Below are 53,163 nucleotides of genomic sequence, written 5' to 3' on the forward strand. Positions count from 1 at the left end.
CAGAGCGACCAGGAAATTGAGACTTATATTGAACAACTGAATAACCGACCACGCAAGGTCTTAGGCTGGAAGACGCCATCAGAAGTCTTCCTGGGTAAAAAGTTGCACTTGAGTTGACAATTCGTCGAATCAAAAAGCCGCCAACCATTGCGGTCGGCGGCCAGTAGGTTTTAGAAATTCGTCGTGTCAGGATCGGTGGCTAGCCCGGCAATGCCGTGCAAGCCGTCCAGCGCCTTCATGTCATCCGCGGTCAAGTCAAAGTCAAACAGCTCGGTATTGGCCTTGATCCGCGCTTCATGCACGGACTTGGCCAGCGGCAGGAAGCCATGCTGCAAGGACCAACGCAACAGCACTTGTGCCACCGACTTGCCGTAGTGCTTGGCAATCGCGGCCACCTGCTCATTGCCCAGCAACTTGCCGGTGCCAAGAGGGCTGTAAGCTTCACTCAGCATGTGATACTTTTCATTCATCGCCGTCACTTCAGGCTGCAAGTCACTTGGATTCAGGAAAATCTGGTTGACCATCGGTGTCACCGTGGCATTTTTCATCAAAACATCCATATGCTGCTGGCGGAAGTTCGAAATCCCAATGGCGCGCGCTTTGCCGGCCTTGAGCACGGCTTCCATCCCCCGCCAGGTGTCGGCGAGGCTGTCTGGGTAACTGTCCCGGAAGCCAACAGGATTTGGCCAGTGGATGAGATACAAATCAACATAGTCCAGGCCCAATTTGGTCAAGGACGCATCAATGCCGGCCTGCACCAGATCAAACCGGTGCGCGTCGTTGTTCAGCTTGGTGGTGACGAACAAGTCATCGCGCTTGATGCCACTAGCTTTGATGCCGGCACCAACCGTTTCCTCGTTGCCATACATCGCCGCGGTATCAATATGCCGATAGCCGGCCTTGATTGCGGCCTCAACGCTTTGCTTGGCCACATCGCCATCTGGCGTTTGCCACGTGCCGAAGCCCAAAACTGGGATTTTAACCCCATTACTCAACGTGTAAGTATCCTGTAAACTGTTAAATTTTGTCATGGTTAATCCTTTCTTGGTGCTGATGCTTGCCAACTTGCATACTGCGTAATCAGACCCTGCGTGCCTAAGTCCCCTTCGCCGGCGTCCACCATCGCCTGGTACAGCGCCTTGGCCTGTTTGGTGGCAGGCAAATCCAGGTGCATCTGGTCGGCGGCCTCAAGGGCAATGCGCAGGTCTTTGACGAAATGCTTCACGAAAAATCCTGGGGTGTAGTCCCCCGCTAAAATCCGCGGGCCATAATTGGTTAAACTCCAATTAGCGGCACTACCACCGCCCACCGTGGTCAAGACCTTATCCAAGTCGAGCCCCGCAGCCTTCGCGTACACCAGCATTTCACTGAGCCCGGTCATGGTGCCGGCGATCATAATTTGATTGGCCATTTTGGTGTGCTGACCACTGCCAGCCGGGCCAAAGTAATTGATGGTACTGCCCATGGCGGCAAAGACCTGCTTCATTTGCTCGTAGGCCGTTTGATTGCCGCCAACCATGATGGTGAGGGTTCCGTTTTTGGCGCCAATGTCACCACCTGATACCGGTGCATCCAGCGCCACTGCCTCTTGCTTAGCTGCCGCTTGCGCAATGCGCTTAGCGAGGTCTGGGGCACTGGTCGTCATATCCACCAAAACCTGTCCGGCCTTGGCGCCGGCCAAGACGCCATGCTCGCCGAAGTAAACCGCCTCGACATCCTGCGGAAAGCCCACAATCGACAGCACTGCGTCTGCCTCAGCGGCGACTTGCTCAGGCGAATCGGCCCAAGTAGCGCCAGCGGCTAACACCTTGTCAGCGTGCGCCTTGGTACGGTTGAACACCACGACTTCGTAGCCGGCTTGCAGGAGGTTGGTAATCATGCCGGTCCCCATGATGCCGGTGCCGATAAATCCGATTTTCACATGCTCACCTCATTTCAGACTTGCTAAAAGTAAGTATACCGCATTTTCCAGCAGAATCGAAAGGCGGCAGCTTATGAAGACAGTAAAGCGGCACAGCCATCACTGACTGCGCCGCTTGGTTATTGCTGAATAAACCCGTATTCCAAAATGCGCATGTAGTTTTTCACTTCGTCGACCAACCACTCAAGGTCGGCCACTTGGGCGTCAGGATGGGCATCAAGAAACGGCCGCGCTTTGCTGGCAATCAAGTCGTTCATCGCTGCAATCAAATCGCTCACCATTTGCGGGGTCACCTCAGGCTTGAGCTTCATCCGGTCAAGCACGGGACCGAGGAGATCTTGGCTGACAAGCTGCATTTCGCCGGCCATGAGCTGATTAATTTCAGGGGCCAGAGCTTTAGGGTAGCCGCCACCATACAACGACATCGCAAAGGCGAACTCAGGTTTATAGTCCACCTGAAGCGCAATCTTATAGCGCAGCGCCCGAGTGACCATGGTTTCCAAATCAGGTGCATTCTGCCAGACGCTGAAATCCGCCACCTCATTCAGGCGCTGAAACACCCACTGCGCCGTGGCGAGATATAACGCCTCCTTGGTGCCAAAGTAGTGAAAGAGCAAGCCTTTGGACACCTTGGCGTCGGCAGCAATCAGGTCGGTTTTGGCACTGCGGTAGCCCATTTGAGCAAAATGCGTCAGCGCCGCATGCAAAATGCGTTCCACTTTGGCCGGGTCTTTGACTACCGGCTGGCCGATAGTTGCTGGGGTCATTTTGCTCACCTCAATTCATCAACAAATCGCGACGCCGATAAGCCCACAGGCCGACTGCTAGCAGCACCACGCCGAGCGCCGTCATCCAGCCAAAGGTGCCCCAGTTAATCGCGGCCACTGGCACGTCGTTGACCCAGCCGTACGGTGACAGCTTCAGGGCCCATTTTGGCAGATCCATCAGCGGCCCCAAGTACAGCGAAATCACGCCATAGATGGGCACAATCCAGATCACAGTCTGCCATTTTGGTAGCAGGCCGGCTAGCAGCATCGCCAACCCGCACACCACCAGCAGCGCTGGCCAGTAACCGACAAAACTGCGCATGAACCGCGCCAGTGTGATCGTGATGGTCATGCTTTGCTGACCCGCCGCGGCCATACCCCAAATTGCGGCAATGAAGGCCGCGGAGCCCACCACCAAACCGTAACCGGCAGAAGTTAAGGCCAGGCGCAAGCGGCCGATGGGCTTGGCCTGCATCAAGGTCAGCAAACCTTTTTGCTCATCGCGGTTCAAGCTCAAAATCATCATCACTGCTGGAATCGTGGCCACAACGACGAAAATCACCGCCAGCTTGTTGGCCATGGCCAGCACCACGGCGCGATTAGCCGCCGCGACTGCCGCGCCGCCAAGTAACTTGCCCAGCACTGGGTTCGTTTTGACCAAATCCCCCACGGTCCCGAAAATGGAACCGTAACTGGCGCCCAGCAGTGCCAGGCCCAGTAGCCAAACAATGGTGCTGGTCCGGTTGACTCGCGCCAGCAAGGAAAGTGGTCCGCGCAAGAACGCACTGGCGCGCTTGCGGCCAGGCTTCGGGGCAATCAAGCCGGCGCCTAAATCGCGCCGCGCGGCCAAAGCCACGGCACAGGCGCCGCCAACCACAGCGCCTGCCAGCATTAGCAGCACCGGCCACCAGGTGTTGTTGGTGTAGAGCTCCATTTTTTCAATCCAGCCAAAAATCGTCCACCAGGTTAAATCAGGATTCTGAACATCCGTCCCCATCCGGGCGATGAACACCAGCCCTAGAAAACCGTAACTGAGCATCAGCGCGCCGCGGCTGGTGCTGGCCAGCTGGGCAAACAGCAAACTAAAGCTACCAAACATCAGGCCAAAGGCGGCTAGACCCAAGCCAAACAGCAAATTCCCTGCCGCAGTGGCGCCAGGCATTTGCGCCGCTTGCAGGCTGAGCGCTTCCAGCACCCCACCCAAGCCATTGACAATCACCAGTTCCAACATGGCCGCCAGCAGTGGCGCCTGCCGGCCCACACTGCGCGCCAGCATGAGTTCGGTCAGGCCACTTTCTTCCTGACTGCGAGTGGCATGAATGGCCAAGTGGATGTTCATCATCACGGTGAAAAGACCCATGAACACCATCATTTCACTGCCGTAGATCAGTGCCGTCGTATAAGGCGGCTTGGCGGTAAAGGGGCCCAGCAAGGAGACCATGGCTGGCGTCTTCAAGGTCACAGCAATCGTGGCCATTTCCTTTTGAGTGCCATAAATGCCGCCGAACTTCGCCGCGGCGGCCGCCATCAAACCCACCAAGCCGGTGAGCCACAGCACGATTTTCAGCCAGTCATGCCGCAGCTCTAGTTTAAGCAAGGTGCCGGTGCGATTAAACGTGCTGTGTGGCATCCGCTTCACCTTCTTTGTTGTAATAACGCAGGAACAAATCTTCCAGCGTCGGCGGGGTGCTTTGCAGCTGCACGATTTCGAGGCTGCTCAGCTGGTCCATCACGCTGCCCACGGCTTCACTATCCACGGCAAATTCCGCCTTAGTGTCACTTTCCGCTTTGAATTGATGCACGGCCGGCAAAGTCGCAATGGCGGTCAGTGGTTGCTTGGTTTGCACGTGAATGGTGCTCCGGCTGAGTTTGCGCATGGACGCCAAACTGCCGACTTCGATGATTTCACCTTGGCGAATGATACCGATGCGATCACACATCCGCTCCACTTCGCTCAAGATATGGGAGGACAACAGAATGCTCTTGCCGGCTGCTTTCAACGCCAAGACCTCTTGCTGGAAAACCTCTTCCATCAGCGGGTCGAGGCCACTGGTCGGTTCATCAAAAATATACAACTCGGCGTCAGTGGAAAAAGCGGCGACCAACGCCACTTTTTGGCGGTTCCCTTTTGAATACGTGCGCGCCTTTTTGGCCACATCAAGGTCGAACTTCTTGATCAGCTCGTCGGTGCGGGCGGTATGGTTTTGACCGCTCAGTTTCAGCAGCAGATCCACAATCTCGCCGCCTGTCAGATTTGGCCACAGGTCAACATCCCCTGGTACATACGCAATCCGCTTGTGAATGGCCACGGCGTCGGTCCACACCGACTGGCCAAAAATGGTAGCCTGACCGGAAGTGGCCTTGAGGTTCCCCAGTAAAATCCGAATCGTCGTGGATTTCCCCGCCCCGTTCGGCCCGATAAAGCCAAACACTTCCCCGGGGTGAATGGTAAAGGTGATATTTTTCAGCGCTTGAAACTTGCCAAAGCGCTTGGTTAAATGATCGATTGCAACGACCTCTGTCATCGCTATCTCCTCCTCTTATGCTTTGATGGTCCCAGTGTAGAAGCCATCGACTGGCGAGTCAATGAGAATCGAGTCAACCAACGAAGCCAGCAAAAACCAGGTCTACCAACAGATTGACTCATTACTTCGGTTTGAGTCAATGAAAAAGCGACTGCACCTTAAACCGTGCCGTCGCTTCATTCAAATCAAGCTGAATTTTTGGGGCTAGCCGAGCGTGGCAGCCAGTCTCACGCGCGCTGGCACTGCCGAATTAGCCGCAAAATCAGCCAACCAATTGCGGGTGATCTGAGCCGCTCGCGCGTGTTGCCATTGTCGAACGTCACTGGCCTGCCACTTGCGGGTGTCTCGCTGCTTCGGCAAGGCTGAGTCCGCGCCTTGTAGCCCTTGCGCCGCGGCGGTCAGCTTGGCCACCACGAGGTCATCTAGCGCCTGCCGCTGGTTGGGACTAGCTACTGCCCGCACCGCCAGGTAGTCATCCAGGCCGATGCTGTTCACCGCAGTCGCACTAGCGATTTGCTCCATATAAGCCGGCACCACTGCCGCCCCCACTGGGATGTCGTGGACTGCGCCATCAACTAATGTAATCATCTGATCACTCCTAAAATAAGATTAAAAAAAGTCGTACATCAAATGCACGACCCCCGAAGTGATCTGCATCCGTCTATGGTGGGGCACGTTGCCTTTCGGTACGTTGCCGGTTGGTCACAGTGCATAGCCACTACCAACACTCTTGATACATACGATTTTCTTTGCCTCAACCATAGCAGATTTAGGGTCCAAAAGCCAGCAAAAAGAGCCTCCGTAGAGGCTCTTTCCGTGGTGCATGTATGACAGTGGGACGATTAACGCTCGTCCGCTTTCTTCTTACCGAAGAAGGCCAGCACGCCAGCAATCATGGCGGCGCCGAGGGCCATCAAGCCAGTTTGGGCTTGGTCACCAGTGGCTGGTAATGCCGCCTGTTGTTTGGTGTCCGTGGCAACGCTGAGCTTGGTCGCCTTAGCTGCGCCCGTGGTCGCAAGCGGCTTTGGCTGCGCCGCAGCGGCCGCTTTGGCCTGAGCGTCAGCCGCGGCAGCGACCTTAGCTTGCTGAGCAAGGAGTTTGGCCTGAGCCGCTTCCTTCGCCGCCTGCGCTGCGGCAGCCGCATTGGCTTTCGCCGCTGCGCCTTCGACATCACTCCCGCCAAAACGGGTGTTGTTGGCCGCGGTGTTCTTCGCGGCGGCGGCTTCGTTCTTGGCCGCCAGCGCCTGGGCGTAAGCGGCGGCAGCATCGGCCTTAACCTGCGCTGCAATCAGGGGCTTAAAGTTGGCCAGTTCGGCCAACTGGGCCAGTTTTTGATCAGGCGTCGTGGCGGCTTTGCCGGTGTTATGGGCATTGTCGACATCGCCGTACCAACTGCGACCAGTGGCAGCGTCGGTACTATTGCCGGTGGCTCCTGGGGTCGCCTGCTTGATTTCATTGGCCAAAGTGTCCAGTGCATCATCAATCAATGCATTCAGCTGTGCCGTTGCCTGTTCCGGCGTCAAAGCACCGGCCTTGGCTTGGTTGTATAGGTAATCGAAGTCACCGTTGAACGTGCGACCTGATGGGGCCTTGGTTTCGCCTAACCCGGCAGCAGCCACTTGCTGCTTCGCGGCGGCGATTTCATCAAGCGTGGTGGCCTGGTTCAAGAAGGCATTCAATTGCTTCTTCGCTTCTTCTGGGGTCACAGTGCCAGCCTTGACTTCAGCGGTCAAGTTGTCCAAATCACCGTAGTAAGTCCGGCCAGTGGCTGGATCTGTGGTTTCACCCGTGGTGGTGCCAAGGCTTTGCTTAGCTTCCTGAATGGCGGCGAGAATATCCGCATTCGGATCAACCGTTGGCGTGGTGGTGGTAGCCTTCTTTTCCAACTTAGCAATCGCGTCATCCAACGCGGTTTGCGCGGCTTGAACGTCAGCCAAAGTGGCATCCTTATCGTTCAGGACCGTTTGCGCCTGTTTCCGGGCACTGGCAAGCACCGCTGCGGTTTCGTGCGTGTAGTCGCCGGTAGCGCCGAGTGCGCGCGCTTCAGTCAAGGTGGCCTTGAGCTTTGCCTTCGCATCCTTCAACGCGGCCGTATCTTCAGCCGTGGCAGGCACATAGTTGACCACGATGGTTTGGACTGCGGTCTTGTTGCCGATGTAGTCCTGAGCGTAGATGTTGAACGTGTTCTTGCCTGGCTTCAAGGTTTCAGTCTGACTGAAGTCTTGGTCATAGCCCTTGTCGGCGTTGAAGTCCACGTCGCCATAGCCGGCCATGACGTTGCTGTCGTTGATGTACAAGTCAGCGTAGGTGTTGTCGTCCTTAACGTTCCCGGTGAGGGTAAAGTTCGGGTTACTGGTGGTAATGGTGTCATTGACCCCATCGCCATCAGTATCCTTGGCCTGATCCACCGTGAGCGTCGGCAAGTTCGCATCCACGTACAGGCTAATCCGTTCCTGAATCGTGGTGGTGGAAGTGTCATCGCCAATCAAAACGCCAAAGTTATTGCCGTGATGCTGGCCGATGTCCAGGGTGACACTGAAGGTGCCATCAGAGTTGATTTTCACCTTCTGATCACCAATGGTCAGATTCGTGGTTGGCCGTGCGACCTTCCCGGTGATGGTAATCTTGCCGGTAGCCGGATCATAATTCTTAGTATCCGCTGCGATGTAGTTGTACCCGAAGGCAATGCCATCATCGAAGGTCACGTCTTTGTTGGACGGTGCGACCACGCCGTAGTTGCTGGAAGTAATCGGTTGATCGACCTCCGTTTGGTTACCGTCGGCATCAGTGGCGGTGACTTTAGCGGTGTTATCCCCACCAGCGATCGGCACATCAGCGGTGAAGGTGTGATCAGCGTTAACCGTGGCATCGATGGTTTGGTCACCAATGGCCACCTGAACGGTTTGCGTGTCGTCACTGACGGTCCCGGTCAGGGTCACTTGCGTTTCGGAAGACTGCGCCGTTGTGGCCGCTTGGTCCCCTTGCTTGTAGGTGGCCTGACCGTCAACCGCCAAGGCATCGATCTCAGGGGCCTTCATCGCAACTTGAATCTGCTTCTCGTACAGCAAGGTTTGCTTACTGTCATCGGTATAAACCTTAACCGTGGTGGTGTAATCGTCATCACTGACTGGCAGATCGGCAGTAAAGTTACCAGAATTATCATCGGCAAAATCAACTGTGCCGTCATGTTCGTTGCCATCAGCATCGGTGTAAGTGAAGCTTGGTTCAACCAGGTAATTACCACCAAACTCAAACGCGGTGCCATCATCGTTGAGGCCCTTGGTTTGCGTCGTAATCTTGTCTGGCAAACCGCCTTGGTTGATGACCAAGCCGCCGTTGGCTTCGCCTGGCTTCTGGGCCGTAGCCGAAGTCGTGGCTGAGTTCGAAGCATTGTCAAACACGGCAATAGAAAGACTATTCCGACCAGCAGCCAAGGCCTTGACCTGCGCATCGCTCAGCGCGATCTTGATCTTGGTGTAGCCGTCAGCGGTGGTGCCTTCGGTGTCGTAGCTGGTTGGATCCTGGTCGCCGTCATTTTCCACACCGTTAATGGCTGTGTTGGCGGAACCGTCCAGGCCACTGAAGTTATCGAAGGCTTCAGCCGTCAGATAGTATTGCTTGTTACCATCCTGGTCGGTTTCAGCGGTGAGCTTCAGGTTGCGGACGTCAGGTTTAACGCTATCGATTTTTACCTTGAAATCAAGCACTTGCTGCTTGTCGGTGCCATCTGGCGTGCCAACCACGCGGTAGGTGTAAGTGCCATCAGGCAGGGTTTCGGTTTGATTGGTTTGCGGATCGAAGTACGTGCCGTCGAATTCCGCCCCATCCAGCTTTTCGTATTTCTGACCATTAGCGTACCAGTAACTCTTCGTGGCAGCCTTATAGGTGGAGAAGGTCGTCAGCAGGTTGCCTTGGTCGTCCAACAGCTGGGTCTGAACGTCATTGGCATTCCGAAACATCCAGTATTCAGGCTGAATCCAAGCAATGTCAGCGCCTGGTGCCGTGGAGAAGGCAATGTTGTTGGTATCGATGACGTAATTGCCCTGCGCGTCGGTGGTAAGACCAGGATTGCTGATGGCTCCATCTTCATCATTCCCGCCATTGACAATCGTCCCGGTGTTGCCGGTCGTGGTTGGCGTGAAGGTAACCCCGTTGAAGTCATCGAACAGTTGTGGATTGCCCCAACTGCCGTAAAAGCCCATGTACGGGATGCTCAGCTTGGAGTTATCGGAGCCTTCAAAATTCAGGAAGCCTTCAACGTATTGATCCTTTTCAAAATCGCTTGGTAAGGTGAAGGTGAAGGTGAATTCTTGGGTGGTTCCTGCTGGTACGGCAATCGTGGAATCGGCCTTGATGTTGGCCCCAGCAATCGCCTTGTCATACAACGTCGCGGTCTGCGCGTCGGTAGCGGAGGTATAAACTGCCGTCAGCTTCGCGTTGTCCTTCAGCGTGTAAGTGATTGGCTGATCGGTGCGGTTGGTAAACTTCAAGGTGAACTGATGGGTGGCTTCGTCGAAGTCCTTCAGTTCAACGCCTGGGTAGTCATTGGCACCAGTGACCGTAGATGGGTTCTTGCTGATGGCATCAATGGCTGCGTCCACATCGACCATCCCCGCGCCTTGACGCCGTGGCGATTCGATGACAGCATCGCGGTCAACGTCAGTGATTTCAGTGGCAGTGTTCATCTCAATGGTCTTCATGAAGGCCGCACGTTCACTAGCGGTCATGCTTTGATACAAGGCATAGTACTGGCCATTTTCGTCATTCATGGCCTGCGTCAACAGCGCCTGGGAACCGGCAATAAATGGTGAGGCCATGGACGTCCCAGACAAGTTAGTGTAACCGTTGTTGTTTTGGGTCGACCAGATATTGCCACCAGGGGCGGTGATGTCAGGCTTAAAGGACAAGTCAGACGTTGGCCCGTAGGAACTGAAGGTGGACATGGCATCCGTCGCGGTCAACGTGTTGTCCATTTGCTTCAAGCCGATTTCAACGTTGAAGGTGGCATCCGAGTTAGCCGCCAGATAAGCCACCAACTTGTCCCCATCATTGGTGGACAAACCAGCAGTTGGGAAACCAGCATCGTAGGCCACAGACGTCAAGGCCTCATTGCCGCCGGCATTGTTAACAATCAAGACGCCAGCCGCACCAGCCGCTTTCGCGTTGGCCTGCTTTTCGGTGAAGTTGATGTCACCGCGCTTCACAATGGCAATTTTGCCTTTCACATCGGCGGTGAACTGATCAGCCGTGCCAATGCCGAGGTTACCGTCAGCATCTTTGACTTCGTAGAACTGCTTGCCGTCAAAGGCGGTCAGGTCAAAGCCGGTGCCGGTTTCGGTCATGGATGGGCCCAAAATCGTGGTACCATCGGCGGAAATCGTGATGGCGTTGTTGATCGCCTTGGTGTTTTCCGCAGAAGCAACCGTGGTCGCATGCCGCGCCGTGCCTGGGGTGCCAATCATTTCCATATCCGGATTGCCGAAGTAATCGACATTGGTGCCATCTTGGTCAGACACAGAAGTCCCGTCGTTCCCGGCGGAAATGACGGCGGCGGTACCAGCATTGATGGCAGTTTCAACTGCAGCGACTTCTGGATCATCGTCACTTTGTTTGCCTGAAGCAGAACCCAGCGACATGTTCAAGACATCCGCACCCAACTTAGCGGAGTCATCAATCGCCCCAACGACCGAAGTGGAATCCGTCGTGGCCGCGGTGTCAGAGTTGGAGAAGACTTTCATCGCCAAGAGCTGCGCTTCTGGCGCCACCCCAACAACTGACGTGGTCGGGTCACTGCCGGTACCGTTCGCCCCGATAATCCCGGCAACGTGCATCCCGTGTTGCTCTTCCGGATTGTCATCGGTGATAATTTCATCGTTATCGGCGTAGTTATGCCCGTAAGGCACCTTGGACGTGTAGTAACGGCCGTAGCCAGTCTTGCCGATGAAGTCATTGACATCATCTTCGCTCAACTTGGCAGTGCTGGCATCACTCAACCGGAAGTCCTTGTGGTTCGGATCAATCCCGGTATCAATGACCGAAACAACTGTGCCTTCACCTTTGTACTTGTAGTTGGACCAAACCGTGGAAACATTAGCCATATCGTTGGCCGAAGATTCAGCGGCGTAATAAACCTTAGCAATCGAAACCGACTTGACGCCGGCGACGTGTTCCAACTTGGTCAGATCTTTGACCTGAACCTTGGTGGTAAAGCCGTTGATGACATAGCCATAGCTTTCGCCAGTGCCTTGGGCGGTGATGGCCGCCACTGCCGCTTTGGTGCTAGCCTGCGCAGCAATGACTTTCTCGGTGGCCGCCTGAATTTCGGCGGTGCTGGCATTGGTGCTCAAGCTGCCATTTTCAGCGGCAGGCGCGGCAGCCAGTTGAATAATGACATCAACATAAGTGTCTTTTTGCTGGGCGGTGGTCAACTTGGTGAAGTTAACCCCACGCGCGGCCAGTTGCGCCTCAACGGCTTTGGCAGTGGTATCCGCCGTGGTTGCCAACGCCTTGGCTTTGGCATTGCTGCGCGTCGCTAAAGTCGCCGCGGCCTTCGTCTTCGCCTTAGACTGGCTATCGACACTTGCTTTAGCCTGCAGTTCGAACACTGGCGACAAGGCCAATGCCCCCAAAACAGCAGTACTTGCAAGCGCCGTCACAATCGTTTTGCTTGTCCTATTCATTCATTTACCCCCTAGAGTGACTCAAACCTCACCATCTTGATTAAGTGATGATAAGAATGATTATATGTGGAAAAATCTAATTTGCAACCTATTTCTCAAAGAAAGTTTTAATATTCTTCAAATTTTATCCTGTCTTAATTCGTTTTCAAGAATCTATTTCTCAGTCAGAAACGCCAATCTATGGCGGCTTTGTATCCAACAATTACCAGTATTTAGCGAATCTTCAAGAAAAATGAGAGAAATATTAGGAATAACGTTGCTCTTCATTAACTCTGGCGGTACAATCAGAAGCACATGTTCGGGGAGGAGTATCTTCATGAAGACAATTTTGAAACCAACCCGGGTGCTAGTCGCCCTGGGGGTCATGCTGACGTTGGCCGGTTGTGGCAAAGCTTCACAAACCGATCAGGCCAATCAGCAGGTCGTGGCGCAGTATGCCAAAAAGAAAATTACTCAGCAGGATTTTTATCAGGCGTTAAAAGCCGAGCCGAGTGCAAAACAAGTCTTGGCCAATCTTCTGATCTACGGGGCCATGAAAGACGCTTATGGCAACAAGATTGATGAAACCAAAGTCACCGCTGCCTACAAGTCCTATCAATCGCGGTATGGTGATCAATTCGCAGCCTACTTAGAGGAAAATGGCTACACTAAAAAGACCTTCAAGCAAACCTTGCGTCTGAACTACCTGAGTGAAGCCGCCTTGAAGGCCCAGATCAAGCCCACCACCGCCCAACTTAAGGACGCCTGGAAGACGTATCAACCGAAAATCACGGTGCAGCATATCCTCACCACCAGCGAGGACACGGCTAAAACCGTCATCGCCCAGCTGCAGCAAGGCGCCGATTTTGCCGAGTTAGCGCAGAAATACTCGGTGGAAAACACCACCGCCAGCACCGGCGGCAAAATGGCGGCGTTTGACAGCACGGACAAGAACGTGGATTCCACCTTCAAGGATGCAGCTTACAAGCTAAAAGATGGCGAGTTCACCACGACCCCGGTGAAAACCACCAGCGGCTATGAGGTCATTCAAATGATCAAACATCCCGCCAAAGGTACCTTCAAGGCCAGCAAAGCCGCGTTAACTGCCTTCCTGTACCAAAAATGGGAATCCAGCACCACGGTGATGAAGAATGTCATCAGCCAAGTGCTGAAAGACGAAAACGTCAAAATCAAGGACAAGGATCTTCAGTCTGCTTTGAACGCTTACAAAGGCACCACCACTTCCGGTACTGCCACCACCAAGTAACGCAAAACACCGCCCCTCATGCGTAAGGAGCGGTGCTTTTGATTCAGGGAGAAATTGAAATGGTCGGATTTAGGGGATTAAATCCGTTTACGATTGATACCAGCTAAGCCCAGCAGTGACATTAGGGAAAGGCCTAGCGCCGTCAGCCAACTAGCATGGGTGTTCCCGGTTGCCGGTAAAGTCTCATCGTCCTTTTTCGGCTTCGTAGCTTTGACGGCCTTGGTCGCCTTCGTCGTCTTGGTCGTCTTCGTTGCCTTGGTTGCCTGACCAGACTTTTGCTTGCCCGTATCGCCAGACTGGCGAGGCTGGCTACGGTCGTCTGGTTCGCTCGTAGGCGTCTGCGTGGTTTCATCCGTGGTTTCTTTTACTCGGGTCAAACCGGCTAAGGCTGCCTGCAAAGTCGCTTGGGCTGCCGCAACTTGCGCTGGCGTTGCTTCAGCATCAGCCAGCACTATTGCGGCTGCTGCAGCCGCATCAAGGGCTGGCGCATAGCTGGCAGCGGTGTAAGCATTAGCGTCCAGCTGGTTGGTTTGATCAATCAACGCCTGCAGGTCAGCTTTAGCCGTTTGGCTAGCAGCTGGCTGGAGTGTCGCTAACGCTTTGACGATGGCCACGATGCTTTGATCTACGGCAGCTTGATCCGCCGCTGGGTCAGCGAGTACTTCCTTGGCTGCCGCCAGTGCTTTCGTCACCGGGGCGAAACTGCTTGGCAGATACTTATTCGCCTCAAGCGCTGCCACGTTCGCCACCGTCAGTTGCAAAGCGGCTTTATTGACGACTGCCTTGAGCTTCAGGCCGGCCAAAGCGTCACTCAACGCTGCGGCCGCTTTGGTTAATTCAGCGTCGGTCGCCTTAGGATCAGCTACAACCTGCTGGCCAGCAGTCAACGCTGCGGCTAACGCTTGCGCAGAAGCCGAGGTGAATGGCGCGGTATCGACTTTGCCAGCGGTCTCAACCAGCTGATTCAGCATCGCGACGGCGGCCGGGCTGGTTTGCGGCGTCAAGTTAGTCAAGGCGGTGGCCAAGACCAGACTCGCCTGGTCAACGGCTGCTTGGGTGGCGTCAGCTCCGATTGCCTCTGCCGCGGCCAACGCGTCGGTCAGCTTAGCACTGGTCTCTGGGGTGTAAACCGCCGGATCCAGCGCTTGCGCGGTCTTAATCAGTCCAGCCAATATGGTGGTGTCCACTGGCACCGCTGGCGTAAGTCCTTCAATCGCAGCGACCAGATCTGCTTGTGCCTGTGCCACATTCGATTGGGTGGCGGTATCCGGCGCCGCAATCAGCGCTTCACCAGCGGCTTTAGCTTTCGTCACTGCGGCAAACGAATCGGCAGTGTAGTCGGCTGGATCCAAGGCGCCGGCAATCTTAACGCTTTGCGCCAAGGCGGTTAAGTCGACTGCCGCTTGTTCAAGGGTGATACCGGTGCCGGTATCGGCTTTGGCGACTGGCGACTTTTGGTTGACCAGTTCGCCGTTGACTAAGGCTAACTGCAACGGCCCAGTCAGGTTGGCGTTCAACTTCAGCGTAATCGTGGCAATTTCACCGCTGCTGGCCAGCCGCGGTTGCTCGCCTTTATTCGCAAACATCAGATAAGCTTCGACTGAGCCATCGGTGTGAGTGGCGACGCGGGAAAGGTTCTCCATCCCTGCCGTGAGCTTGCCGCCGGTAATGCCGGTGACCGTGCCGACGCTTGGATCAACCGGTAAGGCAACGGATAAGGCATTGACGTTACTCAAACCATAGCCGGTCACTGTCAAGGTCACCGTATCCCCAGGGTGGTAGGTGGTGCGGTCGGCTTGCAACGCAATCGTCCCAGCTGGGGTCTTGGCATCCGTGCCAGCCGGGGTTTCACCAAGCTGGCCCAAGATAAAGTTGGCATCGGCCGCATCGACCACGCCCGAGCCGTCAATATCGCCTTTTTTACCATTTTGGTCAAAGGCCGCATCTTGGTCATTCAAGCCAGAATACTGCTTCAGCGATTGAATGTCGTTGTCTGAGATTTGCCCATCGCCGGAAATGTCGCCCGGTACTTGCTTCAACGCCCCAGGCACTTTGAAAATCTGAATTTCATTACCGGAAACGTTGTTGTTCACACCGGCGCCTTTCGGAATGTCAAAGCGCACAATCGAACCATGCGTACCATCAGCGAGTTGGATGCTGCGTGGCATCGCCGTTTGCTTCCAGCCCTGCGCACTGCCGGCCTTAGTCCAGGTAATGCCATCGTCGCTGACGTAAACGTCCATGTTCTTCAGGTTACCATTGCCACCGTTGTCCCGCGGGGTGTAGACAATGCTATCCAGCGCATAGTCACCGTCGAGGTAAGCATAAATCGACATTGGGGTGGCGTCAGTCAGATCCCAAGCAGAATGCGCCATGGTCGTCGTGTCGCCGTCAAACAGATACTTGAACTCGGTGTTGGGCTGCCATTTGGCTTCATTGCCATCGGCGTCCTTCGCTTCAGCCTTGACCACTTTCAGCACATCCCGCAGCGGATCATTGCTGGTTTCAAAGGTCGCCTCATCACTCCACTGGGAAACCCCATCGGCGGTGACGGTCTGGACTTGAATGGTGTGACTGGTGCCGCGCAACACATGATCAATGGTGTAATTAGCAGCTTTCATGTCGCGGTACAGCACACCATCGACCTTGAGGTTATAGCCAGTTGCCCCTTCTACTTCATTCCAGGTCACTGGAATTTCAGTGGTCGTGATGGCCATCGGATCAGCGGTTGGTGTATTCGGAGTCGCAATCGCATCCGATGGCGTCAAAATTGGATTTTCCGGGGTGGCACTGGTGTCGATACCCCTGAAGTTAACTTCAATCCCATCCTTTGTCACATCCACCGCGTGCAGCTTCAGGCGCAGGAAGTGCTGGGCCAAATCGGTGCCCACGCCATCGAGATAACTGTTGGTCAGATAGTTCGAATCATCGAACCAAACATCGGTCCCAGCTTCGAAGGCTTCTAAGGTCTGGACCTGCTTCAAGGTCACTGCCTGACCGCCAATCGTAGCGGTGACGGTGCTTGGCGTGGTCTTGGTGCGAACATCAAACTCGGTGGTCCGGTCGGTCTTCATTTCAGCATAAGTGCCAACCGTTGGAGCCACCGTCAAGGTCAAATCGGTACCCTTCAAGCTGCTGGTCACCTCAGTCGTTGCTGAAGCTCCGCTTTGATACTTGGCGGATAACCCGTCATCTTCATACACCGTGTAGCTACTATCGCCATTGGCATAAATCTGGAACTGCCGCTGGTCTTTGATGGCATCATATTGGGTAGCATTGTTGGTGGCAGGCGCCGTCGGGATAATCGCACCGGCCTTGACGAAGACTGGCAATTTCCAGAGCGGGGCATCAAAGTTGTTGATGACCTGACCGCCTTGGTACTCTTTGCCGGTGTAATAATCGATCCAGATTTGGTCAGGATCTGGCAGGTAAATCCCATTGCGAATATCATTCCCATCCGCATCGGAAGCGGTGTTTTGATAGATTGGGGCAATCAGGAAGTTGTCGCCCCACATGTATTCATACTGCACCAGATCGGTGTAAGTTTCCGGCAGATCCGGATATTCAAGGAGCAGTGCCCGCACCATTGGATTGCCATCGCTGATCGCTTGCTCTGAAGTCGTGTAGATATACGGCATCAGCATGGTCTTCTGCTTCAGATAAGCGCGGTTGATGGCGGTGATGGTATCGCTGTAGACCCACGGCATCTTCTGCTGCGAACCCCAGCCATCCATGTTCAATTCAATCGGAGTGAAGGTCTTCCACTCGTATTCACGGGCGTTGATGATGGGATTATTCCCGCCGTAAATACCGTCCGTATCAGAGCCCACGTTCGGCTGGCCGGACAGCCCTTCACCAATGTACGTTGGGATGTGGAAGCGAATGTATTCCCATTCGCCGCCAGTTTGGTCGCCATCCCAGATGCCTGACATGCGCTGGGTCCCGGCCCAGCCGTGCAAGGTGATCACAAATGGCCGCACGGTATCCCCATCGACAGATTCCATCATATCCAGGGCTTTTTGAATGCCATCGAGGCCAAAGGAATACCCTGCGCCGACCCAGGCCACGTCCGTCTTTAACGCCACCACGCCGGCTGCGACTTCAGCAGCAAAATCGCGGTCCTTGTTGGTCGGATTATCGGGATCAACCGGTGATAGATTTTGCTGGGTCCACAGACCCACTTCAATCCCATGCGCATTGGCGTATTCGATGAACTGCTTCAGGTTTTCGACGTTGCCGGCCAAGGTATCGGTTTGACCGTAGCCCGCACCATAACCGTCGTTTGGCAGGAACCAGCCCAGCGGCATGTCGTATTTTTCATACAAATCAATCATTTGCCGGGCACTGAATTGGTAATTGTCTTGCCCGTTGGTGCCTTCGCCGTTCAGCGACTCCAGAATACCTTGGCCTTTCAGGTTCTCAGGCATGTTTTCCGGATTATATTCCTTGTAATACTTGCCGTCAGGGAACTTATATGCACCGCGAGTGCCTTCAGGAACTTCAATCCAGACATCACGGTTGAAAGCATTCAGGTGGGCTTCGTAAAAGCCATACTCCGGCATCATCAGTGGCGCGCCCGTCAGCTCGTAATAGCCTTTGATCAGGCCTTGCGCGGTATCGGCGAAGACGTAGAAGGCATCAAAGCGGTTTTCATTGTGGCTGAGCTTGATGGTACCGTCATTAGCCGTGTCGAAATTGTACGCCCCAGGCATAAAGGTATTGCGCAGGACGCCATAACCATCCGTGGACCAGTAGAACGGCACTGGCGAAGCGGATTCGCCATCTGTCCAGCCGCCTTTTTCGATTTTGACGTTCTCACCGAGCAAGGCAAAATCGCCGTTTTGCGTCCCACCGCCGAAATAGTTTTCATTGTCATGGCGTGCAAGATATTCAGTGCTCTTGTCCGCAGTCAGTTCAATGGGCTGCGTCTCTGCCAGAATCGTCTTATCGCCTTTGGTAACACTCATTGTACCGGCGATCTTATCAAAATGAATTTGCACGACACCGGTATCAATCACGGTTTCGGTATCGTTATCGGTCAGGGTCGAAGCAGTGAAAGCATCAGCGCCGTACTCCTCGGGCGTTTTGGTCAAAATCTTAGCGTTCAGATTTTCCCCTGATTGCGCCGGGTCGCCGTAAGTGTTGGTCGGGTCGGCATAATAGCGCATGATGTCGCCTTCAAGCAGCGACAACCGGGCGACCAGGCCACTAGCATAAGTGACCTCGTAGTAAGTATCTTTTTTGACGACACTGCTAATTAACGCTGCCGCCTGGGCCGGATCAGTCGCTGGGTCCTCGGGCTCAGCTGCTGGTGTTTCAGTGGTTGATTTTGGGGTCACTTCTTCGGTCGGTGTGGTTGCCGAAACATCCTGTTTCGGCGCAGTTGCGGTCGCCGCAGCATCGTCGTTTGTTGCCTCTGGCGTCACGGCAGGCGCCTCGCTGACCGCTGCATCGGCAGTGGTCGGGGTCTCAGCGGCAGTGTCGCCGCTAGCTGGCGTCTCAGGTTGGGTTTGGTCAGTTACCGGCGCTGCTTCAGTTCTAGCAGCGGCTTGAGTCTGGCCCGTGCCATCCGGGGTTGTATCAGCATGCACTTGCTGCATACGGCCACCGAATAACACAAACATTGATAATACTGAGGTACTGTAAAGCAAGGCCTTGACTGGTCGAGTCAGTCGGCTTTTTGAATCACGCATGAATACTCCTCCTTGTCGGATCGTGATTTATCAGTCTCGCGCCGAGCCATCAGAATCCCCATTCTGAATTGGAAGTGCGCTCGGCGTTTCCTGAAATGACTACCCTAGTCATTTCGTCGCTTATAATGCGACTGATAAAATCAGTTGATGACAGTAATCGTGTTAACTCAAACATCATGATGTTGCCTGTATTACAAATGAGATTTGGTGACAGTCCCCCTTTCAAATTATAAAGTTCAGGCACATTTTAGCATAGATAGGTAAAATATTATTGGTATTTTTTATATGGATAGCGCTTACAATCGGCAACAAAGGCGGTTCTATGCGGTTAAGTTTTAAAAAAATACCTAAATATCTTTTTTCTAATATATTAAGCTGTATCATTTTCAGAAAAATGTCGCTTATTTTGCGAATTTTAACCCCCGGCCTTGAAAAATCCTTTCGCTGTTCGCCACCCATTCAGCATGGTCCATCTCAATTAGTTTCACTTAGCAGTCATCGCTTGATGCGGAGGCCGGCACACCACAACCTTAGTGGTCGCCATTTTCAATGACCATTAGCTGCTGTGGTCCCCCGCATTGGAATCAAATAACGCCGGGCCAATTGCCTCGGCGCTATTGCTTCACTTCAACTTGATCTGATCGAGCGGAATCACATGTGTTCGATACCTAATCTTGTAGTAGGCAAACATCCCAATGAACACCGGCAACGACATGTAGCTAATCGCCAGGCGATACCACTGCCCGGACGTCACCGCCTGCAAATCCTGACCGAATACAATCACCAGTCCCATCACCGCAGCCACGATTGGCCCCAGCGGAAACCACCGCGCATGGTAAACCAACTCATCCACCGAATGACCCTGCTTCATAAATGCTTGGCGGAAACGCAAGTGGCTGAAGGCAATGCCGAGCCAGGCGATGAATCCAGTGAGCCCCGAGGACGCCACCAACAGCTGATAGACTTCGGTGCCGACAATGCTGGCAGCAAAGGTCAACATCCCCACCGCTGTGGTTAAGAGCAGCGCTGGCACCGGAATGCCGCGGTCATTTGTCCGGCCAAAAATCCGCGGCGCCATGCCGGTATTGCCCATTGCCCACAGCATGCGCGTGGAGGCGTACAGCCCCGAGTTAGCTGAGGACAACACTGAGGTCAAAATCACGGCGTTCATCACCCCAGCCGCCCCGGCTAGCCCAATGCGCTGGAATACCAAGGTAAACGGCGACATCGCCACATGCGCTTCACTGGCGCCAAGCAAGTTCGGATCCGTATATGGAATCAGCGCAGCAATCACGGCAATCGCCAGCACGTAAAAAATCATGATGCGCCAAAACACCTGCTTGATGGCCTTGGGGATACTGGTTTCCGGCGTTGCCGATTCCCCAGCGGTAATCCCGATCAGCTCGGTGCCTTGAAAGGAGAAGCCCGCCACCAGAAAGACCGACAGCCCCGACACCCAGCCGCCATGAAACGGCGCATCGCCGACGGTAAAATTACGCAGGCCTACCGCCGGTCCGCCGAGAATGCCGACAATCGAAAGCAGCCCGACCACGAGAAACACAATCACTGTGAGCACTTTGACCATCGCCAGCCAGTACTCGGTTTCGCCAAAGGCTTTGACCGACACCAAGTTCAAGGTCACAATCAGCGCCAAAAAGAACAGGCTGATCGCCCACCCCGGCACCTGCGGCAGCCAATAATGCGTCACAATCGCGGTAGTGGACACATCGACCGCCAGCGTAATCGCCCAATTCAGCCAGTAATTCCACCCCAGCGCAAACCCAACGGCGGGGTCGATAAATCGCGTGGCATACTCGGAGAACGAGCCCGATACCGGTAAGTAAGTCGCCATTTCGCCTAAACTGGTCATCAAAAAATACACCATGATGCCCATGGCTAAATAGGCAATCAGAGCGCTGCCAGGGCCGGCTTTAGCAATGGTGGAACCACTGGTCACAAACAGGCCGGTGCCAATACTGCCGCCGAGGGCAATCATCGACAAATGCCGGGTTTGAAGATTCCGTTTGACCGCTGTGTTTTCAGGTTTGCTTGTCATCGTCCTGCCTCCACTTCGCTGAAAAGCCTAACATAGCGGCGTGAGGGCACCCTGAGAGTTCAAGCCAAGTCCATGAGAAACCTTTCACGGCGATTTCCTTTTCCTCTCACCCGTTCCACGCAAAAACGCCGCCACCAAGGCTAGGGCTCGGTGGCGGCGCGTGGGTTGACGCTAAAGCAGCTCTTGCTCCGGCAGCTGGTAATTGGTAATAACCAGATGCTCAACGTCTTTCGCATTACGGTTCTTAAAGTTGACGAGGTAGGATTTATCAAAAGCATGCAGGAACACCTGCTGGCCATTGGCCGTGGCAGTGCCTGCTTCATACAAAGCCGCAATCAGAGGCGTGTTCTTAATCACGAGCATCCAGTTAGCGACGGTCTCTTGGATTAAATACTGCGCCAGCCGGCCTTGGTCAGATTGGCCAAACTCGTTGTTGGCATAAGTGGAAAAATCCGTATCGTAAGGTGGATCGAGGAACAGAAAATCGCCTGCCACCGGGGGATGTGCTGCCATAAAATCAGCAAAGTCTTGATTGCCCAGCGTGGTATTGGCTAACAGCGCGGTTAATTCCGGGTTGCGGTACTCCGCCACCCGACTGGCCAGCGTGTTGTGGTTGTACGTCATGCCACCATACGGGACATTGAACTTCCCGGTTTTGGAATAGCGGAACATCGAGGAATACGCGTACTGGCGAATGAACAAGTACAGCGCCGCCTGCTCCCCTGGCGTAAACGCCAGCTCAGGAATGCGATTGAACAAGTCGCGGTAGTACACATAGAGCGAGGATTTGAAGGTAGTCAAAATGATTTGTTCAAAATCGGCCTGAGAGATGGTGACGCCGGCGGCTGCCTGCTTGCGCAAAAAGTTCACCTTGCGGGCCATCGCCACCGGCAAATCGGTAAAGAAGCCCCGGCCATCTTCAAACGTTGGCGCAAAAGCGGCCGTCATCGCGGCTTGATGTGACGCGACCCAGGTCTGAGTCTGCGGCCGCGGCTGATCCGATGCTTGCACCTGCACCTCGAAAAACTTCACCAGCTCAGGCTGGATTTTATCGACAAAGGTTTCGGCCCCGACCCAGGCTGCATCAATGCGCGCAACCGCCGCAAAGAAGCTTTCATCCCCGGTAGCCACGGCGCGATACAGCCGCATCAACTCATCGGAACGATCATTGATGTAATAACCGGCAATGGTCGCACTGCGGCGGCTGGCCACTGCAAAGTACACTGCGCCGCCGCCCACGAAGGGTTCATAATAATGGCGAATCTGCGCCGGTAAGGCCGGCAAAATGTGCGGCAGCTCCTTGGTTTTACCGCCAGGATATTTCAATAAAGGCGTCAGCATTTTTTCTACTCTTTCATCGCGACTATTTTTTCTCAGTGTCTCTAGTGTACCCAATGACCACCGGTGATACAACGCTCACCGGCGCGCCCAGGCGGCCAAGGCACTTTCAATTGTGGCTGGCCATTGAATGTAAGTGGTCAGCTGGCGCGCGGCGGCACTGATTTGCTCAAGCAGCGTGGCCACTTCCTGCGCGGTCGCGTCAGTGGCATAAGCGACCTGCATCAGCCCACTGAACTGTTTGATGGTGAGAGGCACCACTGGCACCGGCTGGCCCAGCCAAGAATCACGATTGAGCAAAAACAACTGCCATAAGGTGCGCTGATTGATGCGCGCGCTGATGAACACGCCCAGCGTCGGCTTCGGGCTGGCTTGGCTGATTTTGATCACATGGTCAATCACCGACGAGGCCTCGTGTTCCCACTGCACCGTGCCAGCCATCATCGAAACTTCTGGCACCAAAATGCTGCTGGCCAGGTGTACCTCCATATCCGGCGTGTTGCCGGTGCCAGGGGCAAAGGACTTCGGGGTCAAATCCGGATTCATTTGGAAATGATGAATCACGGTTTTGTCCTGCCCACTCAGCGCGACGAAGGCCCGCCAAGTATTGACTTCCAGCCACAACGCCGCCTGGTCTTTATCGGTTAAAATCGTGTCAAACCGCTCGAGAATTTCTTGCCGGGCGGCTGGGGTCTGCGCTTCTTTTTGGACATACAAAAGCTCGGTTTGCGCCAGCACCGCTTGGTCCAGCGCCGACTCCAGGTCTTTGAGCTGTTGAATCGACGCATTGGTCAAATTGGCTTTGATTACCGCTACTTGCGCCGGCGCGTAAGGCGCTTCGGGCAAGGCCGCGAATAACCGCGCCGCATGGTCCAGCTTGTCCTCGACCAACTGCAGCCGCGCATCTGGCTGATCCCATGGTAGCGGCAAATTGCCCACGGCGCCAAACCACCCCAGCGTCTCACGGGCACTTTTTTGGACCAAGTGGCCATTAACCGACTGCTGCGGCGGCAGCACGAAGGTAAAATCGTTCACCAGTTGCTGCAACTTCGGCTGATTCAGCGCCGAGACTCGCAACTTCATCGCCGTGCCGCGGCCGTGCGAGTAAAAGAGTTCGGTGAATTCCAACGCCCGCCGCAAGGCATCAGTGTAGTCATGCTGAATCGAAATAATCTTGCGGTCTGGCGTTGCCGGATAAAACTGGTGCCATATTTTGATCACCAATGCCTCAACGGCGCGGTTATCATTGCGACTCGGCAGCTTTGCATAGGCGGTGCGGAAAGCCTGCACTGCTTCGATGGTGGTTGGCACCGCGGCATCATCCAACGTGCCGAACACGAAGGTGAGCTCGTTGCGACTAAGCGCCCCGAAATGCGCCATCAGCTGCAGCACAGTTCGCATCGGGAAAACACCATGCTGCGCGTCGACCATGACGTACATTTTAAGCAGCTGGACCAAAAAGTCCTCCCCGCTTAATTGGCCGGCCACCGCGCGCTGTCCCACCGGCGTCAGGCGCGCGGTTTTAGCGTCCATCAAGCCATATTGTTCAGCCGTGGTGACGATTTGGCGGACTTTGGATTCCTTATCACTGAAATCACCCGCGGGTTGTTGACCGGCCACGAAATCCGCTAACGTCAGTTGCGTCAGCGGGTCCGGATCATCGGCATCGCTTTCGATGGCATAGCGAATCGCCCGCCGCACCGGATAGAGCACGGGGATTTTGGCCATGGTGCTCGGCTCCTGGTTGGCCACCGCGGCTTGATAATCCGCTTGTTGAAACTGGGCAAAATATGGCAACCAAGCCATCAGTTTGGCGATGGACCGCGGCGCCGTGCGCCAGTTGAAGTTGGTTTTATCGGCCATGGCAGTGGCCCTCCTTTGTTTAGCTGTATAGTGCTATTTTAACATGCACCACGCGCCAATCTCGCAGGAGTTTTGCCCTCTCATCAAGCCTTCGTTTTTCTCGGGAGCAAGTATGCTACAATTTCCTTTAAACTGTTTTCAAAGCCATCGATCGCGATATAGCCCTGTTTTCAAGTGGTGAAGCGGCAAGCGAAGAAAGGAATTAACCCATGTCAAACCGCACCAAACGCACCATCACCATCCTTATTTTCAGTGAATTTTTGATTTGTCTTGGCATGAGCCTGATTTTTCCAGTGATGCCTTTCATCAAAAATGAGCTGCATTTTACTGCCACTGATATGGGCATTATGTCGTCGCTTTATGCCTTGATGCAGTTCATCGCTTCGCCGCTGATTGGCCGCCTGTCCGACCGCATCGGCCGCAAGCCGTTGCTCTTGGGTGGCCTCGCGTTGTTCGCCGTGTCAGAAGTGTTGTTTGCTTTGACCAATCATCTTTATATGTTTGATCTGTCACGCATCATCGGCGGCTTATCCGCCGGCATGTTTGTCCCCACCGCGCAAGCGCTGGCGGCGGATGTTACCGACCTCAAGCACCGGGCCAAAGTCATCGGCTGGTTATCCGCCGCTTTCTCCGGCGGCCTCATTCTCGGACCTGGTCTGGGTGGGCTACTAGCCCAGCACGGTTACAAAACGCCGTTCTGGACTGCGGCGGTTCTGGGCCTCATCGGCTTGATTGCCACGCTTTTCCTTCTGCCGAAAGATGAACCCCGCCAGGAAACAACCACCACTACCGCGGCCAAAGGGGACTGGCGGGCAGTACTGACCGGGCCGATGCTGATGCTGTTCGTGTTGATTTTGGTTTCCAGCTTTGGGCTGCAAAGCTTTGAAAGTATCTATAGTATTTTCGTCAATGAAGTTTTCGGCTTTACCTTGAAAGACATTGCGCTGGTGTTGACCCTCAACGGCATCATCTCTCTGATCGCCCAAGTTGTTTTCTTCGATCGCATTGTCCAGGCCATTTCCGAAATTGGCCTGATCAGAGTCGCTTTTGCCGCCTCAGCGCTCGGTGTCTTTTGGCTGATGTTCACCCACAGCAAAGTCATTGTCATGGTCACGACCTTGGTGGCCTTCACCGCCTTTGATCTGCTCCGCCCGGCCATCACCACGCTATTGACCAAGGCGAGTGCCAGCAATCAAGGCGTCATCAACGGCCTGAACATGTCACTAACTTCGGTGGGTAACATTGCCGGGCCGCTGATTGCCAGCGCCTTGCTGGACTGGAATTACCATATTCCTTACGCCGTGGTCGTGTTTTTCCTCGCTGTCAGTTTTGGCCTCACCTACACTGTCCACTTAACGGCGCAGCGTCATTAAGCCCATACAAAAAACCATTGTTTCCGCCGGACCGGGAAGCAATGGTTTTTAGTTTCCGCTGGGTAACCAATCCCAGGTGTAGTGTTTGGATCCATCCGCTAGCACCACTGAGTAGGCCGTCGCTGGTCGGTTAGGGCTCGCGGCTTGCGCCTGCTTGAGTGCTGCGGACGCTTCGGCCATGGTATCAAACAAACCACCGGCGCCGATCACCGCCTCTTCGGTGGCTTCGGCCGTGTCATCATTTTGATCAGGCGCAACGGGTGACGTGGCAGTGCTGTCCGAATCATCAACGGGCTGCTGATAGCTCTCGCCGCTGGTGGTGGCTGGGGTTTGCGCTGGTGTGGTTGGCGTCTGTGCGGTGGGGGATTTAGCTTCCGCCGCTGCCCCTTCACCGGTGGCCGGGGCCGCTGGCGTGGCGGTGGCAGCAGTATTGGATTTGACGGCTGGCTGCTGACTGGCCACTTCGTCGACAACCGGCAGGTAGGTCTGCTGGAAGGCCGGACTCGCCACTGCGGTCACCGCACTGCGCGCCGCTTCAATCTGCGCAGAAGTCGGTTGGGTCTGCACCTGCCGCACCTTTCGTAGCGCGGTCACTTGCTGTTCAACCAGCTGGACTTTCTGGGCGATATGTTTCGCATAGCGCGGCCCGTTTTGTTTCAGCCGCGCGTAAGCTTGCATCAACGTGGCGTTGTTATAGGCCTGATCCATGATGACTTCATCAGCGCCTAGCACATTATGCGTTTCCTCAAAAATCGCGGTGTAAACTTTGGCTGCGGTCAGCTGCTGCTCGGCGGCTTGATATTGCTCACGTTGCTTGGTCGAAAGCACCGATAAATACTGCCGCATTTGCTGTTTCGCATAGGCAACATGATTCAGCTGGGCAGTCGCCAGGTTACTGCTGGGATCGCTGATAAAATCCTCCGACGCCAAAACTTTGGCGCTGGTGTTTAACGTCCGCAGTGCGGCTGTGGCCGCCTCCACATGAAGCTGGCGCTGCCAAAAGACACCACCGCCCACAGCGATGCCGAGCACCACACACACCAAAGCAATCAGTTTCTTCACCCTGCTCGCCTCTTCCCAAGAACCCCCTGCGCCACACGTTTGTGCCTATGATAGCTCTTTCATGCGTCAAGTATACAAGGTCGAGCAAAAAGCTGTCAATCAGACTGAAGACTGAGCCGATAGCGGCATAAGCAGTGCCTTGGGCCGCAGTCAGTCATCGACAAGCGGTCAGCCATAACTGAAAAGCATAGCAACACCCGAGTAATAAGCATTCGCGTTTTGACTCATAAATGGTCATAATAAACGCGACGAGCAAACTCAAAAAATGGAGGTTATCAAAGATGAAAGATACCCGCTTTATTAAACCCGGCCAAGTGGCCATTGAAGACGTCCCGATGCCCACCTTGCAGGCCGACGACGATGTGATTTTGCGCATCGTTCGGACCTGTGTGTGCGGCTCTGATTTATGGGAATACCGCGGCATTGACGACGCCGCCGCTCACTCTGAAAACGGCGGCCATGAAGCTTTGGCAATTGTCGATTCCGTCGGCAGTGCCATCACCACCCTGGTGCCTGGCGATTTTGTCATTGCCCCCTTCACCCACGGCTGCGGTCACTGCGCTGCTTGCCGCGCTGGCTATGAAGGTGGTTGCCTCAACCACGAGGATAACTTCAGCCGCGGTGCGCAAGGCGAATACATGCGCTACCAACACGCCGAATGGTCCTTGGTGAAAATTCCTGGTCAACCGGCGGATTACAGCGAAGAAATGCTCAAGTCCTTACTCACCCTCGCTGACGTCATGGCCACCGGCTATCACGCCGCCCGCGTCGCACATGTCGGCGCCGGTGACACGGTCGTCGTGGTGGGCGACGGGGCAGTCGGCCTCTGCGGCGTCATTGCCGCTAAAATGCGCGGCGCTAAGCGCATCATTGCCATGAGTCGCCATGAAGACCGCCAGCGCTTGGCCCTAGAGTTCGGCGCCACCGACATCGTGCCGGAACGCGACCAGGCCGGGATTGACCATGTTATGCAGCTGACCAACGGCGAAGGTGCCGATGCCGTGCTCGAGTGTGTCGGCACCGAACAATCGGTGGCCACTGCCGTGAAAGCCGGTCGCCCAGGCGCCACGGTCGGCCGAGTCGGTGTGCCACACAACCCGGAAATGGACCTGACGCCGGTGTTCTTCCGCAACACTGCCATCGCTGGTGGTCCTGCTTCCGTCACGACTTACGACAAGCAAGTTTTGCTGGACGCTGTGCTCAAAGGTGAAATTCACCCTGGCAAAGTCTTCACCCAAAGCTTTAGCTTGGACGACATCGATGCCGCCTACCAAGCGATGGATCAACGCCAAGCCATCAAATCCTACATTATCCTCTAGGAATCAGAAAAGCCGTCTCTGTCGAGGCGACTTTTTGATTCGCTTAGGATTCGTTGGCTACCAGTCCACTGCGATATTGCTTAGGGGACTCGCCAAAGTGTTTCTTGAAGGTCGAACTGAAGTAGTTCGGATCGGCATACCCACAAAGATGCCCAATCACCTGACTCTTTTCATTAGTTTCCAGCAACAGCCGCGCCGCGCGCTCCAGCCGGAAATTGGTCAGATAGGTGATGAAAGATAGGCCTTCTTCACGCTTGAACAAGGTAGAAAAATACGAATTCGACACGCTTAACGCCTGGCACACGTCATTCAGCGACAGCGTTTCATCGCTGTAATTCACCCGCACGTATTCTTTGGCGTTTTGAATCAAAGCGGTGGAACTGTTTTCCCGCGCTGCCTTCAGTTGCTCATGCATCGCCGGCGCCACGGTCATCAGCCACTGGCGCAGCGACTCAGGCGACAATTCTGGCAGCCGCAGGTACAGGCCCTTGAGATTATCAGTCAAGGCGCTGACTTGCAGATGATTATTCACCGCAAACCGATACAAACTGCCAATCATCTCAGCGGTGACCACCGTATGTTCAGGAATGCTTGTGGCGGTTTCGTTCATGCGCGCCAGGTAAGTATCCACCGCGGTCTCAATCGCCGCCTCTGGCCCGACATGAATCGCCTTGAACAAATCAGACAACCCGCCATCACTGGAGGACGAGAACGTCATTTCTGTGGTTGGCTCCACTTCTTGCAGGTTGATCACCCGCGAAGCGCCGTAGATACTGCGATACGAAACTGCCGTCCGCGCTTCCTTGTACGCCTGTGGCAAGTCCAGCAAATCGGCCGTGACATCCCCGACGCCGATGGTCACCACTGCCCCGAGCGTGGTCCGCACTTCCTTGCAGAACCGGTCGGCTTCATCGGTCAGCCCTGGCGCCTCCTCAGCTCGGCGCAGCTGCACGATAATCACCGTATTGGCCAAATAGGAAAAAATTGCCACCTGCCAGTTGGCCCCGAAAAAGGCTTTGGCCTGATGAAGCACACTGGTCCGGAGCAGCACCGGATCCACCCCGCTCGGCCCCAGTGTGCTAGACGTGTGGAGTAGCAAACAAGCAAAACACGGCCCACTTAACGGAATCTGATAATCACTCAAGTACCGCGGCAAATCCTCTGCCGCTACCCGGCCATTGATCAGAGCCGCGTAAAAATTAGCCTGCATCACCGGCAGCGAGGTCTGATAGTACTGACGCAATGACTGCATATTCGCACTGGCCGCCGCTTCCGCATCGAGTTTCTTCCGCAACATGGCAAACGTATGGCCTAATTCTGCAGCCGCAATCGGCTTCTCCAGGTAAGCACTGACCCCTAGTGGCATCGCCGCTTTGGCGCTGGCCAGTGCCGCCGTATCCGTTAAAATCACGAATTTGGCCTCAGGCAGCAGCGCTTTGATCTTCTGAATCAAAGTCAGCCCATTCATGCCGCCTAACGTCAGCTCGGTGACCACCACATCCGGCCGATGAAGCACGGCCTGCTCTTGCGCCGCCTTACAATCATCGGTCCCGCCTAAAACGGTAAACCCTAATTGCTCCCAGTCAACCATGTCCTGCATCGCCGCGATTTCAGTCGCGTTTTCGACAAACAGTACACTGTACTTCCCCATGAGTTCGACTCCCCGCTTTTTGCCTATGTTTTAGTAAAAGTGGCCTACATATTAACTAGTTTTAGTATACCATGTAAGCGCTTCAGTACAAGAGTGAGCCCTTGTGAGTTGCCCGCGAGGCCGAAAGCCCAAGTTAACGCGATTCGTATCACGCAGTTGCCGCGTTTGAACACTAAAACGCAGGAAGTTTACCCGTGAACTTTTTTGACCCAGCAGACTATTGTGACCTCTTTTCTGTCAGCACGCATGGCCAAGCGATACCGTGACTGTTAGCGAGCGGGCCCGGTTGGGGCGGCAAAGGGGCGCGGCGGGCCAGCCGTGAAACGAAAAACAGGGTGAGACTGCGGTCTTGGCAGGCTTTCCCTATTTTTCGGGGCCAATCTGGAGACTCAAAGGCGAGCGCAGCGAGTCGAGGCTCCAGATTGAGGGCCGAGACCTTGGCTCGGCCCGGCCCCACAGCAGGCCCGCCGCGCCCCGGCGCCACCCCAGCCGGGCCCGCGGCCTCGTCCACACCAAAAACCGCCCGACCAAATAACGGTCAGGCGGCAGTTGGAGCTGGTTAGAGGCGGATGCAGGAACGCGGTAACCTATTTCTTTTGCATGTACTTCAAGGAGTCGAGGGTAACCGCGACGAGGATGATGATCCCAGAGAACACGAACTGCAAGTTGGTATCAATCCCCAGGATGGTCAAGGCGTAGGTCAACGCGGTGAAGATGGTAACCCCGACAACAACGCCGGAGATCTTACCAATCCCACCAGTGAAGGAAACCCCACCGACCACGCAGGCCGCGATGGCGTTCATTTCCCAACCTTGGCCATAAGCCGCGGAACCTGAACCGACCATGCGGGCACATTCCAGCCAAGCGCCAAAGCCGTAGAGAATACCGGCAAAGACGAAGGCGCCCAGCGTAACAGCGAAGACGGAAATCCCAGAGACCGAAGCAGCTTCAGGGTTGCCACCAACGGCGTACAAGTTCTTCCCAAAGCGCGTCTTGTTCCAAACGAACCAGGTCACGATGATGGCGACAATCGCCCACAAAATGATGGATGGGAACCCGCCGACGTTAGGAATGATCATGCTAGGAATGGCAGGATCGATGGCCCCGAAGGACACCCCTTTCGTTGCATAGGTCACCAACCCGAAGATGATCAGCGTGTTGGCCATGGTTGAAATGAAGGGGTGCATCATGAACTTGGCGGTAAAGAACCCGGCAATCGTGGTGAACACGGTACAAAGCACGATGCAGACCACCAAAGCCAGGATGACCCGCGGCCAGAGGCCCATCTTCGAAAAGTCGAAGACATGGCCGAACACGGAGCCAGTGTTGATGCCTTGGTGCATGATGATGGTCGCGGCGGTCATGCCCATCCCGACCATGCGCCCGATGGACAAGTCAGTCCCAGTCAGCAAGATCAGGCCGGCGACCCCCAGCGCTAGGAACATCTGCGGGGACGCTTGTTGCAGAATGTTCAAGACGTTGTTATAGGTCAACAGCGAAGTACCTTTGATGATTGGCGTAATGATACACAGAATGATAAAGACAAAGACAATGGCAAAATACAGCCCGTTGCGCAGCAAGAAGTCGCGGCGGTTAAAGGTATATTTGTAATTCTCCCAGCGCTGGGTGAGATTTTCTTGGAAGGAGAACTTGGACATCCGCAACAAATCGAGCATGTGATACTGATAAACAAATGCCGCGTGCTTGCGGTCTTTGATCGCCCGCTGGCGCACTTGGTACGTCATCTTGGCATCAAACAGCTTGTTCTTGTGGATATAGTTTTCTTCTTTGATTTCGGCGTGGTCGGAAAGCTTAGCCACAGTGGCTTTGTGCTCCTGATCCAGCGTCGCTAATTGCTGGTCGTACTCCTGCTTAGCCGCGACTTTTTCGGCGGCACAGCTGGCCACAACCGGCTGGTAGTAATCCTTGTCGAAGTGTTCCTTCAGGTAGGTTTCAGCCTGGCCAATCAGCTGGGCCACTTGGGCTTTGTTCTTGCTTTCCACTTCCCTGGCTTTCACTAGGCCTGTGCGGTCGGCTTGAATTAGGCTGTCGCGTTCGCCTTTGGTCAAACTCTTGTCGCGCTTGACCGCATCGATGTGGCTGTTCAGGGCGATCACTTGGTCAGTCCCATCTTTGCGCAGCGCGTTGATTTGCTGCTGAATGGCGCCAATGTGTTCGTCGATTGGTTGCCTCAGTTTTGCTTCGGCCTCAGCGGATAAGATCTCGTTTTTGTCTGCCATAATGTTCTCCCCTTCACTATAGATATTTGGCGCTGAGTCGCAGCAGCTCTTCTTGGTTCGTCTTCTTGGTTTCCACAATCCCACTCAGCCGGCCATTGGACATGACCCCGATGCGATTGGTAATCCCCAAGATTTCGGGCATTTCCGAAGACACCACGATGATGGTGGCGCCTTGCTTGGCCATTTTGATGATCAATTCATAGATTTCATACTTCGCTCCGACGTCGATCCCCCGAGTCGGTTCATCCATCATGAATAATTGCGGCGCCCGTTCGAGCCATTTCCCAATGATGACCTTCTGCTGGTTCCCCCCAGACAGGCTGGCAATCAGCTCATCTGGGCCCATGGTCTTGGTGTTCATGACCTTGATTTCTTTCATCGTGGCCTTGTGCATCTTCGGATTAGACAGCGCCACCCCACGCCGGTACGACGGCAGGTTGGTGATGGTGGTGTTGAAGGTCAAACTGCCTTTCAAAAACAGCCCGTTCGCCTTCCGCTCTTCTGTAATCAGCGCAAAACCGTGTTCCATCGCTTCTTTCGGTGAGTTGAAGTTGCTCAGCTTTTCGTTGAAGTACACGCGTCCAGCCGCCCGGGTCCGCACGCCGAAAATGGTTTCCAGCAGCTCGGTGCGTCCGGCCCCGACTAAGCCATACAAGCCGAAAATTTCGCCTTTGCCGACATCGAAGGTGATGTCCTGCAGATGCGGTTCAAACTTGGTGGACAAGTGGCGCACCGACAGGGTCGTTTTGCCCACGGTGTTGTCCACCGGTGGGAAGCGGTTGTCGAGCGGCCGGCCAACCATGGCGGTGATCAGCTCGTTCATGTTGGTGTCTTTGGTCGGCTTGGTCATGACCAAGTGGCCATCCCGCAGCACGGAAACCTCATCACAGATTTCAAAGACTTCATCCATTTTGTGGGAGATGAAGATCAAGGAAATGCCCTGATCCCGCAACATCCGCACCATTTCAAAGAGCTTGTCCACTTCTTGCGCCATCAGCGAGCTGGTCGGTTCGTCCAGCACGATGACCTTGGCGTTGTAGGAAATCGCCTTGGCAATTTCGCACATTTGCCGCTGAGACACGGACATTTTGCGCATCGGTTGGGTCAGGTTCGGCGTCATGCCGAGGCGGCGGAACAGTTCCGAAGCTTCCCGGCGCATTTGCGCCTCATTCACCACACCCAAGGAATTCACCGGATAGCGGCCAAGGAACAAGTTATCCACCACGCTGCGATCCAGCGCCTGGTTCAGTTCTTGGTGCACCATGGCAATCCCGTTTTCCAAGGCGTCTTTCGGCCCGCTAAAGGCCACTTCCTTCCCATCCAGGAAGAATTCCCCTTCGTCTTTGGTTTTGATCCCGAAGAGGCACTTCATCATCGTCGATTTGCCGGCGCCATTTTCGCCCATGAGGCCCATGACCGACCCGCGCTTCACATCCATATCAATGTGATCAAGCACCCGGTTGCGGCCAAATGACTTGCTCAGCCCGCGAATCGAGAGCACGACATCTGGCGCCTGCGTTTCTTTAGTTGGTTTTGTTGCTGTAGCTTCCTGCATGCTATCGCTTCCTTCCAGCGCCTTCGCTTTTTAAAAAGCAACTCCAGCGGTAAGAGACGACTCCGAAACTCGAGAAGACATTTTCGGCGATCCCTTATCTCTGGAGCTGCGTTCAAACGAGGCGGTTAATTAGCGGCTGAGGATCGAGGTGTACGAAGACCCGTTGTCCGTCTTTACCATGTTGATGGCAAATGCATCGTATTCGCTTGGGTTGCCCAAACGGTTGGTGATGTTGGATTCGGTTTGGCCGTCGCCGCCGATGAATTCAACCTTCAAGTTCATCAGCTTGGCATACTTCTTCAGCAGTGGTTGGTAAGTGGAGCCAAGGAAGTTATCGGAGGAGTTGTAGATATCCAGCCATACCTTCTTTTCAGGCGCCTTGGACTTGCTGAGTTGATGCGAAGCCCCTTCGTAAAGCTTGGTGGAGTCGGTGAAGTCCTTGTAGTTTTCAGCAGTAACGGAAACGTTCATCGCGTAGTAAGAACGATCGCTTGCTTTGTAAACATACGTGTCCTTGGCCAAAACGTTGCCGGCGCTGTCTTTGGTGTCAATACCGGCACCTTTCTTAGCGCCGTCCAAAGCGTTGCGCAGAACGCGGAGGGTCAAGTAAGCTTGCACGTCAGCGTGCTGGCTAACCGTGCCGCCGTAGCCTTCTGCAATCGCCGCCACGGCATCGGAGTTAGCATCGTAGCCGAAGGTTGGGACTTTGTTTTCCTTGGACCAAGCACTGAACATCGCCATGCCCATGCCGTCGTTGTTAGAAGCGATGACATCGATTTGGTTGCCGAGGCTTGAAGACCAGGTGCCGATGGCGTTCCCGGCAGTCGCAGCATCCCAGGTTGCGCCTGAGTTGTTCTTCATTTCTTGGGAAGCCAATTCGCGGATGGTGTATTCCTTACCGCCAATGGTCAACTTGCTATCCTGAACAATCTTGGACTTGCCGTCTGAGTTCATGCCGGCTGGGGCGGAGTTAACCGCGTCGCCTTTCTTCACGCCGGTGCCCAAAGCGGTCCGGACCCCACGCGTACGGGCGATGGAGTCGTTATGGCCAACGTCCCCGATGGCCAGTACGTAGCCAATCACGCCGTCTTTGTTGCGGTCGATGGTGGCAATGTTCTTTTCGATGTAGGTCTTGATCATTTCCCCTTGAACTTTGGCCCCTTGGTTGGCGTCAAACCCAACATAGTAAGTATCTTTGTTGAACTTCAAGGCGTTCATGTCCAGCTTCCCGTTCGTACTGTTAGAAGGCTGGCGGTTGTACCAAACGACTGGTTTGTCTTTGTTGGCCACAGTCTTGCCGCCGTCGCTGGATTTGGATCCGCAGGCTGCCAGCAGCAATGTTGCCCCCAAAACTAATCCCAAAGTACCTAACAACTTCTGTTTCTTCATGGTATAAGTCCTCCCTTACACTAGCAACAATGAATGCGCTTACTTGAGTTCAGTTTACCGTGCAGGGGTAGTTCACACCATAGAATATTATTGGGTTAACATTGAAAATTTTTTACTAAAAAAGTTTATATTGCCTGATAGGCAAATGACTTGGCCGGGCCCGAGGGCGTCAGCCTAGTCACTCCAGAATTGATGACGCCAAGGTTTGGCGCCCGCTGTCACTGCCTTTGGGGTCGCCAGCGGCCAACTATTTAATGCAGCCGCAAAAATTACTAAAAGCTAAAAATTAGGTTAACCGCGGCGTCATTCGCTGCTGGCCCTGCTATACTGGCGGAACAAGGAGGTCATGAAGATGAAAACAACTGTTCATCGCTGGAGTCTGCGCCTAGGACTCTTGCTGATCTTTGCCGGTTTGGTATGTTTTGTGGCCCGCATTTTCAACCCGGCGTATCTCGATGCGAATGGCATGCTCCATGAGCCTTTTTTCCTGGTCATCCTCGGCTATGCCGGCCTTTTTAGCGGCGCTGTCAGTCTTTTGATCTCATTCGGCACCCGCCATCATGCCTAACGAAAAATCCGTCCATCACAGCTGCGTGATGAACGGATTTTTGGATTAGTTTGAACTAGGGAGTTCTTAATCAATGAAGCATGGTACTAGTGTTGCCGCTGGCGCAGGAGATCGAAGCCGAAGAACCCGGCGATGGCCGCGAGCATTGCCAACCCGGCAGCAACCACGCCTTGTGCGCGCTGTTCCCCGGTTTCAGGCAGGTTGTCGGTCGAAACCGTCTGCTTGCCATCACTACTTTGATCGGTGGTGGCGTCATCGGCCGCAGGATCTGAACTGTCAGTGTCCTCGTCCATTGCCGATGGCTGACTGTCAGTGCCAGTTGCGTCAGCCTGGTCATTGTTGTCACTGTCGGTCGTGATAACTGGAGCTGGATCCCCCGTCGTGATGGGATTAGTTGATTCCGCTGGTTCGCTTGGCTCGCTGGCGACACTCGGGTCACTCGAAGCACTTGATTCACTTGAAGCACTCGCTGGACTCGATGAACTTGACGAGCTTGAAGAACTTGAAGAACTTGAAGAACTTGAAGAACTCGATGAACTCGATGAACTCGATGAGCTCGATGAACTCGAGGAACTCGATGAACTCGAAGAACTCGAAGAACTCGAAGAACTCGAGGAACTGGATTCGCTTGGATTACTTGGATCCGTTGTTACTGGTGTGTTCGTCTGCTCTGTATCCTCCGTTGGCTCTGTCGTCGTCAGTGCCGGCCCGGAATAATTCGAGCCATCATTGGCAATTGGGAAGCCGACTATGGCTAGGAGCTGCTCATCGGTATAGTCGTCGTCATTTTCTTCACTGTTATAGAAGTAATCGTACAACTGCTGATAGAACGCGCTATCGTTGCTGTTGTCAGCGTGGGCCTTCCCGTTATCACGGTCAGCGACCGCCCGTGAGGCTGCCGCCACCAGGTCGCTTCTTTCGGCATTAAAGGAGCTACTATACAGGTCCTGATAACCAGCAGCATAGCCGACTGAAGTCCCGGTGAGGTCCATGGCCACCATGCCATCAGCGGCATCTTCACTCGCATCTTGCTGGCCGATGCTGCGCTGTGCTTCGTATCGGGCATTGCCCAGCGCATAAGCCTGCTTATACGCCGCTTTTTCTTCTGCGGTGGCGTCCTCACCGGCATATGAACCAGTGCCATTGAGGCCATCAGCATAGCCAGTCTGCTGCGCCGCTTGGATATTCGCTGGCAAAGTCGAAACAGCGGGAAATTCGTATGTCACATCATAGCCAGTTTGATAAAGCTTCGACTGGCTCTTGTTGTCAGCTGGTTGATTGCCAGCCGCAATATCAGCCTTAGCTGCTGCCACACCAGCATCGTACTCTGCCATTAACCCCTCATAGGCGGCCGTATAGCCTTGCTGATAACCGACTGTTTTGCCGGTTAGGTCACGGGTGAACTGGTTCCAGGTTGCATCGTATGTCCCATCGGATTTACCCGCGGCCACATCTTGATCAAAGACCTCCTTGCCGGCATTATAGGCGGCGGTGTAATAGTCTTGGTAAGTTTCGGATTGGTCGCTGTTGTCAGCGGCATCACTGCCCGCCGCGGCATCGGCTTGACCGGCGGCGGTCCCGGCGTCTTCGGCACTGGTGATGCCAAGGCGCTGCGCTTCGCCTTGATCGTAGCCGTAGGTGTAACCCTTTTGGTAAGGATCAGATTCCATCGTCGTATCGGCATAATCGTAATTACCGACCCCATCGGCGCGGCCGTCAGCCTCGCCTTGATCGTAAGCCGCTTGGTAAACCGCATGCCCTGCCGCGTAGGCCGTGGCATAAGCGGCGCGGTACTCCGGTGATTCCTTGCTGTTGTCCGCTTGCGGCTTGCCGGCTTCACCGTCAGCTTTACCAGCTGCCGTGCCTTCTTCGCCAGATAAATCGACTGACTGATAAAAGGCGTAGATGGTCTGACTGCGAGTTACTTGATAAGTGGCCAGCTCAATGACATTGCCTTGATCATCTTCCCAGTGGTCGAAAGTATAGCCTTTGTTCACTTGAGAATAACGGTAATTATCATACGAACCAGTCAGCAGGCTCCCTTGCTTGACCAGCAAGGTAATGTCCAGACTAGAGGCGTCCGGCTGGGCCGATTCGAATTTAACCGAAAAGTTTTGATTGCCGTTGTAGCCGCGATTAGCGCCGCGCTTGGTTTCGGCATAGCCTTGAGCGTATCCGGCTTGGTAAGCGGCGCCTTGGCTGGTCACATCGGCGGCATCTAAGTTGTCGCCGGCATCAGCGGCGCCAATGGCTTCCCCGGTGGCAAAATCAGCATCATAGGCCGCCTTCGCCTTGGTGTAAGCCGCCGTATACGCCGCCTGGTAGGCATCAGATTGCGCGGCATTGTCAGTCGCGTCCTGACCAGCGGCGCCATCAGCAGCCCCGGCTTTTTCCCCAGCCACCGCATCCGCATCGCGGGCCACGAAGACGGCCTTAAAGGTTGCGTCACTGCTTGGCGTGAAGGCACTAAAGTCAACCGGCTGGCCGGTGTCATCTTCCCAGTGATCGAAGGCAAACCCGTCGGCTGGCGTCGGCGTTGGTACCTTCGCGGCGTTAAAGGCTTGGCCAGCGTTGGCCGTCACCGTTTTCGCCACGGTGCCTTGGGTTTCATCTGCGGAAGTGAAGGTCAGCTTCACCGGCGTCGCAGTTTGGCCATCGTCTTCAGTGAAAATGGCGTAAACCGTGCCGTTCCCGGTTGGGCGGTACAAGTCAAAATCAATGACATTGTTATCTTGGTCCTGCCAGTGATCAAACTTGTAGCCGGCTTTGGCTTCTGGCGTTGGCACCTGACTCGGGTCAAGCAACTGACCCGCTTTGGCCTTGACCGTAGCGGCCACGGTGCCTTCGTCGCTATCAGCGGTTTTGAAGGTCACATTCACAGGGATATCAGAAGCCGGGGTCAAAGCCGCCGTCACATGGAAGTCCGCCTTGAACTGCGTCGCCGAGGCGGTGGTCCAGGCCATGTGAGACACCATCCCATCATAGTCAAAGATGGTTGGCCGCCCTTCACCGGTGTAAATCGCCGTCCCATCGTCACGCAGCAACCAATGCTTGGTGTCCACGTGCACATAGGCTAAGTCGTCTTGCGCTTTTTCATCAGTGGCATCGGCGTCACCAATCAAGGCGCGTACGTTCACATACCAGTGCCCATCCACTTCATAGGTGTTGGCACGCACATGCTCCTTGGCATCGTACTGCCACACATAGTCCGAGATGATGGACAAGTCAGGCACTGAATTGGAAATATAGGTGAACGCATTGCCGCTAGCTGACAGACTGACCAGGTAGCTGGCGCCATCAATGTTCAACACCCCGCCGAGCTTGTTGTTGGTGAGATTCAGCGTCGCGAGGTTACCATTCGGCGTGAAGCTGGTCAGCTTATTATCGGACAAGTCGAGCTGGGTCAGCTGCGGATAAACCGACGCATCGAAGCTGGTGAGCTGATTGCCACTCAGCAGCAGTCCACTCAAGCCTTTGGTGTAAACAGCATCCTCGTCCAGGTCGTCAAAATGAACATCATCCCCAATGGAATCAGGCGCGCTAAAGCTGGTCAACTGGTTCCGCGATAAATCGACGGTGTTTAACAGCGGCTTGTCTGCCAGGTCAATCTCGGTCAACGCGTTGTCATTCAGATAGATCGTGCCAAGGTTGGTCTGCCCAGCCAAGTCGATGGCTGAAAATTTGTTATAGCCTAAATCCAGCGTGGCAACGTTATGTCCGGTCAAATCTAAGGCGCTCAGTTCGTTATGACTGGCGCTAAAGTCCCGCAGATTGGGAAATGGCGTCAAATCAAAGTCCTTGAAGGCAGCGTAATCCACCGCCAAGTAGTTCAGGTCATCGACCCCACTGGCGTTCAGGTGGCTTAACGCACTGTCTTTGTAGTAACTCAGCGTGGTAAGTGCAGGCAAATTGGCCACCGTGGCATCGGTGAGGTTGGTGAGGTTGGTTTGGCGCAATTCAGTCAGCGCCGGCAGATTTTTCACTGCGACTTTAGTCACTGTGTCACTATTTTTGACACTCAATTGTTCGAGGTTCGGGAAGTTGCCGTCGAACTCAATCGACTTCAGCGTCGTTTTGGCACTGTTGTACGTATCATCACCAAGCGACAAATTAATGACGGAATCAGACTGCAAGTCATCTGGCCCAATTGCCTCCAGGTTGATGCCCCTTAAGTCGAGCAATTTCAAAGTCGTCAACTTCGGCAAAATGCTGAAGTCGGTCACTTCTGACCCGGCTCCCAGGGAAAGATTGTAGAGATTGGGCAATAACTCAAGCCCAGTCAGATCCTTGATGGGGTCACTGGGATCAAACGCCGTGATGGACTGCGCGGCATTTAACATATCTGACGTCAGCTGCTTGCCATCCCAATCAGGGTCAGTCTTGTAAGCCAACTTGGTCAAAAAATCCCGTAGGCCTTGGTCAGGAAAGTTGGTTTTCGTAAAATCAACCGGCGCATAGTTCGTATAGGTGTTGGTTGAATAGAAACCAGTGCCGTCGGTGACCCCGTCCGCAAACACGGCAGTTTGCGGTTGACTGAAGGTCGCCAGCGAAAAACTCGCCAGCAGCGCCGTGCTATAAAGTAAGACCTTTAATCGTTTATTTTTCTTCATTGCGTTTTTTACCCCCAACATAAATCAATCCGAGTCCACTCAGCAAAGTGATGAGCAGCCCTGTCAGTGTGTTGTTGGCCACTTGTTCACCGGTGGTAGGCAATTTGCCCTTCCTGCTCCCGCGGGCCTGTTGTTTGGTGCTGGTGGTACTAGGCGTCACCCCACTACCCCGGTGGGTGCGCGCCTTCCGTTTGCCGGTTTGGCCAAGGTCGTTGTCTTGGTCTTTACCTTGGTGATTACTTTGGTCATCGGCATTCTGATCATCCGCGGCACTGTTATCGATGTCGTTCTTGGTCTGATCCGCGTCATCGTCCTTAATCAGCGTTGGGTCATCCACCGGTTCGGCCGCCGGAATCACAACGTTCGCCGGAATTTCAGCAGATTCATTGCCGGCGTCATCGTAGCTTTGGACCAGCACTTTGGTGGTTTGGGTAACGGCAAATGGTGCGGTGTAATCCAGCCAGGTCGCGCCATCATCGAGACTGTACCGCAAATGGGTGTAGGCCTTTTGCGCATCGGTCAGGTCCTTGTCGTACCCAAGCGTGACCGTCACGGCCTTGGTGTCGGCGCTGAAGTCACTGAGCTGCGTCGTTGGCTGGGCGGCAATCTGATTGACGATGTTTTTAACGGTGTAGGTCGTGACTGGTGATTCATTGCCATACTCATCGCTGGCTTTGAACTGGATATCCCCAGCAATCGCCTTCGAAACGGCACCATTGTAGGCATGCCAAGTTTGGCCATTGTCCAAGCTGTACTGAATATCAGCATCCTGGGCCTGAGTGGCGGTGAGATCAACGCCGCCGTTAGTCAGGGCGGTGGTACTTGGCGTCACCACTGGCGCGGCCAAGTCGGCTTTTTTCTGGTGCACCAGAATTTTGCGTTCAGTCTTGTTGCCATAGTTATCCGTCACCGTCATTACAAAAACGTTATCAGAGGCGCCATTACCGGCAACCAAATCATCGCTATCATCGGTGACCGTCAGTGGCAGCTCTTTGTCAAAAGTCTGGTCTTGGTAGCTGTCTTGCGGATACCGTTTGAGATACTCTGCCGACAGGGTCTGATTCCAAGCGCCTTGATAGACTTCATCACTGCCAATCTTGACGGTGTACCCGGTCAAGTTATCCCCAAACTTGCCTTTGAGTTCCAGACTATCCTTATTGGTGTAGACCTCGTAGTCGTAATCTTCGGAAGCCGAAGCCTGCCAGTGATCACCGGTATCAAAGTCCAGCGTTGGGAAGGTCGTATCGACCCCAATCCCAAAGGAGCCGCGTTCCCAATCATCTGAGGTCTTAGCGCCAGCGGTTTGCAAATCGCGCGTCTTGAACTGATAAGTGATGTAACGCACCTGATCAGCACTGACTTTGACCTTATAGCTGAACTTGTGGGTGGTAGGATCCACGGTGACTTGATTTTCCGGATCGTCGGGATCCATCGAATGGCCCAAAATCTTGAAATCTTCTACGGCGGTGTATTGATTCCCGGCCACCCCGGTAATCGTTAGGGTTTGGGTCGCTTCGTCGTAGTTGATTTCTTTTTCGTTATCCTTGGAAATGTTGATGGTCGAGCCTTGGAACACATTGTCAAAGGCTAGGTAAGTCTGATCGGTTTGCAGCACCAGCATCAACGCTTGCGGGCCATCGACTTCACCGACGCCATCGATAGACGTGTAGGCTTGCGCACTCAGGACATTTTCCCCTTCATGCGCGTGGGCCCCATTAACCATGGCAAACGTGGCGACAAATTTTTTGGTCACTTGATCCAAGTTGTAGCTCGTCGCATCATAAGTGGAACCGTCAACGTTTTGGCCGTAAGCCACCACGTCGGTTGGGCTGCCGGAAATGCTCCCCGTCATTTTGAAGGTCGCAGCGGTGTTGTTGACACCCCAGATCTGGGTGCCGTCCACCAAGTCGTACCAAGAGCCATCAGCCGGCCGATCCAGCGTGACCACGGGCTGCTGCGCGAAGCCAAACTTCATGGTTTTGATGACAATGTTCTGCTTGGCGTCTTGGGTGAAGACCAGCTTATCCAGGGCGTCATGCATGGTCACATGCGCTTCGAAGTTCCCTTCGTCATCGACTTTGACCGGCTCGCCATTGATGTAGAAGTCGTTCTTGTAGTTCCCGTAAATGGTGTAGGTCTTGTCATCTTTGTTGTAGTAACTGTCGGTGTCATCGGTGGTTTCACCGTCATAAACGTTGAACAGCACCAAACTGTTGGAGTTCGTCGCCACATCAACCGTGGCCTTGGTTTCGCCAGTGCCGGCATTCCCAGCATTATCGATGGCCGCGACCTGAACATTGTTGGTCCCGTTCCTGATATAGTCGGCAATGTCACTGATGTCGGTATCAAACTGGTAAGTGGTTTGGACGGCACGATTGAAATCTTCAACCGTATTGAAGTCCTTGGCCGCAGAGATGCTGGTGTCCAGCTTGGCGGTAATCGCAAAGCCGTTAATCGAAACCGCGATGGGTGACAGCGGCGACAGGCCGGCAGTGGCGTCAGTCACCGTCCCGGTCACATGCCACTTACCATCAGCGTTTTTGACCAGCTGCACATTGCTGAACTCAGGCGCAGTGGTGTCCACCTTGATCGGCAGGTCGATACTTTGCGATTCGGTATCGCCGTCATCGGAATCGAGATTAGCCGTCAGCCGGTAGGTGTACTGACCATCGGGGAGCGTTTCTTCCGTGCCCGTGGTTGGGTCGTAGTTTTTCCCAGTGAAAATCAGATGATCATCGTTCAAGTACAAGCTGGTGGTAATGTGATCGCCGTGGCCGGAAATGTAACTCTTCGAGCCATTCAGCGCCGCCCCCACAGTTTGCACCACGTTGCCATCCGCATCCAAAATGGTGCCTTCAACCTTCTTCACATTGCGGTTCAGAGAAACGTAAGGCGTGGCGGTGTCTTGCGTGCCATCCCCGTTTGGCGAAATCGCGACGTAATTCGGGTCATACCACGAATTACTTGCTAAATCAGGAGACTTTTCGTCGATGGCGCTGTCCCATACCCAGCCAAGAATCGACTTATTGTTATCCAGCAGCATGTTCCCGTGTTCGGAGGTGTAGGCCGTCTCCAATGGGTAAATCGACTTGCGGGTGTTTTGAATGCCGTCAAAAATTTTCTGCGCGCTTTCCCAGTTGCCGTAGAAGCCCAAGAAAGCCATGGACAGGTCAGGGCTGCCAGCAGTGTTGCTCTTGAAGCCAACGAAGCCTTCTGCCCACTGGGACTTATGGAAGCCTGTTGGCAGCGTCAAGGTGACCTTAACTTCCTTGGTATCGCCTGTTTGGAGCACGAATTCGTCCTGGTCCGCCGTCAAGGTCGAGCCGGCCACATGCTTGTCGTAAATGTTCTTATTTTCGTCAGTGGCCTTGGTGTAGACGCCGCCGAAATCGTTGAAATTGTAGGCAACATCCGTTTGGCCATTGTTTTGCAGTTTGATCGTGAAGCTGGCCTTGTTGTCGATTTCCTTCAGCGAAGCGGCGCCTTTACCCTCAACCGTCATGGTGACGGTCGACTTCAAGGCCTCGCTGATTTGCACCAGCCCGGAGCCTTGGCGCCGCGGTGAGTATGGCGTGTTGTTGTGCGCCTGATCCAAAATCGGCACCGAGGTATTCATCATCGCCAGTTTCGCCGCCGTGACGCGATCGCGCTTGTCGACAGAAACGCCATTCGCCTTTTGGCCTTGCAGCACCAGCGCGGTAGAGCCGGCGGTGACTGGCGTGGCCATTGAGGTCCCTGACATATCCTGGTAGCCGTTATCGTTGGCCGTCGACCACAAGTGGCCCCCAGGCGCGCAGGCGCGGTGATATCTGGCTTTAGCTCCAGGTCCGTGTTCGGGCCCCAGGTGGTGAAGTAGGACATTTGGTTGCCGGTGGCGTTGGTGGCGATGGTCGGCGCGAAGGTGCTGAACTTGTAGAATTCATTCGGGTGCGCCTTCAAGTCCTCAACCAACTTCTGCCCATCGGCCATGTTGGTGAAAATCGTTGGCAGCCCAGTGGCCAGCCCTGCTTCGCCATCCCCAACACCAGAGTTGTTGATGACGATCAAGCCCGCGGCGCCATGCGCAGCGGCAGCGGTTTCCTTGGCGGCAAAGTTAACTTCGCTATTCCCGCCCCGCGAAACGACGGCAATTTTGCCTTCCACGTTGACGTTCTTATAATCGGCATCCGCGCCGGCCCCTAAGCCAGCCACCACGTCTTCATAGCCGCTTTCATTCGGCACCGCGACCATCTGGGCGGTGGGAAAATGACCAAGCGTCTCAGTGGACGATACCAGATCACTATTCGGCTCGACACTGATGGCTTTGCCAAAAGGATTGCTGCCATCGCTGGCATGGGTAATGCTGGTGCCATAGGACGTCCAGGTTGTGTTATCAGAAGACGCCACGGTGATGGCATCTTCTGAAATCCCAGGCGTGGACATCAACCCATCATCCAAGGCGTTGAAGTTCGCGATTGGGCCTGCCGCACGGCCAGTGGAGTTCCCTGAGTTCCCAGCGGCAATCACCGCCACCACCCCTTCATCGGCGGCGGAGGCAATCGCATCATTTTCCACGTCACTGATGTTGGCATTGGTGTTGTCAGACCCGAAGGACATGTTCATGACATCGGCGCCCAACTTGACGGAGTCTTCAATCGCTTGCACGATGACGTCAGAGAACACGCCGGTACCCATGTTGTTAAAGACCTTCATGTCTAGCAGTTGCGCTTCCGGCGCGACGCCCACGACGGACGTCACGTTGTCCGGATTTTCGCCATTCGCGCCGACAATCCCCGCCACGTGCTGGCCGTGCATTTCGCCGGTGGTATCGTAGACTTCCTCATCGTTGCCATCCGCGTAGTTATGGGCAAAAGGCACCTTGGCGCTTTCGTATTTCCCGTAACCTAATTTAGCGATTTGATCTTCTGCGTCTGCCTTAGAAATCTTAGCGGTGGAATCGTCACTCAGGCGGAAGTCCTTATGGGTCGGATCCATCCCACTATCAATGATGGCCACGGCCATGCCTTCACCTTTGACGTTCTGCTGCTCCCACGCTTGGACCGCATGCACGGTTTTATCAGCAGAGATGTCTTGCGGCGTTTGCACGGAACTGACTTCGATGGACTTCACGCCATCCAGGGCTTCCAGCTTGCTGAGGTCGGCAACCTTGGCGTCGATGGAGAAGCCTTTGACCAGGTAGCCGAATTCTTCCTCGACCTTGTTGCCAGTCAGCTTTTCTGCCGCCCTGGTGGTGTCGGCCTGCGCCGCAAGCGCCTTATCTTCGGCGGCGTCAGCTTCCTGGTAGGTCGGGTCATCGCTTTTGACCGTGTCCACCCCGGCCTTCCCGGTGGTGTTCACCACCACCCGGACGGTTTCGTTTCTGGTATCGCCAAGCTTCAAATCGCTGGTGTCGATGCCCTTGGCTTCCAGCTGGGCCTTGATCTTGGTCCACACTAGCGCATTGCCGGCGTCAGCGGCAGCTTTGCTTTCGGCGCGCACAGCGTCGGCCAAAGTCTGCTGACTATTGATTTTGAAGACGCCGTTGTCATCTTTGGTTGGTGTCTTCAGGTTGCTGGCTTGCGTCACCGTCGTTTGCGGTGCACTGGCGGTGATGGCCGCCTGAACGGCCTGCGCATCCTCAACTGCCTGCGCGCTGAACCCCAAGATCAGCGTCGACAGCAACAGCAGGTGCTCGACCTTATGTTTACGTTTGCTTTGACTCAAATAAATAACCCCCTAGTTTCCATAGACGGGCCCCCACGGCCGCGTCATGCTCCTGTACCCCAATTCTGTTGGCGTATTCTTGGCTTGGCCATCTCCTCTCGACCAAATACGTTGTGCAAAATCATTCATTCTTACCCAAGGGATGCCTCGGATAATACATGTCAGGGATTATATACTGTGAATTTGATGAGTACAATATGGGTATATTTTTAATATAACTCGTTTATATAACGTATTTTCTCATATTATTCTAATTTAAATTGTACTTTTCAGGCAAAAGTGGGAAACAGCTTGTTTTCATTTAAAGCTTTCAAAAGCGGAAAAAAGCGGCATTTATAACGGGAAAGGAAATATTTCAAAAATGTTTCAATTGTCGGGACAGCTCTTATTCAATCTAATCAATGCTGAGCGTATGAGAAACGTGGGGAATGAATAGGCGACGACTAAAGCATCGATAAACAAAAAATCGCCGTTTTCCACAATAATGTGAAAAACGACGATATTATGACGCGATATTCTGGCTAGTCCTGCTCGAAATAGTAATCATCTAAAACATATGTCTGGACTGGTTTTACATATAGCTGATAAGCCGCAACGAGATCTGCAATGCGCTGGCCATCAATCAGGGTAACCGTCCTGGTACCTTGAATAGCCTTTGCTTTAGCCCGAGGTGTGAAATAGGTCGTGGTGATAAAGATGCCATATTCAGCATTGAAGCCATCCATCACGCCTTTAAACTTGTCAATCTCCGGTTCCGAAACCGCAACATCGGTATAACACTTGGCTTGAATCGCAACGCGTGTGGTGCGAAATTCATCTGATTCGAAGTAACCGAAACCGTCAATCCCATGATCACCAGATGCAACCACACCCCGCTTCTTGTCGATGCTCACGCCCATTTTTGAAATTAATAACCGAGCAAAGCTTTCGAATTTGGTCGGCGTGAATTGTTTCAACTGCTGCAATAGCCGTGAACGCCAAAGCTGTTCCGGTGCATCTTCTCCGCTTTCATCAGCCGTAATAGATAGTGTATTTCCCGTCTTCTGATCACTGGTTGGCGCTTGTTTGGGCTGCTTTTTTGAGGCCCAATAAGCGGTGATTTTTTGTTTTTCATGATCTGTTGGATATTTCCTCGAATCTGACAGTCGTTGCCTGCCCAATTCAGTTTGGGTGATGTCCCCGCCTCTTTGCAGAGGTGCGATATAGCCTAGGAAGGCCAACTCTTTAAGTGCAAAATTAAAATCAAAAGCAAAGGGCGCATACTGATTTCCACTTTTCGAAGTCACCTGTCCATAAACATCTTCGTATGAGAAACCACTTTGCTCATCATCAGCAATTAGGCTCCGCAGCTTATCTCTGGAAGCAACGCCCCCAACTGAATGAAGAGCTTTTAGAATCGCGTCACCTGCATTACGCCGCCGATAAGACATGACTGTATTCGCATCCTTTTTCTTTTTAAAAAGTTAGCCTTCAACCTTCGTTAAACAGTAAACCCCGAAAAAAACTTCTCGATATTTCCAAGCAGATTTTCAAAATGCGATTCTCTCCATCAAGAGAGCGCTCACTTTATCAGAGACAGCTATTTAACAATTTTCTTGCCCCCGGCTAAAGCCATAGACGAAACGACTAATAAGGCACCCAACGCTAAATCCTTACCCCTTTTCAAAGCGCGATGGTGTTCGACGCAGAAAAGCGCCTTACTATTCCGGGTTTGTTTCTTGCATCCCGGCACTAGGCAAATTCGATTCTTCAATTCTTTTGGCATCATAGCTCTCCTCGATTTGTAAACTCGACATCGTTCCCACCAAAGTTGTGGATTGTGAATAAACATTTTCCACCGCTTCCTGAATCGTGCCCTGACCACCAGCATGACCATTATCGATTAGCCAAGCAATAGAGTGTTCCTCACCAGACGGCACATCCAACAATACTTGTTTCATAAACCCAGAATAATTGGCTAACGTCGAAACGATAGGCTGCCGCTCCCCTAAAGCAGTGTAGGCCGCAATGTTAAATTGGACGGCGGCGTTCAGATAGCCTAACGATTCCTGTACCAACGCCTCACGCCGATTTGCTTCGGCCTTTTTAGTGTCAACATCTGCTAGCATTCTGGCATCTTCACGAATGGCAAGCATGATTTTACTCGTTGCCTCAACCCCCACAGTAACAGATTGCGTCAATAATTGTTTTTTCAGACCGGTATCCGTTGCTGAAAGTCCTTCGATGAGAAATTGACGGGCACTGTAAACACCGGCGAACCGATCATTGTACTGACCTTGTTCCACTCGCAAAACTGCCCGATTTAGCTGTTCCAGCCGCTCATTCAACACCTTTAATTGTGCTTCCACCGCAACGAACGGCGTGAGCGAATCCAATTGATTCACGGTTTTCTCCTCGAGGTCCACAAACCCTTTAGATCTTTTAGTCGCACTATCGACGATCGCACCGTACATACCCGATCCATCTTTATGTACACCAAGTCGCCACTCACCAGAGGCCAACTTAGCCTTTGTGTACGCATTGAACTTGGCCACATATTCCGTTTTGCCGCCCTCTAGGCGTTTAAGAATATCAGCACCCATCATCGCGTTGGCCAGGATATCGTTTATTTTGGAATTAATCTGAGTGGAGGCAGCACGCTGTAATTCTCGACCTAAAGAAAAATCCAAAGGGTAGCTGTAGAGTTTCGGATTGGCAACGTCAAAGGTTAGCTCACTGGACGTTGGCACAGTGATATCATATGTCTTCATGGCACTTTCCTTTCAGGCAACAACGTTGGGTTTATTGCAGATTCACATACATCCCAACTCCACGTTCACCCTAACCCAAACGCCTTAAGCGCCGCATCTTCAACGCTCTGGTAGGTCACCCAGGTAAAGGCGCCAAAGAGATCCGGTGGTACTTCACCCATCTTGGCCATCGCAGATGACGGCAGTAGGACGCTTTTCGCGCCACTGTCCTTGGCCACCTGCAGTGTATCAGCCAGGCTCTGTAATTTGATGAGGTCACCGCCCACCGTCATGTCCCCAAGCACCACCATGCTATCTAACGTTGGGCGTCCAACGGCAAGGGAAATGAGCGAAATGTACGTTGCGAGCGCAATTTTATCACTGCTCCCCGATCCATTTAGGTTGGAGACCTGCACGACATAATTGTGCTTCTTGGGCATAATACGTTGATCAATCTCAGTGTAATGGGTTACTAACCGCCGCATCGCGGTTTCCATTGCTTCACGCGCTGCACGATTACTACCAATCCCGGCTTTGTCCAATTTGCCCGTACCAGGCATTTGCTGTGACTCCAGCTTAAATAGACTCAGGCGTTCGGCGTCATCAAACTGGATAGTGTAGACATAGCCTGGCTTCTCGGTCCCGGATGGAATAAGCGTTGCCGATCCTTGTTCAGGCACCGTGACAAACTTCTCTTCACCAGTCTCACGATCAATGTAGGAGAAATTAACGTCATAGAATTCCATACCGCCAATCTTCTTCAACTGTTCCTTCACCCGGCGTCGCATCTCTAAGGCAAATACTAAGACGTCTTCAAGATCAGCTTTACTAAATTCACCATCAGGGAAGAGCAACTTGATCATCCCCGACACAGTCTTACGCACCGCAATCGCGTCACGTTGATTGAGCTGAGCGCCCAGATTGAAGTGTTCCTCAATCACATCACCATACCCAGTCTTGCGCAGTTCACGCATGACCTCTGCCAGATAGTCTGTGATGAAACCAAAACCGCCAGTGAAAAAGCTTGGCTTATACTTAGGAATTTCCCAACCCGGCATGTAGTTGTGAATACGGTCCAAGAACGCAGTATCAGTTCCCATCGCTTCTGGGAAAGGTTCGAACAGGTTGGAAGTCCGTAGCAACACATCCACGCTTTGATTGATGTTCCCAACGAAAACCATCCCGGCTCGGGCCTGAATTTCTGCGCGGCCTCGGACAAACGAACTCGAGGCCATGTAGTCTTTCATGATCTGAATGCCATCTTGGTCCTTGAAGTTAATCCCTGCAACTTCATCGAAGGCGACCACATCCCACATGCCCACTAAGCCAACTTCATGGCGCGCCATGTTGTAGAACAGATTCGCAACCGTCGTCTGCCCACCTGATACCAAAATGGTGTTCGGGGATAATTCCTTGTAAACGTGCGATTTACCAGTGCCACGGGGGCCCAGTTCAACCATATTGTAGTTATTCTCAACTAATGGAATCAGACGCGAAATCAGCAGCCACTTTACCCGCTGATCAAAAGCATCGGGTTCCATCCCCATGGAACGCAACAGCAGATCAATCCACTCACCAGTACTGAACGCCTTGCGCCCAGTGTAAACCTCATCCATATCCACAAACGGGACTTGAATGGGCGTGAGTTCTTCAATGTGAAAATGGTCATCACTTTCATGATCATAGCTCAGCCGGACGATGGACCAGATGCCGCCAATCAGTAGCCTTTCGTACTCCTGAGGATAAGATTCTTCCACCGGCACCCCATCGATGCCCAAGTTACCAAAACTGGCCTCATATCGATCTTCATCGGTATTTAGGCTCACTGTCAGTTTATCAATGACGGTGTACGCGCCATTTTCCCGGATTTTGGATTTGATTTTTTCCGCTTCATCGGGCCGGACATAGTTGTTGGCCAAGGTCTTTTTGACGTTCTCCACCCCGCGCTCAATGGCCACGTCATCGGAGCCATTGGCATATTGACCAAGCAGAAACTCTAAGACATAGGTCGGAACATTGGCGCCTTCTTTGATGCGCTGGGTCAGGTCTTTGCGGACAAACCGCCCCGGAAAGTATTGCTCTAATTTGCCCTGGATCGACGCGCGGCGTTCTTCCTGTTCATCAGATGTCAAAGCCGAACCCTCCTCCAATTACCATGTCCATTGTGTAAACCGTACGCTGTTCTTCTTCAGTGTCAACATTGCGCACCACCAACGTATATTTCCGTCCATTTGTATATTTCGCATCTTTCAGCGTCAAACGAATCCGCTGAATGCGATCGGTTGGCATCGCAGCGCGACTATCAACCACCACATCACGCACGCCAGAAATCTTCTGCCCGTCATCATCGACAAAGTAGACCTGATAACTGGTTGCTTTGACCAGATCACTGATCGGATCATCCTGCATCAGTTGCACGACCACGTCTCGCGCGGTAATGCGCCGACCGGCTGTGACATCATGCAAAATTGCCGGCTCAGCCTGTGAGCGTCCAGTACTAGTATGAATATCCAGCACCGGCACAATCATTTCCTGGGCCGAGCTCCCACCATGGACATAGTTTTGGCTTGGCCCAGGCGCTTGGAAGATATCAAAGCTCTTCGGGTAATTCACCACCCGGGCATCATCATTGCCAAGCAACGCACCCAGCGATTGATGTGCCACACCAGTGATTGACAATGGCCGGTCGGAGATGATGTAGCGTTGCTCCTTCTTGATGCCTCCTGCCGCCTCGTAATCAGCATTTGGCACCTCGATCTTATTCGCACTATCCAAAGCCGAATGGCGGAAAATATAGCCATGGTCAGCAGTGACGATAATGTGGCGAACACTCAGATTACGCAGGATTTCAATCGTGCGTGCCAAATGATCGATGGCTTGCGCGGTAGCGGCAAAGACCGCTTGTTCAGTCACCGACTTCTCACCTGTGGTGTCGACCCGATTGTCGTAGAGGTAAACGACTTTTTGCCCGGTCAATAACGCTTTACGCTCGGAAGTGCTCATGTCGTTAAAGGTCCCGACTAATTCGGCGACACTGTCGGGATTGGTGTTTTGCAAGCAAAGCTGGCGTTTGGCGGTGGTGTTAACTTGTTGCCCATCGACTAGGACATTCTTTTCGCCATCGTATTCAAGATGTTGATTGGGCAGGAGTGCCGGCATGCCAAAATAGGTCACTGATGGTAACCCGGTGACGAGGTAATCCATCGTGGTGGTCATCATATCTTTGGCTTCCAGCTGCGCCTGCAACGCCTTCGCCGCCTCGAAGCGGAAAGCATCCGAGATGAGCACAACCGTCCGCTCGGCGTCCACTGAGACAAACTGACGATAGAAATTGCGCTGATGCAAGTTGCTTGGCACCTGATCGGCCTGATAGACCCGATTCCAGTCCTGAATCGAGCTGGTCAGAAAATCGTTCAAGTAGGCGTTCTCGACCTTGTCTTGAATGCCTTCCGTCAGCTGTTCATATTGCGGATTTATTGTGGCGCAGGCTGCGGTGAAGCGGCGGTAGTTCGTGTCGAATTGGTAATCATGCGTAACGTATTGATCAATCGCAGCCGACAAGTCTGCGGGTTGCTCCGAGGCGTTGGTGGTCAACAACGCGAGCGCATCTTGCTGGATGCCGTAAACATCCTGATAAAGATCGCCATACGCCATAGCCTGGCGGGCCGCAATCACGGTGGTCAAAGGCTGACGGTTGACTCGAGTCTCATAATCCTCATTCAAAATTCGCTCTGTGACCCATTTGGCAATAATCAAATCGATTTGCGGGAAGGCATCGATATGTACCAACTGCGCGATGTCTAATTTACCGAACAAGGTTTGCCCATGGACAAACTCCCAGACTTCATTGGCAATCTGCTGAATCGCCGTGCTACCATCGATTAACGCCCGCGTATTTTGGATAAAAGTAATCGCATTATTGGCATGATCCAATTGGTATGCATTCAAACTTGGCGGCAATTCCCGACCAGCTTGATCGAAAGCCATGCTCAGTAGCATCGCCGAGAAAAGATACAGTGGCGTCTTATGTGCATTGTGAAAGCCATAGGCCCGATCAACAAAGTCCCAAAAGACGTCAAGTGCCCCGTACTTTTTGAACAACGACAAAGTTTCATTGCTCTCATCCAACGCGTCGCGGCAGATAACTTGAAGAATTGCTCCTAACGCTGGGGAAGAAGCCTTAGCCAACGCAGCGAGTAACACCAGCTCCAGCGGCTGATGATTGTAGTTCAAATTGGCAAAACGCTGCTTACGTTCCTTATTGGCGAAGAAAGCGGCATAATCCTCCAGAAATTTGCGATCTGACGGTTTCAAGTGCAGCTCCTCTTGTAGCATCGTCAATGCATCCGCGGCATAACTCTTGGAGTAATAGTGAAAGTCTGCCAAAAAATCATTGGCTAGTTCCGGCCGCGGTGCTGGTGAGTACACCAACGCCGATTCACCCTTGCGCTGCATCTCAGTCAACTTCAGCTTAGTTTTGAATTGATCACGCGCGTTCATGACGATTACCGGCTCGGCCAGTTGTTCGGTGATTGCAGGAATATTTTCGCGAAAGTCACCATGATCGTCATACCAGAAGACAAAATGATTGCTCTCTGTGAATAGCGTACTAATGCCCTCGACAATTTGCGTTAACTCTAATTCGGCCATCTGCTCCGTTACCCCACTTTGATTAATGTGATTCGATACTTCTAACACTTAAGTATAACGTTCACATCAAGGGGTTACTAGCATTCGATTGTTTTATCGTTCACTCCCAGCTATAACCGTGGCGTGATTGCTGATCTGGTGGCTGAAATTCCAGAAGCCGATTTTGATATAGCGTCCGATGACAGCCAAGGACAAGTCGAGATTATTGGGTGGCTGTATCAGTAT

At 53.7% G+C, this 53,163-nt stretch carries 27 protein-coding genes and 1 pseudogene; 5 read left to right on the forward strand and 23 right to left on the reverse strand.

Annotated features, from left to right (window positions below):
* Window positions 1-117, forward strand: a pseudogene (locus tag AAA927_RS10600) (IS30 family transposase); the annotation flags it as partial.
* Between the two features lie 53 nt (window positions 118-170).
* Here the strand turns inward: AAA927_RS10600 and AAA927_RS10605 are convergent.
* The 7 genes from AAA927_RS10605 to AAA927_RS10635 all read right to left on the reverse strand — a co-directional run bounded on the left by AAA927_RS10605 (window position 171) and on the right by AAA927_RS10635 (window position 11,893).
* Window positions 171-1,031 carry an aldo/keto reductase gene (locus AAA927_RS10605; RefSeq protein ID WP_338217802.1) on the reverse strand — a complete coding sequence of 287 codons (861 nt, stop codon included), beginning with the start codon at window positions 1,029-1,031 and terminating at the stop codon, window positions 171-173.
* 2 nt (window positions 1,032-1,033) lie between these two features.
* Entirely contained in the window at window positions 1,034-1,921 is an 888-nt protein-coding gene (locus AAA927_RS10610) for an NAD(P)-dependent oxidoreductase (RefSeq protein ID WP_338217803.1), read from the reverse strand.
* 119 nt (window positions 1,922-2,040) lie between these two features.
* The gene (locus AAA927_RS10615) at window positions 2,041-2,688 is read right to left on the reverse strand and encodes a TetR/AcrR family transcriptional regulator (protein WP_338217804.1); all 648 of its coding nucleotides are present in this window, start codon (window positions 2,686-2,688) and stop codon (window positions 2,041-2,043) included.
* A gap of 10 nt (window positions 2,689-2,698) precedes the next feature.
* On the reverse strand, window positions 2,699-4,318 hold the full coding sequence (locus tag AAA927_RS10620; protein WP_338217805.1) for an ABC transporter permease: 1,620 nt from the start codon (window positions 4,316-4,318) through the stop codon (window positions 2,699-2,701).
* Window positions 4,299-5,213, reverse strand: coding sequence for an ABC transporter ATP-binding protein (locus tag AAA927_RS10625; protein ID WP_338217806.1), 915 nt, complete (start codon window positions 5,211-5,213; stop codon window positions 4,299-4,301). Before AAA927_RS10625 ends, AAA927_RS10620 begins: the two co-directional genes overlap by 20 nt.
* 204 nt (window positions 5,214-5,417) lie before the next feature.
* Window positions 5,418-5,801: a hypothetical protein gene (locus AAA927_RS10630; protein ID WP_338217807.1), complete on the reverse strand. Its 384-nt coding sequence runs from the start codon at window positions 5,799-5,801 to the stop codon at window positions 5,418-5,420.
* A gap of 254 nt (window positions 5,802-6,055) precedes the next feature.
* Window positions 6,056-11,893 carry a S8 family serine peptidase gene (locus AAA927_RS10635; RefSeq protein WP_338217808.1) on the reverse strand — a complete coding sequence of 1,946 codons (5,838 nt, stop codon included), beginning with the start codon at window positions 11,891-11,893 and terminating at the stop codon, window positions 6,056-6,058.
* Window positions 11,894-12,209: 316 nt separating this feature from the next.
* Between AAA927_RS10635 and AAA927_RS10640 the strand changes: the two genes are divergently transcribed.
* Window positions 12,210-13,139: a peptidylprolyl isomerase gene (locus AAA927_RS10640; protein ID WP_338217809.1), complete on the forward strand. Its 930-nt coding sequence runs from the start codon at window positions 12,210-12,212 to the stop codon at window positions 13,137-13,139.
* 77 nt (window positions 13,140-13,216) lie between these two features.
* On the opposite strand, the gene AAA927_RS10645 is transcribed toward AAA927_RS10640, so the two are convergent.
* From AAA927_RS10645 to AAA927_RS10660, 4 genes are all read right to left on the reverse strand, one after another.
* Window positions 13,217-18,832, reverse strand: a complete 5,616-nt coding sequence (locus tag AAA927_RS10645) for a TIM-barrel domain-containing protein (protein WP_338217810.1) — start codon at window positions 18,830-18,832, stop codon at window positions 13,217-13,219.
* 622 nt (window positions 18,833-19,454) lie between these two features.
* Window positions 19,455-20,888: an amino acid permease gene (locus AAA927_RS10650; RefSeq protein WP_338217811.1), complete on the reverse strand. Its 1,434-nt coding sequence runs from the start codon at window positions 20,886-20,888 to the stop codon at window positions 19,455-19,457.
* Window positions 20,889-21,059: 171 nt separating this feature from the next.
* Window positions 21,060-22,229 carry a DNA adenine methylase gene (locus tag AAA927_RS10655; RefSeq protein WP_338217812.1) on the reverse strand — a complete coding sequence of 390 codons (1,170 nt, stop codon included), beginning with the start codon at window positions 22,227-22,229 and terminating at the stop codon, window positions 21,060-21,062.
* 75 nt (window positions 22,230-22,304) lie between these two features.
* Window positions 22,305-24,089: an AlwI family type II restriction endonuclease gene (locus tag AAA927_RS10660; protein ID WP_338217813.1), complete on the reverse strand. Its 1,785-nt coding sequence runs from the start codon at window positions 24,087-24,089 to the stop codon at window positions 22,305-22,307.
* A gap of 209 nt (window positions 24,090-24,298) precedes the next feature.
* Between AAA927_RS10660 and AAA927_RS10665 the strand changes: the two genes are divergently transcribed.
* Window positions 24,299-25,462 carry an MFS transporter gene (locus AAA927_RS10665; protein ID WP_338217814.1) on the forward strand — a complete coding sequence of 388 codons (1,164 nt, stop codon included), beginning with the start codon at window positions 24,299-24,301 and terminating at the stop codon, window positions 25,460-25,462.
* A 48-nt stretch (window positions 25,463-25,510) separates the two neighbouring features.
* Here AAA927_RS10665 and AAA927_RS10670 read toward each other — a convergent pair whose 3' ends face one another.
* Entirely contained in the window at window positions 25,511-26,524 is a 1,014-nt protein-coding gene (locus AAA927_RS10670; protein WP_338217815.1) for a hypothetical protein, read from the reverse strand.
* Between the two features lie 281 nt (window positions 26,525-26,805).
* On the opposite strand from AAA927_RS10670, the gene AAA927_RS10675 reads away from it, so the two are divergent.
* Complete coding sequence (locus AAA927_RS10675) at window positions 26,806-27,843, forward strand: zinc-binding dehydrogenase (protein ID WP_338217816.1); 1,038 nt, start codon at window positions 26,806-26,808, stop codon at window positions 27,841-27,843.
* A gap of 43 nt (window positions 27,844-27,886) precedes the next feature.
* Here AAA927_RS10675 and AAA927_RS10680 read toward each other — a convergent pair whose 3' ends face one another.
* The 4 genes from AAA927_RS10680 to AAA927_RS10695 all read right to left on the reverse strand — a co-directional run bounded on the left by AAA927_RS10680 (window position 27,887) and on the right by AAA927_RS10695 (window position 34,678).
* Window positions 27,887-29,494, reverse strand: a complete 1,608-nt coding sequence (locus AAA927_RS10680; protein ID WP_338217817.1) for a response regulator transcription factor — start codon at window positions 29,492-29,494, stop codon at window positions 27,887-27,889.
* A gap of 587 nt (window positions 29,495-30,081) precedes the next feature.
* Entirely contained in the window at window positions 30,082-31,734 is a 1,653-nt protein-coding gene (locus AAA927_RS10685; RefSeq protein WP_338217818.1) for a galactose/methyl galactoside ABC transporter permease MglC, read from the reverse strand.
* Between the two features lie 16 nt (window positions 31,735-31,750).
* A complete protein-coding gene (locus AAA927_RS10690) occupies window positions 31,751-33,289 on the reverse strand; it encodes a sugar ABC transporter ATP-binding protein (protein WP_338217819.1) in 1,539 nt (512 codons plus the stop codon).
* A gap of 129 nt (window positions 33,290-33,418) precedes the next feature.
* Window positions 33,419-34,678, reverse strand: a complete 1,260-nt coding sequence (locus tag AAA927_RS10695) for a substrate-binding domain-containing protein (protein ID WP_338217821.1) — start codon at window positions 34,676-34,678, stop codon at window positions 33,419-33,421.
* A 352-nt stretch (window positions 34,679-35,030) separates the two neighbouring features.
* On the opposite strand from AAA927_RS10695, the gene AAA927_RS10700 reads away from it, so the two are divergent.
* Window positions 35,031-35,246 (forward strand): DUF3955 domain-containing protein, encoded by a 216-nt coding sequence (locus AAA927_RS10700; RefSeq protein ID WP_338217822.1) that lies wholly within the window; start codon window positions 35,031-35,033, stop codon window positions 35,244-35,246.
* Window positions 35,247-35,332: 86 nt separating this feature from the next.
* Here AAA927_RS10700 and AAA927_RS10705 read toward each other — a convergent pair whose 3' ends face one another.
* The 7 genes from AAA927_RS10705 to pglZ all read right to left on the reverse strand — a co-directional run bounded on the left by AAA927_RS10705 (window position 35,333) and on the right by pglZ (window position 52,938).
* The gene (locus tag AAA927_RS10705; RefSeq protein ID WP_338217823.1) at window positions 35,333-39,856 is read right to left on the reverse strand and encodes a leucine-rich repeat domain-containing protein; all 4,524 of its coding nucleotides are present in this window, start codon (window positions 39,854-39,856) and stop codon (window positions 35,333-35,335) included.
* Window positions 39,843-43,583 (reverse strand): Fn3-like domain-containing protein, encoded by a 3,741-nt coding sequence (locus AAA927_RS10710; protein WP_366150661.1) that lies wholly within the window; start codon window positions 43,581-43,583, stop codon window positions 39,843-39,845. Before AAA927_RS10710 ends, AAA927_RS10705 begins: the two co-directional genes overlap by 14 nt.
* Window positions 43,472-45,559 (reverse strand): S8 family serine peptidase, encoded by a 2,088-nt coding sequence (locus tag AAA927_RS12895; RefSeq protein WP_366150660.1) that lies wholly within the window; start codon window positions 45,557-45,559, stop codon window positions 43,472-43,474. The genes AAA927_RS10710 and AAA927_RS12895 overlap by 112 nt, the downstream gene beginning before the upstream one ends.
* A 521-nt stretch (window positions 45,560-46,080) precedes the next feature.
* Window positions 46,081-46,989: a restriction endonuclease gene (locus AAA927_RS10720; protein WP_338217825.1), complete on the reverse strand. Its 909-nt coding sequence runs from the start codon at window positions 46,987-46,989 to the stop codon at window positions 46,081-46,083.
* 270 nt (window positions 46,990-47,259) lie between these two features.
* Window positions 47,260-48,309, reverse strand: a complete 1,050-nt coding sequence (locus tag AAA927_RS10725; RefSeq protein WP_338217826.1) for a hypothetical protein — start codon at window positions 48,307-48,309, stop codon at window positions 47,260-47,262.
* Window positions 48,310-48,374: 65 nt separating this feature from the next.
* Window positions 48,375-50,420: a protease Lon-related BREX system protein BrxL gene (gene brxL, locus AAA927_RS10730; RefSeq protein ID WP_338217827.1), complete on the reverse strand. Its 2,046-nt coding sequence runs from the start codon at window positions 50,418-50,420 to the stop codon at window positions 48,375-48,377.
* Window positions 50,410-52,938 carry a BREX-1 system phosphatase PglZ type A gene (pglZ, locus tag AAA927_RS10735; RefSeq protein ID WP_338217828.1) on the reverse strand — a complete coding sequence of 843 codons (2,529 nt, stop codon included), beginning with the start codon at window positions 52,936-52,938 and terminating at the stop codon, window positions 50,410-50,412. Before pglZ ends, brxL begins: the two co-directional genes overlap by 11 nt.
* Window positions 52,939-53,163 lie beyond the last annotated feature (225 nt).

This window comes from Lacticaseibacillus salsurivasis, assembly GCF_036246225.1.
Taxonomy (GTDB): domain Bacteria; phylum Bacillota; class Bacilli; order Lactobacillales; family Lactobacillaceae; genus Lacticaseibacillus; species Lacticaseibacillus salsurivasis.

Bases quoted from the DNA above. Each gene is read 5' to 3' on its own strand.
- AAA927_RS10605 (WP_338217802.1), bottom strand. From the start codon at position 1,031: ATGACAAAATTTAACAGTTTACAGGATACTTACACGTTGAGTAATGGG.
- AAA927_RS10615 (WP_338217804.1), bottom strand. From the start codon at position 2,688: ATGACCCCAGCAACTATCGGCCAGCCGGTAGTCAAAGACCCGGCCAAA.
- AAA927_RS10620 (WP_338217805.1), bottom strand. From the start codon at position 4,318: ATGCCACACAGCACGTTTAATCGCACCGGCACCTTGCTTAAACTAGAG.
- AAA927_RS10625 (WP_338217806.1), bottom strand. From the start codon at position 5,213: ATGACAGAGGTCGTTGCAATCGATCATTTAACCAAGCGCTTTGGCAAG.
- AAA927_RS10630 (WP_338217807.1), bottom strand. From the start codon at position 5,801: ATGATTACATTAGTTGATGGCGCAGTCCACGACATCCCAGTGGGGGCG.
- AAA927_RS10635 (WP_338217808.1), bottom strand. From the start codon at position 11,893: ATGAATAGGACAAGCAAAACGATTGTGACGGCGCTTGCAAGTACTGCT.
- AAA927_RS10640 (WP_338217809.1), top strand. From the start codon at position 12,210: ATGAAGACAATTTTGAAACCAACCCGGGTGCTAGTCGCCCTGGGGGTC.
- AAA927_RS10645 (WP_338217810.1), bottom strand. From the start codon at position 18,832: ATGCGTGATTCAAAAAGCCGACTGACTCGACCAGTCAAGGCCTTGCTT.
- AAA927_RS10650 (WP_338217811.1), bottom strand. From the start codon at position 20,888: ATGACAAGCAAACCTGAAAACACAGCGGTCAAACGGAATCTTCAAACC.
- AAA927_RS10655 (WP_338217812.1), bottom strand. From the start codon at position 22,229: ATGCTGACGCCTTTATTGAAATATCCTGGCGGTAAAACCAAGGAGCTG.
- AAA927_RS10660 (WP_338217813.1), bottom strand. From the start codon at position 24,089: ATGGCCGATAAAACCAACTTCAACTGGCGCACGGCGCCGCGGTCCATC.
- AAA927_RS10665 (WP_338217814.1), top strand. From the start codon at position 24,299: ATGTCAAACCGCACCAAACGCACCATCACCATCCTTATTTTCAGTGAA.
- AAA927_RS10675 (WP_338217816.1), top strand. From the start codon at position 26,806: ATGAAAGATACCCGCTTTATTAAACCCGGCCAAGTGGCCATTGAAGAC.
- AAA927_RS10680 (WP_338217817.1), bottom strand. From the start codon at position 29,494: ATGGGGAAGTACAGTGTACTGTTTGTCGAAAACGCGACTGAAATCGCG.
- AAA927_RS10685 (WP_338217818.1), bottom strand. From the start codon at position 31,734: ATGGCAGACAAAAACGAGATCTTATCCGCTGAGGCCGAAGCAAAACTG.
- AAA927_RS10690 (WP_338217819.1), bottom strand. From the start codon at position 33,289: ATGCAGGAAGCTACAGCAACAAAACCAACTAAAGAAACGCAGGCGCCA.
- AAA927_RS10695 (WP_338217821.1), bottom strand. From the start codon at position 34,678: ATGAAGAAACAGAAGTTGTTAGGTACTTTGGGATTAGTTTTGGGGGCA.
- AAA927_RS10700 (WP_338217822.1), top strand. From the start codon at position 35,031: ATGAAAACAACTGTTCATCGCTGGAGTCTGCGCCTAGGACTCTTGCTG.
- AAA927_RS10705 (WP_338217823.1), bottom strand. From the start codon at position 39,856: ATGAAGAAAAATAAACGATTAAAGGTCTTACTTTATAGCACGGCGCTG.
- AAA927_RS10710 (WP_366150661.1), bottom strand. From the start codon at position 43,583: ATGGCCACGCCAGTCACCGCCGGCTCTACCGCGCTGGTGCTGCAAGGC.
- AAA927_RS10720 (WP_338217825.1), bottom strand. From the start codon at position 46,989: ATGTCTTATCGGCGGCGTAATGCAGGTGACGCGATTCTAAAAGCTCTT.
- AAA927_RS10725 (WP_338217826.1), bottom strand. From the start codon at position 48,309: ATGAAGACATATGATATCACTGTGCCAACGTCCAGTGAGCTAACCTTT.
- pglZ (WP_338217828.1), bottom strand. From the start codon at position 52,938: ATGGCCGAATTAGAGTTAACGCAAATTGTCGAGGGCATTAGTACGCTA.